Origin of the sequence: Streptomyces sp. NPDC006372 (assembly GCF_040612515.1) — a bacterium.
Lineage (GTDB): Bacteria > Actinomycetota > Actinomycetes > Streptomycetales > Streptomycetaceae > Streptomyces.
The window spans coordinates 1-55915 of record NZ_JBEXQJ010000042.1; the positions used below are offsets into that span (position 1 = coordinate 1).

General features: G+C 71.8%; 52 protein-coding genes (1 of these 52 cut by a window edge). 20 read left to right on the forward strand and 32 right to left on the reverse strand.

Translation table 11 applies throughout. The annotated features are described in order from the left end of the window. Positions 1–725: 725 nt before the first annotated feature. Complete coding sequence (gene trpS, locus ABZ016_RS37400; RefSeq protein ID WP_356921203.1) at positions 726–1751, forward strand: tryptophan--tRNA ligase; 1026 nt, start codon at positions 726–728, stop codon at positions 1749–1751. On the opposite strand, the gene ABZ016_RS37405 is transcribed toward trpS, so the two are convergent. Continuing rightward, on the reverse strand, positions 1691–2698 hold the full coding sequence (locus ABZ016_RS37405; protein ID WP_356921204.1) for a helix-turn-helix domain-containing protein: 1008 nt from the start codon (positions 2696–2698) through the stop codon (positions 1691–1693). The genes trpS and ABZ016_RS37405 overlap by 61 nt on opposite strands. An 87-nt stretch (positions 2699–2785) precedes the next feature. Between ABZ016_RS37405 and ABZ016_RS37410 the strand changes: the two genes are divergently transcribed. Continuing rightward, on the forward strand, positions 2786–3373 hold the full coding sequence (locus ABZ016_RS37410) for a cysteine hydrolase family protein (protein WP_356921205.1): 588 nt from the start codon (positions 2786–2788) through the stop codon (positions 3371–3373). Positions 3374–3389: 16 nt separating this feature from the next. Here the strand turns inward: ABZ016_RS37410 and proC are convergent, their stop codons facing one another. The 5 genes from proC to ABZ016_RS37435 all read right to left on the reverse strand — a co-directional run bounded on the left by proC (position 3390) and on the right by ABZ016_RS37435 (position 7542). Beyond that, the gene (proC, locus tag ABZ016_RS37415; protein ID WP_356921206.1) at positions 3390–4202 is read right to left on the reverse strand and encodes a pyrroline-5-carboxylate reductase; all 813 of its coding nucleotides are present in this window, start codon (positions 4200–4202) and stop codon (positions 3390–3392) included. A 123-nt stretch (positions 4203–4325) separates the two neighbouring features. Next, a complete protein-coding gene (locus ABZ016_RS37420) occupies positions 4326–5123 on the reverse strand; it encodes an ABC transporter permease (RefSeq protein WP_356921207.1) in 798 nt (265 codons plus the stop codon). Further along, positions 5120–5953 (reverse strand): ABC transporter ATP-binding protein, encoded by an 834-nt coding sequence (locus ABZ016_RS37425; protein WP_356921208.1) that lies wholly within the window; start codon positions 5951–5953, stop codon positions 5120–5122. The genes ABZ016_RS37420 and ABZ016_RS37425 overlap by 4 nt, the downstream gene beginning before the upstream one ends. A gap of 32 nt (positions 5954–5985) precedes the next feature. Beyond that, complete coding sequence (locus tag ABZ016_RS37430; protein ID WP_356921209.1) at positions 5986–6795, reverse strand: class I SAM-dependent methyltransferase; 810 nt, start codon at positions 6793–6795, stop codon at positions 5986–5988. Between the two features lie 432 nt (positions 6796–7227). Next, positions 7228–7542, reverse strand: coding sequence for an SH3 domain-containing protein (locus ABZ016_RS37435; RefSeq protein ID WP_356921210.1), 315 nt, complete (start codon positions 7540–7542; stop codon positions 7228–7230). A gap of 185 nt (positions 7543–7727) precedes the next feature. Here ABZ016_RS37435 and ABZ016_RS37440 point away from each other — a divergent pair, with 185 nt between their 5' ends. Further along, positions 7728–9863, forward strand: a complete 2136-nt coding sequence (locus tag ABZ016_RS37440) for a serine/threonine-protein kinase (RefSeq protein ID WP_356921211.1) — start codon at positions 7728–7730, stop codon at positions 9861–9863. Between the two features lie 50 nt (positions 9864–9913). Here the strand turns inward: ABZ016_RS37440 and ilvD are convergent, their stop codons facing one another. From ilvD to ABZ016_RS37460, 4 genes are all read right to left on the reverse strand, one after another. Beyond that, a complete protein-coding gene (ilvD, locus tag ABZ016_RS37445; protein WP_356921212.1) occupies positions 9914–11767 on the reverse strand; it encodes a dihydroxy-acid dehydratase in 1854 nt (617 codons plus the stop codon). Between the two features lie 130 nt (positions 11768–11897). Next, a complete protein-coding gene (locus ABZ016_RS37450) occupies positions 11898–12566 on the reverse strand; it encodes a TetR family transcriptional regulator (RefSeq protein WP_356921213.1) in 669 nt (222 codons plus the stop codon). Beyond that, the gene (locus tag ABZ016_RS37455; RefSeq protein WP_356921214.1) at positions 12563–13387 is read right to left on the reverse strand and encodes a sugar phosphate isomerase/epimerase; all 825 of its coding nucleotides are present in this window, start codon (positions 13385–13387) and stop codon (positions 12563–12565) included. Before ABZ016_RS37455 ends, ABZ016_RS37450 begins: the two co-directional genes overlap by 4 nt. Before the next feature lie 132 nt (positions 13388–13519). Further along, positions 13520–14452, reverse strand: a complete 933-nt coding sequence (locus ABZ016_RS37460) for a Ppx/GppA phosphatase family protein (protein WP_356921215.1) — start codon at positions 14450–14452, stop codon at positions 13520–13522. A 71-nt stretch (positions 14453–14523) separates the two neighbouring features. Between ABZ016_RS37460 and ABZ016_RS37465 the strand changes: the two genes are divergently transcribed. After that, positions 14524–15321 carry a hypothetical protein gene (locus tag ABZ016_RS37465; protein WP_356921216.1) on the forward strand — a complete coding sequence of 266 codons (798 nt, stop codon included), beginning with the start codon at positions 14524–14526 and terminating at the stop codon, positions 15319–15321. An 8-nt stretch (positions 15322–15329) separates the two neighbouring features. Here the strand turns inward: ABZ016_RS37465 and ABZ016_RS37470 are convergent, their stop codons facing one another. Next, on the reverse strand, positions 15330–17063 hold the full coding sequence (locus tag ABZ016_RS37470; protein ID WP_356921217.1) for a hypothetical protein: 1734 nt from the start codon (positions 17061–17063) through the stop codon (positions 15330–15332). Between the two features lie 195 nt (positions 17064–17258). On the opposite strand from ABZ016_RS37470, the gene radA reads away from it, so the two are divergent. Together radA and disA are read left to right on the forward strand one after the other, a co-directional pair. After that, entirely contained in the window at positions 17259–18668 is a 1410-nt protein-coding gene (radA, locus tag ABZ016_RS37475; RefSeq protein ID WP_356921218.1) for a DNA repair protein RadA, read from the forward strand. 81 nt (positions 18669–18749) lie between these two features. Then, entirely contained in the window at positions 18750–19874 is a 1125-nt protein-coding gene (gene disA, locus ABZ016_RS37480) for a DNA integrity scanning diadenylate cyclase DisA (RefSeq protein WP_030251426.1), read from the forward strand. A 74-nt stretch (positions 19875–19948) separates the two neighbouring features. On the opposite strand, the gene ABZ016_RS37485 is transcribed toward disA, so the two are convergent. Further along, the gene (locus ABZ016_RS37485; protein WP_356921219.1) at positions 19949–20836 is read right to left on the reverse strand and encodes a hypothetical protein; all 888 of its coding nucleotides are present in this window, start codon (positions 20834–20836) and stop codon (positions 19949–19951) included. Positions 20837–21010: 174 nt separating this feature from the next. On the opposite strand from ABZ016_RS37485, the gene ABZ016_RS37490 reads away from it, so the two are divergent. Continuing rightward, entirely contained in the window at positions 21011–21655 is a 645-nt protein-coding gene (locus tag ABZ016_RS37490; RefSeq protein ID WP_356921220.1) for a phosphatase PAP2 family protein, read from the forward strand. Positions 21656–21731: 76 nt separating this feature from the next. On the opposite strand, the gene ABZ016_RS37495 is transcribed toward ABZ016_RS37490, so the two are convergent. Then, entirely contained in the window at positions 21732–22388 is a 657-nt protein-coding gene (locus ABZ016_RS37495; RefSeq protein WP_356921221.1) for a response regulator transcription factor, read from the reverse strand. Then, positions 22385–24013, reverse strand: a complete 1629-nt coding sequence (locus ABZ016_RS37500; protein WP_356921222.1) for a histidine kinase — start codon at positions 24011–24013, stop codon at positions 22385–22387. Before ABZ016_RS37500 ends, ABZ016_RS37495 begins: the two co-directional genes overlap by 4 nt. Before the next feature lie 330 nt (positions 24014–24343). Here ABZ016_RS37500 and ABZ016_RS37505 point away from each other — a divergent pair, with 330 nt between their 5' ends. The 5 genes from ABZ016_RS37505 to cseC all read left to right on the forward strand — a co-directional run bounded on the left by ABZ016_RS37505 (position 24344) and on the right by cseC (position 28945). Next, positions 24344–25285 carry an A/G-specific adenine glycosylase gene (locus ABZ016_RS37505; RefSeq protein WP_356921223.1) on the forward strand — a complete coding sequence of 314 codons (942 nt, stop codon included), beginning with the start codon at positions 24344–24346 and terminating at the stop codon, positions 25283–25285. Between the two features lie 282 nt (positions 25286–25567). Further along, positions 25568–26107: a SigE family RNA polymerase sigma factor gene (locus tag ABZ016_RS37510; protein WP_003992025.1), complete on the forward strand. Its 540-nt coding sequence runs from the start codon at positions 25568–25570 to the stop codon at positions 26105–26107. Continuing rightward, a complete protein-coding gene (locus tag ABZ016_RS37515; protein ID WP_356921224.1) occupies positions 26095–26748 on the forward strand; it encodes a hypothetical protein in 654 nt (217 codons plus the stop codon). Before ABZ016_RS37510 ends, ABZ016_RS37515 begins: the two co-directional genes overlap by 13 nt. Before the next feature lie 137 nt (positions 26749–26885). Further along, complete coding sequence (gene cseB / locus ABZ016_RS37520; protein WP_356921225.1) at positions 26886–27587, forward strand: two-component system response regulator CseB; 702 nt, start codon at positions 26886–26888, stop codon at positions 27585–27587. 8 nt (positions 27588–27595) lie between these two features. After that, positions 27596–28945: a two-component system sensor histidine kinase CseC gene (gene cseC, locus ABZ016_RS37525; protein ID WP_356921226.1), complete on the forward strand. Its 1350-nt coding sequence runs from the start codon at positions 27596–27598 to the stop codon at positions 28943–28945. 156 nt (positions 28946–29101) lie between these two features. Here the strand turns inward: cseC and ABZ016_RS37530 are convergent, their stop codons facing one another. Next, complete coding sequence (locus ABZ016_RS37530; RefSeq protein ID WP_356921227.1) at positions 29102–30691, reverse strand: MDR family MFS transporter; 1590 nt, start codon at positions 30689–30691, stop codon at positions 29102–29104. 131 nt (positions 30692–30822) lie between these two features. Here ABZ016_RS37530 and ABZ016_RS37535 point away from each other — a divergent pair, with 131 nt between their 5' ends. Next, entirely contained in the window at positions 30823–31419 is a 597-nt protein-coding gene (locus ABZ016_RS37535; RefSeq protein WP_356921228.1) for a TetR/AcrR family transcriptional regulator, read from the forward strand. 20 nt (positions 31420–31439) lie between these two features. Here ABZ016_RS37535 and ABZ016_RS37540 read toward each other — a convergent pair whose 3' ends face one another. Further along, entirely contained in the window at positions 31440–32111 is a 672-nt protein-coding gene (locus ABZ016_RS37540) for a M23 family metallopeptidase (protein WP_356921229.1), read from the reverse strand. A gap of 440 nt (positions 32112–32551) precedes the next feature. Here ABZ016_RS37540 and ABZ016_RS37545 point away from each other — a divergent pair, with 440 nt between their 5' ends. Beyond that, complete coding sequence (locus ABZ016_RS37545; RefSeq protein WP_356921230.1) at positions 32552–33178, forward strand: HAD family acid phosphatase; 627 nt, start codon at positions 32552–32554, stop codon at positions 33176–33178. A 63-nt stretch (positions 33179–33241) separates the two neighbouring features. Here ABZ016_RS37545 and ABZ016_RS37550 read toward each other — a convergent pair whose 3' ends face one another. After that, positions 33242–35767, reverse strand: coding sequence for an ATP-dependent Clp protease ATP-binding subunit (locus ABZ016_RS37550; protein WP_356921231.1), 2526 nt, complete (start codon positions 35765–35767; stop codon positions 33242–33244). A 430-nt stretch (positions 35768–36197) separates the two neighbouring features. On the opposite strand from ABZ016_RS37550, the gene ABZ016_RS37555 reads away from it, so the two are divergent. Then, positions 36198–36983, forward strand: a complete 786-nt coding sequence (locus ABZ016_RS37555) for an SCO3374 family protein (protein WP_356921232.1) — start codon at positions 36198–36200, stop codon at positions 36981–36983. A gap of 9 nt (positions 36984–36992) precedes the next feature. Here ABZ016_RS37555 and ABZ016_RS37560 read toward each other — a convergent pair whose 3' ends face one another. The 10 genes from ABZ016_RS37560 to ABZ016_RS37605 form a co-directional block, all read right to left on the reverse strand. Beyond that, positions 36993–37328: an Lsr2 family protein gene (locus ABZ016_RS37560; protein WP_053673923.1), complete on the reverse strand. Its 336-nt coding sequence runs from the start codon at positions 37326–37328 to the stop codon at positions 36993–36995. Positions 37329–37646: 318 nt separating this feature from the next. After that, entirely contained in the window at positions 37647–38180 is a 534-nt protein-coding gene (locus tag ABZ016_RS37565) for an amino-acid N-acetyltransferase (protein WP_356921233.1), read from the reverse strand. Positions 38181–38189: 9 nt separating this feature from the next. Further along, positions 38190–38696, reverse strand: coding sequence for a BlaI/MecI/CopY family transcriptional regulator (locus ABZ016_RS37570; RefSeq protein WP_356921234.1), 507 nt, complete (start codon positions 38694–38696; stop codon positions 38190–38192). A gap of 142 nt (positions 38697–38838) precedes the next feature. After that, complete coding sequence (locus ABZ016_RS37575; protein WP_356921235.1) at positions 38839–39006, reverse strand: hypothetical protein; 168 nt, start codon at positions 39004–39006, stop codon at positions 38839–38841. A gap of 18 nt (positions 39007–39024) precedes the next feature. Next, a complete protein-coding gene (locus ABZ016_RS37580) occupies positions 39025–39762 on the reverse strand; it encodes a hypothetical protein (protein WP_356921236.1) in 738 nt (245 codons plus the stop codon). 394 nt (positions 39763–40156) lie between these two features. After that, the gene (locus ABZ016_RS37585; RefSeq protein ID WP_356921237.1) at positions 40157–40954 is read right to left on the reverse strand and encodes a type III pantothenate kinase; all 798 of its coding nucleotides are present in this window, start codon (positions 40952–40954) and stop codon (positions 40157–40159) included. A gap of 17 nt (positions 40955–40971) precedes the next feature. Next, on the reverse strand, positions 40972–41946 hold the full coding sequence (gene nadC, locus ABZ016_RS37590) for a carboxylating nicotinate-nucleotide diphosphorylase (protein WP_356921238.1): 975 nt from the start codon (positions 41944–41946) through the stop codon (positions 40972–40974). 5 nt (positions 41947–41951) lie between these two features. Continuing rightward, positions 41952–43661: an L-aspartate oxidase gene (locus ABZ016_RS37595; RefSeq protein ID WP_356921239.1), complete on the reverse strand. Its 1710-nt coding sequence runs from the start codon at positions 43659–43661 to the stop codon at positions 41952–41954. Further along, positions 43658–44650 (reverse strand): pantoate--beta-alanine ligase, encoded by a 993-nt coding sequence (panC, locus tag ABZ016_RS37600; protein WP_356921240.1) that lies wholly within the window; start codon positions 44648–44650, stop codon positions 43658–43660. Before panC ends, ABZ016_RS37595 begins: the two co-directional genes overlap by 4 nt. Beyond that, positions 44647–45576: a DUF2520 domain-containing protein gene (locus ABZ016_RS37605; RefSeq protein WP_356921241.1), complete on the reverse strand. Its 930-nt coding sequence runs from the start codon at positions 45574–45576 to the stop codon at positions 44647–44649. The genes panC and ABZ016_RS37605 overlap by 4 nt, the downstream gene beginning before the upstream one ends. Before the next feature lie 181 nt (positions 45577–45757). On the opposite strand from ABZ016_RS37605, the gene ABZ016_RS37610 reads away from it, so the two are divergent. Then, positions 45758–46942 carry a beta-eliminating lyase-related protein gene (locus ABZ016_RS37610; RefSeq protein WP_356921242.1) on the forward strand — a complete coding sequence of 395 codons (1185 nt, stop codon included), beginning with the start codon at positions 45758–45760 and terminating at the stop codon, positions 46940–46942. Here ABZ016_RS37610 and ABZ016_RS37615 read toward each other — a convergent pair. After that, positions 46939–47160 carry a hypothetical protein gene (locus ABZ016_RS37615; RefSeq protein WP_356921243.1) on the reverse strand — a complete coding sequence of 74 codons (222 nt, stop codon included), beginning with the start codon at positions 47158–47160 and terminating at the stop codon, positions 46939–46941. The genes ABZ016_RS37610 and ABZ016_RS37615 overlap by 4 nt on opposite strands. A gap of 159 nt (positions 47161–47319) precedes the next feature. Here ABZ016_RS37615 and ABZ016_RS37620 point away from each other — a divergent pair, with 159 nt between their 5' ends. Then, entirely contained in the window at positions 47320–48423 is a 1104-nt protein-coding gene (locus ABZ016_RS37620) for a DUF5937 family protein (RefSeq protein ID WP_356921244.1), read from the forward strand. An 18-nt stretch (positions 48424–48441) separates the two neighbouring features. On the opposite strand, the gene ABZ016_RS37625 is transcribed toward ABZ016_RS37620, so the two are convergent. Both ABZ016_RS37625 and ABZ016_RS37630 read right to left on the reverse strand, forming a co-directional pair. Then, positions 48442–49113 (reverse strand): response regulator transcription factor, encoded by a 672-nt coding sequence (locus tag ABZ016_RS37625; RefSeq protein WP_356921245.1) that lies wholly within the window; start codon positions 49111–49113, stop codon positions 48442–48444. Between the two features lie 68 nt (positions 49114–49181). After that, the gene (locus ABZ016_RS37630) at positions 49182–50372 is read right to left on the reverse strand and encodes a sensor histidine kinase (RefSeq protein WP_356921246.1); all 1191 of its coding nucleotides are present in this window, start codon (positions 50370–50372) and stop codon (positions 49182–49184) included. A gap of 118 nt (positions 50373–50490) precedes the next feature. On the opposite strand from ABZ016_RS37630, the gene ABZ016_RS37635 reads away from it, so the two are divergent. Next, entirely contained in the window at positions 50491–51501 is a 1011-nt protein-coding gene (locus ABZ016_RS37635; RefSeq protein WP_356921247.1) for an SAM-dependent methyltransferase, read from the forward strand. 19 nt (positions 51502–51520) lie between these two features. Here ABZ016_RS37635 and ABZ016_RS37640 read toward each other — a convergent pair whose 3' ends face one another. After that, positions 51521–52672 carry an NADH-quinone oxidoreductase subunit D gene (locus tag ABZ016_RS37640; protein WP_356921248.1) on the reverse strand — a complete coding sequence of 384 codons (1152 nt, stop codon included), beginning with the start codon at positions 52670–52672 and terminating at the stop codon, positions 51521–51523. On the opposite strand from ABZ016_RS37640, the gene ABZ016_RS37645 reads away from it, so the two are divergent. Together ABZ016_RS37645 and ABZ016_RS37650 are read left to right on the forward strand one after the other, a co-directional pair. Continuing rightward, positions 52614–53249, forward strand: a complete 636-nt coding sequence (locus ABZ016_RS37645; RefSeq protein WP_356921249.1) for a PH domain-containing protein — start codon at positions 52614–52616, stop codon at positions 53247–53249. The genes ABZ016_RS37640 and ABZ016_RS37645 overlap by 59 nt on opposite strands. Before the next feature lie 173 nt (positions 53250–53422). Continuing rightward, positions 53423–54712, forward strand: coding sequence for a PH domain-containing protein (locus ABZ016_RS37650; protein WP_356921257.1), 1290 nt, complete (start codon positions 53423–53425; stop codon positions 54710–54712). Between the two features lie 75 nt (positions 54713–54787). Here ABZ016_RS37650 and ABZ016_RS37655 read toward each other — a convergent pair whose 3' ends face one another. Continuing rightward, on the reverse strand, positions 54788–55915 hold the 3' portion of the coding sequence (locus ABZ016_RS37655; protein ID WP_356921250.1) for a hypothetical protein. 99 nt of this gene lie beyond the right edge of the window; 1128 of the gene's 1227 nt are visible here — the last part of the coding sequence; its start codon lies beyond the right edge, outside the window — the gene reads right to left on this strand; it ends in the stop codon at positions 54788–54790.

Here is a 55915-nt window from a genome sequence, read left to right on the forward strand (position 1 = left end):
CGTGATGGCCGGAGACGGGGTATCAACATATCTGGCGTTGACTTTTGGCACGCTGTTGAGTTCTCAAGGAACGGTCGCTTCCTTTGTACTCACCCTCTCGGGCTTTCCTCCGGGCGCTTCCCTTCGGTCTTGCGTTTCCGACTCTATCAGATCTTTCCGATCCGATTTCCTCGGTGCTTTCCAGGTTCCCGCTTCCGCGTTTCCCTTTCCGGCGGTTCCGACTCTATCAGATCCTTTCGGGCCTGATCCCCGGTCAGCGGGGTTTGTCTTCGCGGCTGTTGGGCCGTTCCGACGTGGTGAGACTTTAGCGGATTCCCCGGCTCCCGAGCGAATCGGGGGCCGCGTCCTTTCGAACGTGGATTCCTCATTCCGTAAATACGCACACCAATGAAACGACGACAGACGTGCTGCACGTCGAGTAGTGGTGAGTACCTGCGGATTGGCTGCCCGGGGACCGACCGGAGTCGGCGCTCACGTCGGGCAACTCGGAGAACACTACGGATGGGGGTTGGGCGTGTCAACTCGGGGGCGGGCGGCACTCCGGAGGCGTAGCCTGGGGTGCATGACGACGCGTACGTGTACCCAGCTGTGGTGGGCCGCCTGACGGCGGCCGTCCTCACGTATGCACTCAACGGCCGCCGCTTCGGCGGCCGTTCTTGTTTCTCCCTCCGACCACCGAGGGGCGGCCGCCGGGGCGGCGGTCCCGACCAGGAGGTGGAGGAGAGATGACACGGGTCTTCAGCGGGGTCAAGCCGACGGGGCATCTGACGCTGGGGAACTATCTGGGAGCCATGCGGCGGTGGGCCGACGTTGACCAGCATGAGGCCGACGCCTTGTTCTGTGTCGTCGACCTGCACGCGCTGACCGTGGATCACGACCCGGCGCGGGTGCGCAGGCTCAGTCGGCAGGCGGCGACCCTGCTGCTGGCGTCGGGGCTGGATCCGGAGTTGTGCACGGTGTTCGTGCAGAGCCATGTGGACGAACACGCCCGGCTGTCGTACCTGCTGGAGTGCGTGGCCACCGACGGTGAGATGCGGCGGATGATCCAGTACAAGGAGAAGGCGGCGCGGGAGCAGCGGCGGGGCGGGAGTGTGCGGCTGTCGCTGTTGACGTATCCCGTGCTGATGGCGGCGGACATCCTGGCGTACGGGGCCGGCGAGGTGCCGGTCGGGGACGATCAGCGGCAGCATGTGGAGCTCGCGCGGGATCTCGCGGTGCGGTTCAACCAGCGGTACGGGCATACGTTCGTGGTGCCGCGGGCCACGCGGCCGGGGGTGGCGGCCCGGGTGATGAATCTGCAGGATCCGGCGTCGAAGATGGGCAAGAGCGACGACGTCGGGCCGGGGATCGTCTATCTCCTGGACGAGCCGGACGTGGTGCGGAAGAAGGTCATGCGGGCCGTCACCGACAGCGGGCGCGAGGTCGTGTACGACCGGGAGACGCGGCCGGGGCTCGCGAACCTGCTGGAGATCCTGGCTGCCTGTACCGGTGGGGAGCCTGAGGAACTCAGTCGCGCCTACGCGTCGTACGGCGATCTGAAGAAGGACACCGCCGAGGCCGTGGTCGAGACGCTTCGGCCGCTGCGGGAGCGGCACCGGGAGTTTTGTGCGGATCCCTCTTATGTGGAGGGGGTGCTGGCGGCGGGTGCGGAGAAGGCGCGGGCGATGGCGCGGCCGGTCGTGGATGCCGCCTATCGCGCGATCGGGCTGCTGCCGCCGGTGGTGGACCCGGTGCTGAACGCGGCCCGGTAGGCGCGCGGGCTGGTGGCGAGGCGCGAGGCGAAGTGCTGGCGCATCGTGACCTCGCTGCCGAAGCCGGCGCGGCGGGCGACCTCGCGCATGGGCAGGTCGGTGCGTTCGAGGAGTTTCTGGGCCGCGGCGAGGCGCTGGTCCAGGAGCCAGCGCAGGGGGGTCGTGCCGGTGGCGGCGGTGAAGTGGCGGGCGAAGGAGCGCGGGGACATGCCCGCCTGGGCGGCCAGGTCGGCGACCGTCTGGGGTTCGTGGAGGTGGCGCAGGGCGTGTTCGCGTACGGCGGCGAGGGCGTCGGCGTCGCGGTCGAAGCGCGGGGTGGGGTGTTCGATGAACTGGGCCTGGGTGCCGGTGCGGAAGGGGGCCGTGACCATCGAGCGGGCGATGGTGGCGGCCGCTTCGGCGCCTTGGGCGCGACGGACGAGGTGGAGGCAGAGGTCGATGCCGGCCGCGGTGCCGGCGGCGGTCCAGATGTTGCCGTCCTCGATGAAGAGGGCGTCGGGGACGACGATGACCTCGGGGTGGTGGGTGCGCAGGAGGTCGACGAGGTTCCAGTGGGTGATGGCACGGCGGCCGTCGAGGAGGCCGGCTTGGGCGAGGGTGAAGGCGCCGCCGCAGAGGGCGGCGATGGTGGTGCCGCGGGTGTGGGCGCGGCGGAGAGCGTCGAGGACGGGGGCGGGCGCCGGGGTGAGGTGGTCGTCGAGGCCGGGGACGACGACGAGGTCGGCCTTCGGCAGCCAGGTGAGGGCGCGGTCGGGGAGGAGGGCGAGGCCGCCGCGCATGGGGATGGGGGTGGTGGTGTCGGCGGCGACTCTGCGCAGGTCGAAGGCGGGGGCGCCGCGGTCGGTGCGGTCGGTCCCCCAGACCTCGGTGATGACGGAGACGTCGAAGGCGCGGATGCCGGGGAAGGCGACGAGGGCGACGCGGTAGGCGTGGTCGGGCTCCACCATGGCGGCAGTAAACCATGGCAGCAACCCATCGATCGATGGCTTTCGAACCTCTGGAGCGGGGGTCGTTCCGGAAGCAGGATCGTGGGCATGGACATCGCGGAGAACGCAGCACTGGTGGTCGTGGACGTGCAGAAGGGCTTCGAGGAGCTGGACTTCTGGGGGGCGCGGAACAATCCCGGGGCCGATGAGAACATCGCCGCCCTCATCGACGTATGGCAGGCGACGGGGCGGCCGGTCGTCTTCGTGCGGCACGACTCGGTGAAGCCGGAGTCGCCGTTGCGGCGGGGGTATGAGGGGAACGGCTTCAAGGAGTACGTGGAGCGGCGGCGTGGGAAGGGGGCGGGGCCGGAGCTGTTCGTCACGAAGACGGTGAACTCGGCGTTTCTCGGGACGCCGGATCTGGGTGCCTGGCTGAAGGCGGAGGGGATCTCGCAGGTCGTGCTCGCCGGGATCCAGACGAACATGTGCGTGGAGACGACCGCGCGGATGGGCGGGAACCTGGGGTACGACGTGGTGGTGGCGTTCGACGCCACGTACACGTTCGGCCTTGAGGGGCCGTTCGGCTGGCGGCGGAGCGCGGAGGAGATCGCTCAGGCTTCCGCGGTGTCCCTGCACGGGGGCGGGTTCGCGCGGGTGGTGACGACGGAGGAGGTCGTGGGCGCGGCGGGGGTGTGACCCGCCCCCGGAGGGGTCAGTTGGTGGTGCCGGAGGCGAGGGCGCGGCTGCGGTCGCGGGCGGCTTCGAGGGCGGCGATGAGGGCGGCTCGTACGCCGTGGTTCTCGAGTTCGCGGATGGCGTTGATCGTCGTGCCGGCCGGCGAGGTGACGTTCTCGCGGAGTTTGACCGGGTGTTCGCCGCTGTCGCGGAGCATCGTCGCGGCGCCGATCGCGGACTGGACGATCAGGTCGTGGGCCTTGTCGCGGGGCAGGCCGAGGAGGATGCCCGCGTCGGTCATGGCTTCGACCAGGTAGAAGAAGTAGGCCGGGCCCGAGCCGGAGAGGGCGGTGCAGGCGTCCTGCTGGGACTCGGGGACGCGGAGCGTCTTGCCGACGGCGCCGAAGATCTCCTCGGCGTGGGCGAGGTGGTCGGCGGTGGCGTGGGTGCCGGCGGAGATGACGGACATGGCCTCGTCGACCAGGGCGGGGGTGTTCGTCATGACGCGGACGACCGGGGTGTCGGGGGCGAGGCGTTCCTCGAAGTAGGCCGTGGGGATGCCGGCGGCGCCGCTGATGACCAGGCGGTCGGCCGGGACGTGCGGGGCCAGCTCGGCGAGGAGGGTGCCCATGTCCTGCGGTTTGACCGTGAGGATCAGGGTGTCGGCGGTCTTGGCGGCTTCGGGGTTGGTGACGGGGGTGACGCCGTAGCGGGTGCGGAGTTCCTCGGCCCGTTCCCGGCGGCGGGCGGTGACCAGGAGGTCGGCCGGGTTCCAGCCGGCTCGGATCATTCCGCTGAGCAGGGCTTCGCCGATCTTGCCGGTGCCGAGGACTGCGACTTTCTGGGTCATGGCGCGGGGTGCCTCCGAGGGTGCGTCGTCCGGTGTCCATCCTCGCATCAGGGAGTGGGGGGCGGCTTCGGTGTCCGCTGGGCGGGATGGGTGTCCAGGGGGCCAGGGCCTGTCGGACAGGCCCTACGTCGTGCGGCGGCGCAGGGTGGCTGCTCCCAGGACGAGGACCAGGAGTGCGCAGCCCGCTACGACCAGGGCGTCGCGGACGAACGTGGCGGTCATGTCGGTGTGGCGGAGGACCTCGTTCATGCCGTCCACCGCGTAGGACATGGGGAGGACGTCGGAGAGGGCCTCCAGGGCCGGGTGCATGTTGTCGCGGGGCGTGAACAGGCCGCAGAGGAGGAGCTGGGGGAAGATCACCGCCGGCATGAACTGCACCGCCTGGAATTCCGAGGCCGCGAAGGCCGAGACGAAGAGGCCGAGGGCCGTGCCGAGGAGGGCGTCGAGGAGGGCCACCAGGAGGAGGAGCCAGGGGCTGCCGGTGACGTCCAGGCCGAGGAACCAGACGGCGAGGCCCGTGGCCAGGGCGGACTGGATGATCGCGAGGGTGCCGAAGGCGAGGGCGTAGCCGGCGATGAGGTCGCCTTTGCCGAGGGGCATGGCGAGGAGGCGTTCGAGGGTGCCCGAGGTGCGTTCGCGCAGGGTGGCGATCGAGGTCACCAGGAACATCGTGATCAGGGGGAAGATCCCGAGCAGGGACGCGCCGATGCTGTCGAAGGTGCGGGGGCTGCCGTCGAAGACGTAGCGCAGCAGGAACAGCATCACGCAGGGGATGAGGATCAGCAGCGCGATGGTGCGTGGGTCGTGGGTGAGCTGGCGCAGGACTCGGGCGGCTGTGGCGGTGGTGCGGGAGGTGTTGAGGGTTCGGGGGCTTGGTGGGGTGGGGGTGGGGATGGGGGTGGGGGTGGGCGTGGTGCTCATCGTGTCGTCTCCCTCGTCTTCGTCTCCCTGTTCGTCTCGGCTTTTTCTTTTGCCTTGTCCACCAGGTCCAGGAAGGCCTCCTCGACCGTTTCCGCGCCGGTGCGGGTGCGCAGGGCGTCGGGGGTGTCGTCGGCGAGGAGTTCGCCCTCGCGCATGAGGAGGAGGCGGTGGCAGCGCTCGGCCTCGTCCATGACGTGGGAGGAGACGAGGAGGGTCGCGCCGCGGCTCGCCGCGATGTCGTGGAAGAGGGTCCAGAGGTCGCGGCGCAGGACCGGGTCGAGGCCGACGGTCGGTTCGTCGAGGACCAGGAGTTCGGGGGTGCCGAGGAGGGCCACGGCCAGGGAGACGCGGTTGCGCTGGCCGCCGGAGAGGTTGCCGGCCAGGGCGTCCGCGTGGGTGGTGAGGTCGACGTCGGCTATCGCACGGGTGACGTGGTCGGCGCGGCGGTCGGCGTTTCGGCGGCCGGGGTCGAGGATCGCGGCGAAGTAGTGGAGGTTCTGGCGGACCGTCAGGTCGTCGTAGACGGAGGGGGCCTGGGTGACGTAGCCGATGCGGGTGCGCAGGGTGGGGTGGCCGGCGGGGTGGCCGAGGACGTCGAGGGTGCCGGTGACCTTGGCCTGGGTGCCGACGATGGCGCGCATGAGGGTCGATTTTCCGCAGCCTGAGGGGCCCAGGAGGCCGGTGATCTGGCCTCGGGGGACGGTGAAGCCGAGGGTGCGCAGGACGGTGCGGGGGCCACGGGTGACGGTGAGGTTCTGGGCGTGGACGGCGGGGGTGGGCGGGTCCGTGTCGGTGCCTGGGCGTGGCGGGCCAGGAGCGTTATTCATCATGCGATGAATAATGCTCCTGGGGGTGGTGTGCGTCAAGCAGGTGTCCTGGCGAGCAGGAGGATCACGTCGTAGACCTCGTCGACGTGGCCGTCGGGGAAGGCTCTGAGCAGGTGCTCGCGTTCCTCGGCGAGGAAGGACGCGGTGTGGTGCTCGCCGTGCACCAGGAAGACCGAGTGGCTGCCGAGGTTGGCGAGGTGGGTGTCGATCGGGATGCGGCGGCTCCAGCGGACCGTGCGGCGGGTGAAGTCGAGGTGGCCGGTGGGGTCGGCTGCGCGGGCGTTGACGTTGCGCTTCTCGGCGCTGATGTCGATGCCGAAGTGACGTGCCGTGCGGGTGGCGGACTCGGCGATCCACGGGACGTCGAGGGCGTCGGTGTTCCACCAGAGGGCGAGGGCGCCGCCCGGGCGCAGGACGCGGAGGGCCTCCGGGACGGCACGGGCCGGGTCGGTCCAGTGCCAGGCCTGGGCGTAGGTGAGGAAGTCGACGGAGGCGTGGGCGAGGGGGAGGTCGTCGCCCGTGCCGCGGACGATCGGGATGTCCGGGAGGGTGCTGCGGAACTGGGCCGCCATGCCGTCGCCGGGTTCCACGGCGAGGACGTTCGCGCCTCGGGCGTGGAGGAGGGCGGTGGCTATGCCGGTGCCGGCGCCGATGTCTGCGACGCGGGAGCCGGGGAGGGGGTGGTCGGCCAGGTCTTCTATCGCGTCGAAGAGGGCTGGGGGGTAGGAGGGGCGGTTGGCCGCGTACTGGGCTGCGGCGGTGTTGAAGGAGTGGGCTCGGGTGGTGCGGGTCGGGGTGGGGGTGTGGGCTCCGGTGGGGTGTGGGGCGGGGGGAGGTGTGGTCATACGGCCATGGTGGCCGGGGAGTGGGGGTGAGGGTGGTGAGATTTCGGTGAGAGGTGGCGGTGGGTGGGCGTTATGCCTGCGGCGGCCTGTGGCTGCTTCGGTGAGGGTGCGCGTAGCGCCTTCCGGGGTGCGGTGGGTCGGGGCCGCGCCGGGGGGTGTCCGTCCTCGGAACGGCGCGATGGGGTGTCATACCGACTCACTGGCGTTGACGCGCCAACCGCTGCGGGCGGACACCCCCCGACACGTCCCCTTCCGTGCGTACGCGAGTGCGGGCGGATCGTGGCTCCGCTTAGCTGCGGGCAGTCGTGCCGCTGGGGCGATGGGGTCCCCCTGCTCGAGCGAAGCCGAGAGCTTGGGGGAGGGTGGGCGCAGCGGCACCTCGTCGCGCCGAGCTGCGCACCCGCCCCGGCCCCAGCAGCAACGCGGGGTGCCTCAGGAGCAGCGCTGGCGTATGTACCCGTCGCTGCCGGTGTTCACGTAGCTGTCCGAGATGTACTGGCCGCTCGCGATGTTGTCCCAGATGTTCGTCGTGCCGTACGGGCCCGTGACCCAGGTGCCGGGTGTCTGGCAGTGGATCGCGACTCGGGAGCCCTCGGGCAGGACCTTGACGATCGGGTAGCCGGTGCCGGGGCCGCTGCGGACGTTGAGACGGACGCCGGGTGCGACCGAGAAGTACGTGGCGGCCGCGGCCAGTGTGCTGACCAGTGGTGTGCTGTGCTGGGCCTCTTCGACAGGCTCGACAGACATGACAAAACCTCCCCCGTTGAACCCCATGGCTGCCATGGGATCCCGTTGATTCCCCTACGTCACGCGATCAAACACCTGTGCGCGACTCGCCGGTGGAGGCTAGCAAGCCGCCTCTGTCCCGTACGAGTCATCGACTAGGCTCCGTGCGTCGCGCACGCGGACGAACAGGCACGGGGGTGGTCCCAATGGCGCCACAGCGAAACGCCGGAGCGGGCCCGGAAGCGGAACTTCCCGAGTACGCCGGTCACTACCGGCTGGAGTCGTGTCTGGGGTCGGGCGGCATGGGTGTCGTGCATCTGGCCCGCAGCACCTCCGGGATGAAGGTCGCCGTGAAGGTCGTGCACGCGCAGTTCGCCAAGGACCCCGAGTTCAGGGGGCGTTTCCGGCAGGAGGTGGCGGCGGCGCGGCGGGTCAGCGGGGCTTTTACGGCGCCTGTCGTCGATGCCGATCCCGAGGCCGGGCGGCCGTGGATGGCCACACTGTTCATTCCGGGTCCGACGCTCGCCCAGGAGGTGAAGCGGAACGGGCCGCTGAATCCGGCGCAGTTGCGTCGGCTGATGGCGGGGCTCGCTGAGGCGTTGCGGGACATCCATCGGGTCGGGGTCGTGCACCGGGATCTGAAGCCGAGCAACGTCCTGCTCGCCGAGGACGGGCCGAAGGTGATCGACTTCGGTATATCCCGGCCGGCGGACAGTGAGCTGCGGACCGAGACCGGGAAGCTGATCGGTACCCCGCCGTTCATGGCGCCCGAGCAGTTCCGGCGGCCGAGGGAAGTGGGGCCCGCGGCGGATGTCTTCGCGCTCGGGTCCGTGATGGTGCACGCGGCCACCGGGCGGGGGCCGTTCGACTCCGACAGTCCGTATGTGGTCGCCTACCAGGTCGTGCACGACGAGCCCGAACTGACCGGCGTACCAGAGGGACTGGCGCCGCTCGTGCTGCGGTGTCTCGCCAAGGAGCCCGAGGACCGGCCCTCGCCCGACGAGTTGATGCGGGAGCTGCGGTCGGTGGCGGCTTCCTACGACACGCAGGCGTTCATACCGGCGCAGCGGGTGGAGGAGGCGCGGGCCGAGGACGAGCCTTCGGTGGCGGTCGAGGCGCCGGTTGCCGAGCGGTCCGGTGGGCAGCGGCTGGCCCGGCTGCGGGTCGGCAAGCGGGGTGTGCTCGGGGCCGGGGGCCTCGCGCTGGCCGTCGCCGGTGCGCTCGTGTCGGTGTCGTTGCTGGGGGGCGATCCCGCTCCGTCGCCTGAGGTGACCGCCCCGCGGACCACTGCTGCCGCGTTCACGGCATGGGCGGCGACGCCGGTGTCGAAGGCGGGTACGCCGCAGTGCTCCTACGCGGCCGGGAAGTTGCTCTGTGCGCAGAGCGGGGTGGTCTTCGCACTGGATCCGGCGGACGGGCGGCTGGTGTGGAAGTACCGGTTGGACGGGGTCGCCGCCGAAGGGCCGCCGAGTGGGGCTCCGGTCGTGTCGGGTGGCCTGGTGCTGGCCGGGCTCGGCCATGGGCAGCGGCTGACCGCACTCGATCCGGGCTCGGGTGATGTGAGACGGCGGCAGGCCATGTCCATGTCGGGCGGGGTGCGGGCCGTGGGAGGGACGGTGCTGCTCACCGCGGCCGACGGCACGGTCACCGGTGTGGACAGTGCCTCCGGGGACGTGAAGTGGAGTCACCGGATCCCGGGGCAGGACGTGCCGTACTTCGTGTCCTTCCCGGGTGATCCGCTGGCGTACGCGGCGACCGCGTCCGGAGACGGGTCCGGGACGACGGTCACGGCGGTGGATCCCGGCACGGGCGAGGTGCGGTGGGACGCGCGGCTGGAGGGGGATCTGCAGCCTCTCGGGACCGTGGACGGGTCTGTCGTGTTCGCGGCCGTCGACGCCGTGCGCGGGGAGGCGCGGGCCGTGGTCCGGTACAGCCCGGGCAGTCGTACGACCGTGCGCGTGCCGTTGCGGATTCCCTTGCAGGGCGTCCAGGGCGGTGTGCGCGGGGACGTCGTGCATCTGATGGCGTCCGGTGGGGCGCTGGTCGCCGTCGATGTGAAGGCGCGGAAGCAGCTGTGGAGTCTGGAGACGGGTGTCGTCCGGGGGTCCACGCCGGTGTCGGACGGACGGTTCGTGTATGTGACGGCTCCGGACGGGCGGCTGCTGGCCGCCGATGCCCGGCGGGGCAAGCTCGTCGGGCAGACCCCGACGCGGTTGAGTGACCAGTCGGACCGGGTTCCGGCCTCGCTGCCCACGCCCGTGCTCGTGGACGACCATGTCTACGCCGGTGCCCCGGACGGCACCGTCTTCGCCGTGGACGGGCGTGATCCGTCCGCCTGGTAGCGGAGGGGGGTACAGGGGGCCGCCTGCTGAGGCAGCCCCCTGCGGGGTGCTCAGCCCAGCTTCGAGACGTCCCGCACCGCGCCCTTGTCCGCGCTGGTCGCCATCGCGGCGTAGGCGCGCAGGGCGGCGGAGACCTTGCGGTCGCGGTTCTTCGGGGCGTACACGCCGTTCAGCGCCTGGTCGCGGCGGGCCAGTTCGGCGTCGTCGACGAGCAGGTCGATGGAGCGGCCCGGGATGTCGATGCGGATGCGGTCGCCGTCCTCCACGAGGGCGATGGTGCCGCCGCCGGCCGCCTCGGGCGAGGCGTGCCCGATCGAGAGGCCGGAGGTGCCGCCGGAGAAGCGGCCGTCGGTGATCAGCGCGCAGGTCTTGCCGAGGCCGCGGCCCTTCAGGTACGAGGTCGGGTAGAGCATCTCCTGCATGCCGGGGCCGCCCTTGGGGCCCTCGTAGCGGATGACCACGACGTCGCCGTCGGTGATCTGCTTCAGCAGGATCTTCTCGACGGCCTCCTCCTGGGACTCGCAGACGACCGCCGGGCCCTCGAAGGTCCAGATCGACTCGTCGACGCCGGCCGTCTTCACCACGCAGCCGTCGACCGCGAGGTTGCCCTTGAGGACGGCGAGGCCGCCGTCCTTGGAGTACGCGTGCTCGACGGAGCGGATGCAGCCGCCCTCGGCGTCCTCGTCGAGGGCCTCCCAGCGCTCGGACTGGGAGAAGGCCTCGGCGGAGCGGACGCAGCCGGGGGCCGCGTGCCACAGTTCGACCGCCTTCGCGGACGGGGAGCCGCCGCGCACGTCCCAGGTCTTCAGCCAGTCGGCCAGGGACGGGCTGTGGACGGAGTGCACGTCCTCGTTGAGCAGGCCCGCGCGGTGCAGCTCGCCGAGGAGGGCGGGGATGCCGCCGGCGCGGTGCACGTCCTCCATGTAGTAGGTGCGGTTCTTGGCGACGTTCGGGGCGACCTTGGCGAGGCAGGGGACGCGGCGGGAGACCGCGTCGATCTCCGCGAGGCCGAAGGGGACGCCGGCCTCCTGGGCCGCGGCCAGCAGGTGCAGGATCGTGTTGGTGGAGCCGCCCATCGCGATGTCGAGGGCCATCGCGTTCTCGAAGGCCGCGAAGGTGGCGACGTTGCGCGGGAGGACCGTCGCGTCGTCCTCCTCGTAGTAGCGGCGGGTGATGTCCATGACCGTGTTGGCCGCGTCGACGTAGAGCTGCTTGCGCGCGGTGTGCGTGGCCAGGACCGAGCCGTTGCCGGGGAGGGAGAGGCCGATGGCCTCGGTCAGGCAGTTCATCGAGTTGGCGGTGAACATGCCGGAACAGCTGCCGCAGGTCGGGCAGGCGTTCTCCTCGATGCGGAGGATGTCCTCGTCGGAGATCTTGTCGTTGACGGCGTCGGAGATCGCGTCGACCAGGTCGAGGGTGCGGACCGTGCCGTCGACGAGGGTGGCGCGGCCGGACTCCATCGGGCCGCCGGAGACGAAGACCGTGGGGATGTTGAGGCGGAGAGCCGCGTTCAGCATGCCCGGGGTGATCTTGTCGCAGTTGGAGATGCAGATCAGGGCGTCGGCGCAGTGGGCCTCGACCATGTACTCGACCGAGTCGGCGATCAGGTCGCGGGAGGGGAGGCTGTACAGCATGCCGCCGTGGCCCATCGCGATGCCGTCGTCGACGGCGATGGTGTTGAACTCGCGCGGGATGCCGCCGGCCTCGACGATCGCCTCGCTGACGATCCGGCCGACCGGCTGGAGGTGGGTGTGGCCCGGGACGAACTCGGTGAAGCTGTTGGCGACCGCGATGATCGGCTTGCGGCCGATGTCCGCACCCGGTACACCGGAGGCGCGCATAAGGGCGCGGGCGCCCGCCATGTTGCGACCGTGGGTGACTGTGCGGGACCTCAGCTCGGGCATCGTCGCTCGCTCCTTCAGAGACGGCGTCAGATATTTCGGAGACTTCTGACTGCTGACGAGCGTACGCCGGTCATCCAGAGGGCGGGACGGAGTGTCCGGAATGCGGGACGCGTGTCTCGCGTGCGGTGGTTCAGGGGCCCGTGAGATGTCCCTGTACGACCGGTGCCAGCCGCGCGACGATCTGCTCCGGGTCCGCCGAGGCCAGGGGCTCCACCTTGATGACGTAGCGCAGCATGGCGGTGCCCACGAGCTGGGCGGCGGCCAGCTCGGCCCGCAGTTCGGCGTCCGGCAGGTCCAGTCGTACGGCGATGCGGCGCAGCACCTGGGTGGCGACGATCCTGCGGAAGACGGCGGCCGCCGTTTCGTTGGTGACGGCCGAGCGGACGATGGCGAGCAGGGGCGCGCGGGTCGCCGGGTTCTCCCAGATGCCGAAGAAGAAGCGGACCAGGCGCTCCCCCACGTCGTCGAGCGGGCCCTCCTCGATGGCCTTCGGTGCCTCGATGGCGGGTGCGAAGGTCTGGGTGATCGCCGCCTCGAAGACCTGTTCCTTCGTCCCGAAGTAGTGGTGCACGAGCGCCGAGTCGACCCCGGCCGCCTTGGCGATGCCGCGTACGGACGTCTTCTCGTAGCCGCGTTCGGAGAACTCCTCGCGGGCGGCGGTGAGGATGCGGTCCCGGGTGTCGGCGGACTCGGCGCGGCGGGGGCGGCCCCGGCGGCGGGCTGCGGTGCCGGCGCCCGCGGCGCCGCCCGATCCGGTGCCCGGCCCGGTCGAGGGATCGCCCGGGGGGTGGTCGGTCATCGCCTCGGCACCCTCGCCGCCGAGGCCAGGTGGAGGCGGGTGAAGGCCAGCGCCTCCGCCAGGTCGGCCTCGCGCTCCGCGCTCGACATGGCACGGCGGGTGTTGACCTCGATGACGACGTGCCCGTCGAAGCCGGTCAGGGCGAGCCGCTCCAGGACCTCGGCGCAGGGCTGGGTGCCGCGGCCGGGCACCAGGTGCTCGTCCTTGGCCGAGCCCCTGCCGTCGGCGAGGTGGACGTGGCCGAGGCGGTCTCCCATGCGGTCGACCATGTCCAGCGCGTCGGTGCGGGCCGTGGCGGTGTGGCTGAGATCGATCGTGAAGTGGCGGTAGTCGTCCTTCGTCACGTCCCAGTCGGGGGCGTACGCGAGCATCTCGCGGTCGCGGTAGCGCCAGGGGTACATGTTCTCGACGGCGAACCGCACGTCCGTCTCGTTCGCCATGCGCCAGACACCGGCGACGAAGTCCCGGGCGTACTGGCGCTGCCAGCGGAACGGGGGGTGGACCACGACCGTGCTCGCGTCGAGCTTCTCGGCCGCCGCACGGGCCCGCTGGAGCTTGGTCCACGGGTCGGTGGACCAGACGCGCTGCGTGATGAGCAGGCAGGGGGCGTGCACGGCCAGGATCGGGATCTGGTGGTAGTCGCTGAGTCTGCGCAGGGCCTCGATGTCCTGGCTCACGGGGTCGGTCCAGACCATGACCTCGACTCCGTCGTAGCCGAGGCGCGCGGCGATCTCGAAGGCCGTGGCCGTCGACTCCGGGTAGACCGAGGCCGTCGAGAGTGCGACCTTCGCGTCCGGGATCTTCACGGCTGGCTCTGCCATGCAGGACAGATTACGGGGTGTGGTGGGGAGGGAGTGGGGGGCCTCTTCGCCGTTGTGGTGATTGCCACGTGGTGGGTGCGGCATTCGTCGTGGCTTGTCGTGCCCACGCGGCGGAGATCCATCAGAAGCCCCCTAAGCGGACCCCATGTGATCCAGCCGCCGCAGGATCACGCCCTCCCTCAGCGCCCACGGGCATATCTCGACGCGCTCGACGCCGAAGAGGTCCATCGCGCCCTCGGCCACCAGGGCGCCCGCCAGGAGCTGGCCGGCCCTGCCCTCCGAGACGCCCGGCAGCTCGGCCCGTTCCGCCTCCGTCATGCCGGCCAGCCTCGGGACCCAGCCCTCCAGGGACTCCCGCTTGAGCTCGCGCTGGACGTAGAGGCCCTCCGCGGAGCGGGCCGCGCCGGCGATGCGGGCCAGTTGCTTGAACGTCTTGGACGTGGCGACGACGTGGTCGGGGGCGCCGAAGCGGCTGAACTCGCCGACCGTGCGGGCGATCTCGGTGCGGACGTGGCGGCGCAGGGCCCGGACGTCGTCCGCGGCGGGCGGGTCGCCGGGGAGCCAGCCGGCGGTGAGGCGGCCGGCGCCCAGGGGCAGGGAGGCGGCCGCGTCGGGCTCCTCGTCGATACCGTAGGCGATCTCCAGGGAGCCGCCGCCGATGTCCAGGACCAGCAGCTTTCCGGCCGACCAGCCGAACCAGCGGCGGGCGGCGAGGAAGGTGAGCCGGGCCTCCTCCGCGCCGGTGAGGACCTGGAGCTCGACGCCGGTCTCGTCCCGAACCCGGGCGAGGACGTCATCGGCGTTGCGGGCCTCGCGGACGGCGGAGGTCGCGAACGGGAGCACTTCCTCTACGCCCTTGTCCTCGGCGGCCTGGAGCGCCTCGTGGACGACCGAGATCAGCCGGTCGACGCCGTCGGTGCCGATCGCTCCGCTGTCGTCGAGGAGCTGGGCGAGGCGCAGATCCGCCTTGTGCGAGTGCGCGGGCAGCGGGCGGGCGCCCGGGTGCGCGTCCACCACCAGCAGGTGGACCGTGTTCGATCCCACGTCGAGGACACCGAGTCTCATGTACGGAACGCTACTGCCAGGAGGGCCGTCCGCCGTCCTCGGTGTGGGCACAAGGCCCGTACCCTGGACTTGTGCCAAAGACGAAAAAGGCGAAGCGCGACAAATCATCGGGCGTAGCGGAACCCGACGAGAAGGGACTCGACTTCGCCCGCGCGTGGGTGGAGTTTCCTGATCCGGCGGACGACGAGCAGGTCTTCCGCTGCGATCTGACATGGCTGACCTCTCGCTGGAACTGCATCTTCGGCAGCGGCTGCCAGGGCATCCAGGCCGGCCGCGCGGACGACGGGTGCTGCACGCTGGGTGCCCACTTCTCCGACGAGGACGACGAGAAGCGGGTCGCCGAGCATGTGGCGAGGCTCACGCCGGACATCTGGCAGCACCACGCCGAGGGCACCAGGAACGGCTGGGTCTCCGAGGACGAGGACGGTGACCGGCAGACCCGGCCCTTCCAGGGGTCGTGCATCTTCCAGAACCGGCCCGGCTTCGAGGGCGGCATGGGCTGCTCGCTGCACATCCTCGCCCTGAAGGAGGGCCGCGAGCCGCTGGAGACCAAGCCGGACGTGTGCTGGCAGCTGCCGGTGCGCAGGACGTACGAGTGGATCGACCGGCCGGACGACACGCGCGTGCTCCAGGTGTCGATCGGTGAGTACGACCGGCGCGGCTGGGGGCCGGGCGGCCACGACCTGCACTGGTGGTGCACCTCGGCGACCTCGGCGCACGGCGCGGGCGAGCCGGTGTACGTCTCCTACCGGCCGGAGCTGATCGAGCTGATGGGGAAGGCCGGCTACGACCGGCTGGTCGAGCTGTGCGAGGAGCGGCTGGCCTCGCAGCTGCCGTTGCTGGCACCGCATCCGGCGGACCCGGTCTAGAACGGCGCTTACGACGTCGACGGGCTCGGGTCGTCGCCCTCCTGGGGCGGGGGCGCCGAGTCCGCCGGGTCGGTCGGGGTGTCCGGGTCGTCCGGGCCCGGGTCCGTGGCGGTGGGGTCCGGGTCGGGGGACGCGGGCGGGGTGTCCGGGTCCGGGTCCGGGGCGGAAGTCGTGGGCGTCGGGTCGGGGCGGGACGGGGGCGGGTCGCTCGGGAAGGTGGGGCGGGGGTCCGGGCGGGGGCCGGGGCCGGAGGAGCTGGGTGCCGCGCCGTAGCCGTCGATGCGGACGACCGCGCCGACGGGTGACACCGCCACCTGCGCGTGCCAGGGGCCCGCGGGCTCGCGCAGCTGGTCGACGTACACCTTGATCGTCAACGACTCCCCGGGCCGGAGGGTTCCCGAGGACCGGCTCAGGTAGAGCCAGTCGGCTCCGGTGGCGGCGGACCAGTGGACCGGGGCGGAGCCCGTGGCGGTGAGGGTGACGAGGGTGGTGTCGCCGCTGTGGCCGGCCGCGACCTCCAGGCGGGCCGCGCCCTTGCCGGCCCCGGCCACTCCGATGACCTCCACGGAGACGTCGGCCTTGCCGTCCTTGTCGAAGCGCGGGCCGGGTCTGGTGCTCGCGTTGCCGGTGTTCTCGTATCCGCCGCCCGCGATCTCGCCGTCCAGGCCGAGCGGGTCGTCCACCTCGAGCGCGGAGGCGGAGCGGCCGTCCTGGCCCTCGCCGACGGGGGTGCCCCGGTAGGCGGCCCACAGGGCGAGCACGGGGGCGGCCACGACGGTGGCGACGACGGTCGTGGTGACGGCACGCGCGCGCAGCCGGTCCCGGCGGGCGGCACGGTCCTTGGGGTCCATCGGGAAGCCGCGCCGGTCGAAGCGGGGCGCGGCGCCACGCACGCGTGGCGGGTGGGCCATGGCGACGTGCAGGGCCGCGCGGGGCGCCGTCAGGACGGGCAGCGCGGCGGGCGTGACGCTGGTGCCGGGCCAGCGGCCGGGGATGGCGCGCTCGGCGGTGCGGCGGCAGCGCGGGCAGTCGTCGACGTGCCGGACGAGTTCGCGGCGCAGGGCCGTGCCGAGCACGAGCCGTTCGTCGCCGACGAGGTGGGCGACGCTCGGACACGCGCCGGTCTCGACCACGGCGAGGGCCGCGCGTGTGCGTTCCACCTCGCAGGCGGCGGAGGCGAGCAGGTCGCGGGCGGCGGCCAGATCCATGCCGAGGACGGCGGCCACCTCGTGGGCGGCGAGGTGGTGGCGCACGGCCAGTTCGAGCGCCTCGCGCTGCTCCGGTGTGGTGCCGGCGGCCTCCGGCCAGGCCAGCAGGGCCAGTTCGCTCCGCCGCTGCTCCTGGACCTCCTCGGAGACGGCCGGGGCGGCCGGCCGGTCGGCGCCGCGCTGCGAGCGGCCCGCGGCGTGGCTGCTCGTACGTTTCTGCTTGGCCTCGGCCAGCTTGCGCAGGCACGCCCAGCGGGCCAGGGCGTACAGCCAGGCCCTCCGGTCGGCGGGGGCGGCGGGGACGTGCCGGCCGCGGCGTTCGGCGAGTGCGAGGACGTCGCCCAGGGCGGTGGTCGCGGCGTCGTGGTCGCAGAGCACGGACAGGCAGTAGGTGAACAGGCCGTCCAGGTAGGGCTCGTAGCGCGTCGGCGGCCGCTGCACCAGTGTGCGTGCCGCCCCGCGGTCACGCGCTTCCCGGTGCGCCCGGTGCGCGCCGGCCGTGCGGGTCGAGATCTCCGGAGTACTGCTCATCATTCGGCGACCGTAGGGCGCCGGGAGTGGCACCTTCTGGTGGCTTGAGCACATTTAATCCGTACGGGTGAAACGATCCCTCAATAGGGGACAGGAATCATATGTTCCGCCGCTGGCGCAGGGTGGCGCGGCCTGGCGCACGAGCGCCCGCCCCGGTCGGTCCCCGCGTTGTCAGTGCCGGCGGCTACGGTTTCGTCCATGGCTGCCCGTACGAAGACCACCAAGGACCGTCCGTCCTACCGCTGCACGGAGTGCGGCTGGCAGACGGCGAAGTGGCTCGGCCGCTGTCCCGAGTGCCAGGCCTGGGGGACGGTCGAGGAGTACGGCGCGCCCGCGGTGCGGACGACGACGCCGGGCCGGGTCACCACCTCCGCCCTGCCCATCGGCCAGGTGGACGGCCGCCGGGCCACCGCCCGCACGACCGGCGTGCCCGAGCTGGACCGGGTGCTCGGCGGCGGGCTCGTCCCGGGCGCCGTGGTGCTGGTCGCGGGCGAGCCGGGCGTCGGCAAGTCGACGCTCCTGCTGGACGTGGCGGCCAAGTCGGCGAGCGACGAGCACCGCACGCTGTACGTGACGGGCGAGGAGTCGGCGAGCCAGGTCCGGCTGCGCGCCGACCGCATCGGCGCCATCGACGACCATCTGTATCTGGCGGCCGAGACGGATCTGGCGGCGGTGCTGGGCCACTTGGACGCGGTGAAGCCGTCCCTGCTGATCCTGGACTCGGTGCAGACGGTCGCCTCGCCGGAGATCGACGGCGCGCCGGGCGGCATGGCCCAGGTGCGCGAGGTCGCCGGGGCCCTGATCCGGGCCTCCAAGGAACGCGGCATGTCCACGCTGCTCGTGGGCCATGTCACCAAGGACGGCGCGATCGCGGGCCCGCGCCTGCTGGAACACCTCGTGGACGTCGTCCTGCACTTCGAGGGCGACCGGCACGCCCGCCTCCGGCTCGTCCGGGGCGTCAAGAACCGCTACGGCACCACCGACGAGGTCGGCTGCTTCGAACTGCACGACGAGGGCATCACGGGCCTCGCGGACCCGAGCGGACTTTTCCTGACACGTCGGGCCGAACCGGTCCCGGGCACCTGCCTGACCGTCACCCTGGAGGGCCGCCGCCCCCTGGTCGCCGAGGTCCAGGCGCTCACGGTCGACTCGCAGATCCCCTCCCCCCGGCGCACCACCTCGGGCCTGGAGACCTCCCGGGTCTCCATGATGCTCGCGGTGCTGGAACAGCGCGGCCGGATCAGCGCCTTGGGCAAACGGGACATCTACTCCGCGACGGTCGGCGGCGTCAGGCTCTCGGAGCCCGCCGCCGACCTGGCCGTCGCCCTCGCTCTGGCGAGCGCGGCGAGTGACACACCTCTCCCCAAGAACCTCGTCGCGATCGGCGAGGTGGGCCTCGCCGGAGAGGTCAGACGGGTCACGGGCGTGCAGCGCAGGCTGGCCGAAGCCCACCGTCTGGGCTTCACACACGCGCTCGTTCCGGGCGACCCCGGCAAGATCCCACCGGGCATGAAGGTCCTGGAAGTCGCGGACATGGGGGACGCCCTGCGGGTCCTTCCACGCTCCCGTCGCAGAGAGGCCCCACGGGACGAGGAGGGTCGCCGGTAGACTTTGCCCTGGTCTCGCCCGTCCGTGCGAACCGAGTGTGCGAGGCGGGGGCGCCCCAGAACCTGCGACCGGAGGAGTGCAGTGGCAGCCAACGACCGGGCAGCAGCTCCCGGAAAATCCGGTGGGAGTGCCGGTACCGATGGCCTGATGCGCGCTTCACTGAGCGCCGTGGCACCCGGAACCGCCCTGCGTGACGGCCTGGAGCGCGTGCTCCGGGGCAACACCGGCGGTCTCATCGTGCTGGGCTCCGACAAGACGGTCGAGGCGCTGTGCAGCGGCGGTTTCGTGCTGGACGTCGAGTTCACCGCGACCCGTCTGCGCGAGCTGTGCAAGCTGGACGGCGGCATCGTGCTGTCCTCGGACCTGTCGAAGATCCTGCGCGCGGGCGTGCAGCTGGTCCCCGACCCGACGATCCCCACCGAGGAGACGGGCACCCGCCACCGCACCGCGGACCGGGTCAGCAGACAGGTCGGCTTCCCGGTGGTCTCGGTCTCCCAGTCGATGCGGCTGATCGCGCTGTACGTGGACGGCCAGCGCCGCGTCCTGGAGGACTCGGCGGCGATCCTGTCCCGCGCCAACCAGGCCCTGGCGACCCTGGAGCGCTACAAGCTCCGTCTCGACGAGGTCGCGGGCACCCTGTCGGCGCTGGAGATCGAGGACCTGGTGACCGTCCGGGACGTCTCGGCGGTCGCCCAGCGCCTGGAGATGGTGCGCCGCATCGCCACGGAGATCGCCGAGTACGTGGTGGAGCTGGGCACGGACGGCCGGCTGCTGGCCCTCCAGCTCGACGAGCTGATCGCCGGTGTGGAGCCCGAGCGCGAGCTCGTCGTCCGGGACTACGTCCCCGAGCCCACCGCCAAGCGGTCCCGCACGGTCGACGAGGCGCTGGCCGAACTCGACGCGCTCACCCACGCCGAGCTCCTCGAACTGCCCACGGTGGCCCGCGCGTTGGGCTACACCGGCTCACCCGAGACGCTGGACTCCGCGGTGTCCCCGCGCGGCTTCCGCCTCCTCGCGAAGGTGCCCCGGCTCCCGGGCGCGATCATCGACCGCCTGGTCGAGCACTTCGGCGGACTGCAGAAGCTGCTCGCCGCGAGCGTCGACGACCTCCAGACGGTGGACGGCGTCGGCGAGGCCCGGGCCCGGAGTGTGCGCGAGGGGCTCTCGCGCCTGGCGGAGTCGTCGATCCTGGAGCGGTACGTCTAGCCGTCGGCACCTGCTGATGCGTGAGGGGTGCTCCCAAGCAGGGAGCACCCCTCACGCATGGCATGACGAGCCGGTCAGTCGTCCTTCAGCACGAACGACGTCTGCACCTTCGCGAAACCCGGAGCCTTGGCTTCCACCAGGTATGTGCCCGCCCCGGCCGAGCCCGGCGGGGGTGTGGCGCACTCGGGGGCGCTCGGCTTGCGGTCCCACTTCAGCATGTAGGTGATGCCGCTGCCCGCGGGCACCCGGTACAGCTGGTGGGCGGCGGCCTTCGGGCAGTCCTCGGACGTCCAGTAGTCGTCGTCGGTGCTCGCCTGGGTGATGGTGAACACCGCGTTCTTCGGCCCGAGATCGATCTTGCAGTCGCTGCCGGAGACGTTCCGCGCGGTCAGCAGGAACGTGGGCGTCTTCTCGGGGCCGTAGGTGTTGTCCCGGCTGCGCAGGCTGAACTTGACCACGCTCGCGGTGCAGTTGGGCAGGGTGGAACCGGCCGGCAGCGTGTCGGCCGCGCCGACGCCGCCCACCGTGGTACCGCCCCCGGAGTCACCGGCGTCGCCCGGCCCGCCGGAGCCGGAACCGGTCCCGGCTCCCTCGCCGGAGCCGTCCCCTGATCCACCGCCCGAGCCGTCGGCCGACCCGTCACCGGAACCGCCCCCGGAGCCGCTGCCCGACCCGCTGCCCGACCCGGACGACGAACCGCCGGAGTCCTCGCCGCCCGACTCGTCGCGTCCGCCCGGCGCTTGGCTGACGGCCGGGTCCGAACCGGAGGGGCCGGGAGTGATGGAGGGTGCGGGATTCTTGCCGTTGGCTCCGTTGTCGCCGTCCTTGCCGCCTCCGCCGCCCATGGTCACGATCCAGGTGGTCAGCAGCCCCAACAGGGCGACCACGGACACCAGTACGACCCTCCGACGCCAGTAGATGGAGGAGGGAAGCGGCCCGACCGGATTGCGCAGAGATCCCACGGCGCAAACCTTACGAGAGATCGGCGCGTTCGCCCGTCCCACCCGCCGCTCCGGCCACAACTTTTCCGGATCATCATGCCGGAAACCGCTGCCCCGCCCCTGACTTTCGTCAGGTACGGGACACGACGATCGCTGGGTGTGACGGGATCGGTCCGCCACTTACGGTCCGTGACCATGGACTTCGAGGACACCACGCTCTACCGCGACATCACCGACTTCGCCCGCGACACCCCGACGTGGGTACAGCGCGGGGCCGGGTTGTGGACCGAGGCCGGACTGCTGGTGTTTGTCGTACTGTTCGCCGCCGGCTGGTGGCGCGCCCGCCGCGGCAGCCCTCAAGCGTTCGCGATAGCAGTCCTTGCACCTGTGGCCACGGCTGTGGCGTACGGATGCAGCGAACTGCTCAAGTCGGCGATGACGGAGGAGCGTCCGTGCCGGGCGGTGGCCGGTGCCGCCGCGTCGCTGGCGCAGTGCCCGCCGCACGGCGACTGGTCCTTTCCGTCCAACCACGCCACGATCGCGGGCGCCTCGGCGGTCGCACTGGCCCTGGTCCGGCGCGCACTCCTCTGGCTGACGGCCCCGCTCGCCCTGCTGTTGGCCTTCTCCCGGGTCTTCGTCGGCGTGCACTACCCGCACGACGTGGTCGCGGGGCTCGGACTGGGCACGCTCGTCGTCCTCGCCGCCGTACGGCTGGGCGCGGGCCCGGCGACCCGGCTGGCCGGGACGCTGCGCACCTCGTCGACCCCTGCGGTGCGGTGGCTCACCGGGTCGGGTCCGATACCCGCCCCGTCGTCGTACGGGGCGCACGCGCGACGTTGAGCAGACGGGGCGTCACGGTGGTGACAGCTCGGTGTCACGGCTGGGTGGTCGCGGCTCGGTTTTCAGGGCTCGGATGTCACCGCTCCACCAGGCCCGCCTCGTACGCCACGATCGCCGCCTGTACTCGGTTGCGCACGTCCAGCCGGTCCAGGACCGCGCTGACGTATGCCTTCACGGTGCCCTCGACGAGGTGCAGCCGGGCGGCGATCTCCGGGTTGGACAGGCCGACGCCGACCAGGCCCAGCACCTCGCGTTCGCGGGGGCTCAGCGCGGCCACGCGTGCCCGTGCCCGTGCCTCACGAGTGAGCCGGCCGCCGCGCAGACCCTCATCGATGACGTAGCGGGCTACCTTCGGCGACAGGAACGCGGCACCGGCGCTCACCGCCCGTACCCCCGCGATCAGTTCGTACGGGTCGCCGGACTTCAGCAGGAAGCCGGCGGCGCCGCTGCCCAGTGCCCGGCTCACGTAGGCGCCCTCGGAGAAGGTGGTGAGCATCGCGACGGCCGTTCCCGGCACGGTCCGTACGATCTCCTCCGCCGCCGCGAGTCCGTCCAGGCACGGCATGCGGATGTCGAGCAGGGCCACGTCCGGGCGGTGGGCGCGAGCCAGCTCGACCGCCTCTCGCCCGTCGCTCCCCTCGGCGACGACCTCCGTCTCGCCGCTGCTGGCCAGGATGGCGCGCACCCCGGCCCGGACCATGGCCTCGTCGTCGGCCAGCAGTACGCGGATCATCGTGCGAACTCCTTGTGATTCACGCGGTCTTCGCCGGAGTGGCCGGCCCGCGGGACCACGTCCTTGGCGACCAGCCTTCCGGCGTCGAAGCAGAGTCTGAAGTGGTCGACGGAGACGAACAGTTCGCCGCTCGCACGGTAGTAGCGGCAGTCGGCTCCCTCCGGTGGTGCGGTGGCCCGGTCGGTGGGCGGGTCGCTCACTGCGCGCTCGGGCAGCACAAGTTCGGCCTCGGCCGCCGGGGTGCCGAGCCGCAGTTGCGCGTACCTGGCGGGCGGCAGCACCGCGTGCGTCTCGGTGTACACGTACCAGCCGAAGGCCGCGCCGACCAGGGCGAGGCCCACGCCGGCCGCCGCGCCGAGGCCGAGGGCTACGCGGCGGCGGGTGTGGGTGAACGGGGTGGCCACGGGGTGGCCGGACCCGGCCGTCGTGGGCGGGAGGGCGACAGTGAGCTGCCGCGGTGGGGGGGTGGGTCGCCGGCCGGGAATGTGTGAGGGAACGTACGCCCGGAGCCGGAAGCCCTCGCCTTGCGGGCCGGCCTCGAAGGTGCCGCCGGCGTCGGTCACGGCGGCCCGCAGCCCGAGCAGGCCGGTACCGCCTCCGGAAGGACGGGAACTCTCCTCGGTGGCGGGGCCGTTGGTGATGCTGACGACCGTCCCTTCGTCCTGCCCCGTCACCGTCACGACGACGGACGCGCCCGGTGCGTGCCGTGCCGCGTTGGTCAGTGCCTCCCGGACCACGCGGTGCAGCAGACGTCCGGAGACCTCGCCGGGCTCGGTGGCCGGGCCGTGCCGGGCGGGCTCCCAGCGCACCGGCAGACCCGATTCGGCGGCGCGGGCGACAAGTTGTTCCAGGGTCTCGTCCGCCGGGGCCAGGGGAACCGGCTCATCGTCGGCTTCGCGCAGGACGCCGATGATGCGGTGCAGCCGGTCCGTGGCGTCGGCGGCCGCCAGGCGCAGGTCGGCCGCCGCGGCCCGATGCTCCTCGGCGAGACCGGGCGTGACCTGGAGGGCGCTCGCGCGCAGGGCGATGAGGCTCAGTTCGTGGCCGAGGGAGTCGTGCATGCCCTGGGCGATCCGGGCGCGCTCGCGCAGCCGGGCGCGTTCCTCCGCGAGGCGCTGCTCGTCCTCCAGCCGGGCGGCCCGGAGCCAGCCCGCCTCGGCCAGCTCCCGGCTCTGCCGCCAGTAGCGCCCGACGAGCCAGGGGAAGGCGCCGCCGAAGAGGAGTGTGCCCGTCATGACGAACCACTCGGAGGCCGGATCGACCCCGAGGAGCACGATACGCGCGGTGCCGGCGCAGCCGACGGCCACGAGACACACCACCGCGGGACGCGCCCGGGCCGCCCGCAGCCCGAGCAGCAGCGCGAACACGCCGAGGGCCGGTCCGTAGGACACGGTGAACAGGGCCGGGGCGGCGGCGAGGCTCAGGGCCGCGGCGGCCCCGAAGGCTGCAAGCGGCAGCCGCCGGGACAGGGCGGCCGCGAGGGCGAGCACCGCCACACCGGCCGCCTGCTGCCAGACCGTACGCGGCTCGTTCAGCCCGATCCGGTCCGCCGTGAGAGCCGGAAGGGCCAGGGCGGCCCAGAGGAGGGTGCCCCGGGCGAGAGAGGCCGGGCGGGGACTTTCCATGCGCTCGACGCTACAAGCGCCGGGCAGGCCCGCACTGCTGTCGATCGTCAGGGGTGGGCTGATCGGCGAAGGACGAGGCCGTCCGGGCCGATGCGGGGTCCGAGGGCGCGCCTTTGGGGCGGTGTCCGGGGGTGCACCACCGAGGCGGGGGGAGGCCGGAATCCGATGGCGCACTCCCGAAACCGAGTCCGGGGGCGCACCTCCGAAACCGAGTCCGGCGGCCACGACACGTCCGAAGCGGAGCCCAGGGGCACATCTCCGGGGACGCGCAGCGCGACCCGCCCGCACGTACCCGGTGCCCCCGGTCGGACGTGGCACCATCGAGATGCCATGACTGCTCCCACGAAACCCCCGCACCCGGCCCCCTCCCCCACCGACACGGCCTCCGGCCCGCCCCTCGGCGAGAACCTGCACTCCCCCGTCATCGACTGGTTCGGCGAGAACGCCCGTGACCTGCCGTGGCGGCGTCCCGAGGCCGGGGCGTGGGGTGTGATGGTCAGCGAGTTCATGCTCCAGCAGACGCCGGTGAACCGCGTCCTGCCCGTCTACGAGCAGTGGCTGGCCCGCTGGCCGCGCCCCGCCGACCTGGCCAAGGAGGCGCCGGGCGAGGCCGTGCGCGCCTGGGGCCGGCTCGGCTACCCGCGCCGTGCCCTGCGGCTGCACGGTGCCGCCGTCGCGATAACGGAACGGCACGGCGGTGACGTACCGGCCGACCACGCCCAGCTGCTGGCGCTGCCGGGCATCGGCGAGTACACGGCCGCCGCCGTCGCCTCCTTCGCGTACGGCCAGCGGCACCCGGTGCTGGACACCAACGTGCGCCGGGTCTTCGCCCGCGCGGTCACCGGCGTGCAGTACCCGCCGAACGCCACCACCGCCGCGGAGCGCAAGCTGGCCCGTGCGCTGCTGCCGGAGGACGAGCCGACCGCCGCCCGGTGGGCCGCCGCCTCCATGGAGCTGGGCGCGCTGGTGTGCACGGCGAAGAGCGAGTCGTGCCACCGCTGCCCGATCGCCGCGCAGTGCGCGTGGCGGCTGGCGGGCAAGCCGGAGCACGACGGGCCGCCGCGCCGTGGCCAGACCTACGCGGGTACCGACCGGCAGGTGCGCGGGCGGCTGCTCGCCGTGCTGCGGGAGGCTCACGGTCCGGTTCCGCAGTCGGCTCTGGACCGTGTGTGGCACGAGCCGGTGCAGCGGGCCCGCGCCCTGGACGGCCTCGTCGCCGACGGACTGGTGGAGCCGCTCGCGGGCGGGCTGTACCGGCTGCCGCTGACCTGACGCACGGACAGATCACAGCAGCGGGCCGTCCGTCACAGAGATCTACAATGGACAGATCACCCTAAACCGTCCCCAACACCCCCACCCCACTGCCCCGTTCCGGTTTCCGTTACACAACCGACGGACAGCCGAGTGCTAGCCGCAGGCTGCTTCGGACAGCGCCGTGACAACGCCTCCGTACCTTCAGATGCGTTCCCGGAAGACACGGGACGACTGAAGACCACAGGCAGTACACGGGCGGCGGGGAGCCGGCCCGAACGGGGAAACGGGAGGCGGTTCACCATGGCGCAGGGCGAGGTGCTCGAGTTCGAGGAGTACGTCCGCACCCGGCAGGACGCGCTGCTGCGCAGTGCCCGCCGCCTGGTCCCGGACCCGACGGACGCGCAGGACCTGCTGCAGACCGCGCTGGTGCGGACATACGGCCGCTGGGAGACCATCGAGGACAAGCGGCTGGCGGACGCCTACCTGCGCCGGGTGATGATCAACACGCGGACGGAGTGGTGGCGGGCCCGCAAGCTGGAGGAGGTCCCGACCGAGCAGCTCCCGGACGCCTCGGTCGACGACTCCACCGAACAGCACGCCGACCGCGCCCTGCTGATGGACATCCTGAAGGTTCTCGCCCCGAAGCAGCGCAGTGTCGTGGTGCTGCGACACTGGGAGCAGATGTCCACGGAGGAGACGGCCGCCGCCCTCGGCATGTCGGCCGGAACGGTCAAGAGCACGCTGCACCGGGCGCTCGCCCGGCTCCGCGAGGAGCTGGAGTCCCGCGATCTGGACGCACGCGCGCTGGAGCGTGAGGAGCGGGAGCGGTGCGCGGCCTGACCGGTGAGGGGTCTGCTTGGCCCCCGGGCGGCATCCAGGCGGTGAGTACGGCCCTGGCCGTGCTCACCGCCCTCGCCCTTTTGGTGACCGCGTGCGGTACCGGCGGCACCGGCGCCCGTGACGAGGGCCCGGCACACGCCGACTCGGTCGCGGGCGCCGCCGCCACCCCGTCCGCGTCGCCGTCGAAGACGCCCGACACGGTGAACGCGGTCCGGCTCGTCAAGGACGACCCGGAGGTCGCGCCCGAGGTGAAGCGCGAGCTGAAGCCGTGCGTCGCCGACGAGTACCCCGTCGACGTGTCCTACGGCAAACTGACCGGCGGATCGTCCGACGACGTCGTCGTCAATGTGCTGACCTGCGGTGACGCGGTGGGTGTCGGCAGTTACGTGTACCGCGAGCAGGACGGCTCGTACAAGAATGTGTTCAAGGCCGAGGAGCCCCCGGTCTACGCGGAGATCGACCGCGGCGACCTGGTGGTGACCAAGCAGGTGTACGACAAGGGCGACCCGGTGTCGAGCCCCTCCGGGGAGAACGTGATCACGTACAGATGGACCTCCGGCCGCTTCGCTGAGAAGTACCGCACGCACAACGACTACGGGAAGGTCGTCGGCGACAGCGCGTCGCCGGTGCCCGCGAGCTGACGAGGACGCGGGGCCGGTGAACCGATCGGGGCCGTCGGTCCGATGTCCCGGTGAACGTGTCGCACGGATCGTGCGTCCCCGAGGAAGAACGCGAAGCACACACCCCTACGAACCACACGAGGACTGAGAGCACCGGGATGGCAGACCAGACCCACGTCCTGTTCGTCGAGGACGACGACGTCATCCGTGAGGCCACGCAGCTCGCCCTGGAACGGGACGGCTTCGTGGTCACCGCCATGCCCGACGGTCTGTCGGGCCTGGAGGCGTTCCGGGCCGACCGCCCCGACATCGCGCTGCTGGACGTCATGGTGCCCGGACTCGACGGGGTCAGCCTGTGCCGCCGGATCCGGGACGAGTCGACCGTGCCGGTCATCATGCTGTCGGCGCGGGCCGACTCCATCGACGTCGTCCTGGGCCTGGAGGCGGGTGCCGACGACTATGTGACGAAGCCGTTCGACGGCGCCGTCCTGGTCGCCCGGATCCGCGCGGTACTGCGGCGCTTCGGGCACGCGGGCGGCGGCCGGACCGAGGAGCCGGCCTCCCCGGCGGACGGCGGCGTGCTGACCTTCGGGGAACTCGAGGTCGACACCGAGGGCATGGAGGTCCGCAGGGCCGGGCGGCCGGTGGCGCTGACACCGACCGAGATGCGGCTGCTGCTGGAGTTCTCCTCCGCACCGGGCACGGTGCTCTCCCGCGACAAGCTGCTGGAGCGGGTGTGGGACTACGGCTGGGGCGGGGACACCCGCGTCGTCGACGTGCACGTGCAGCGGCTGCGGCAGAAGATCGGCCAGGACCGTATCGAGACGGTCCGTGGTTTCGGCTACAAGTTGAAGGCCTGAGCAGGGGTATGAGGGGGCACTTCCGGCGCCTGGTCGCCGCCGGCCTGGAACGCGCGGGCATCCGCACGGGCCTGAGATGGAAGCTGAGCGCGGCCATCGCGCTGGTCGGAGCGCTGGTGGCGGTCGCGCTGAGCCTGGTCGTGCACAACGCCGCCCGGGTGTCGATGCTGGACAACGCCCGCGACCTCGCCGACGAGCGGATCATGATCGCCCAGCGCAACTTCGAGCTGTCCGGGCGGATGAACTTCCCCAACACCAAGATCGACGACCCTGATCTGCCGGAGGCGCTGCGGGACCGGGTCGAGGTGGGCCAGCGGGCCACCTACGTGGCGGACCGGCCGGGTGGCGCGCCGGACATATGGGCTGCCGTGCCGCTGAAGAACGGGCATGTGATGTCCCTGCACTCCGGGTTCACCGACCGCAGCTCGGACATCCTCCAGGATCTCGACCAGGCCCTGCTCATCGGGTCCATCGCGGTCGTCCTGGGCGGCAGCGCGCTCGGGGTGCTCATCGGCGGGCATCTCTCGCGGCGGCTGCGCAAGGCCTCCGTGGCGGCCGGCCAGCTCGCGGGCGGCGAGACGGACGTCCGGGTCCGGGACGCCATGGGCGGGGTCGTACGCGACGAGACCGACGACCTGGCCAGCGCGGTGGACGCCATGGCGGACGCGCTGCGGCAGCGCATCGAGGCCGAGCGGCGGGTCACCGCCGACATCGCGCACGAGCTGCGCACACCGGTGACCGGGTTGCTGACCGCCGCCGAACTGCTGCCGCCCGGGCGCCCGACCGAGCTGGTCCTCGACCGGGCGAAGGCCATGCGCACGCTCGTCGAGGACGTGCTGGAGGTGGCCCGGCTCGACGGGGCCTCGGAGCGGGCGGAGCTGCAGGACATCATGCTGGGCGAGTTCGTCGCCCGGCGGGTGGCGGCCAAGGACCCGGCCATCGTGATGCGGATCGTGCACGAGTCGGAGGTCACCACCGACCCGCGGCGCCTGGAGCGGGTGCTGTTCAACCTGCTGGCCAACGCGGCCCGGCACGCCAAGCCGCCCATCGAGGTCACCGTCGAGGGCCGGGTCATCCGGGTCCGCGACCACGGCCCGGGCTTCCCCGAGGACCTGCTCGCCGAGGGGCCGAGCCGTTTCCGCACCGGCAGCAAGGACCGCGCCGGGCACGGGCACGGGCTGGGCCTGACCATCGCGGCCGGGCAGGCCCGGGTGCTGGGCGCCCGGCTGACGTTCCGCAACGTCCGCACGCCCGGGACACCGGAGGAACTGCCCGCCGAGGGCGCGGTCGCCGTGCTGTGGCTGCCGGAGCACGCGCCGACGAACACGGGGAGCTATCCGATGCTGCCGGGGTCGTAGGGCTCCGCTGTTTCGGCGGGGGTGCCTTCGCGGGGCTGCTTCTGGGGCTCCTGGGGCTCCTGATCCTGAAGGAGTTGCAGCAGCCCCCTGTCCTCTGAGCGGCCGGGCATGACGAAGCCCCCGGGCGGACACTCCCGGGGGCCTCGTGCGGTGAGGTCAGACGGCCTCGACCACGGGCGGCTGCGCCGCCTGGGCGTCCTGCTCGCCGTCCTTCTTCGGCCCCGCTCCCTTGAGCGGCACCTCCTTCACGAACACGGCGGCCACCAGCGCCACCACCGCCACCACGGCCCCGAGCAGGAACGCCGAGTGGGTGCCGGCGGAGACCGCGTGCTGGTAGGCCTCCCGGATCGGTACTGGAAGCTTCTGGAGGCTCTTCCAGTCGAGCTGCGCCGACTGCCCCGTCACCTTGGAACCCAGGGCACCCGCCCGCTCGGCCATGACGTCCTGGACGCGGTTGTTGAACAGCGCGCCCATGATCGCGACGCCGAAGGAGGAGCCGAGGGTGCGGAAGAGCGTGGTGGAGGAGGACGCGACGCCCATGTCCTTCATCTCGACGCTGTTCTGCGCGACCAGCATGGTGATCTGCATCAGGCAGCCCATGCCGAACCCGACGACGGCCATGTAGACACCGGACGTGAACCGCGAGGTCTCCGTGTCCATCGTGGACAGCAGGTACAGGCCGACGATCATCAGGACGCTGCCGAGGACCGGGAACACCTTGTACTTGCCGGTGTTCGTGGTGACCCGGCCGGCGACCATCGAGGTCACCAGCATCGCGCCGAGCATCGGCAGGAGCAGCAGCCCGGAGTTGGTCGCGGAGGCACCCTGCACGGACTGCTGGTACAGCGGCAGGAACAGCGTGGCGCCGAACATCACGAAGCCGGTGATGAAGCCGATGACCGACATCAGCGTGAAGTTGCGACTGCGGAAGATGTGCAGCGGCACCACCGGCTCGGCCGCCTTGGTCTGCCAGAAGACAAAGCCGACGAGCGCGGCGACGCCGATGCCGATCAGCTCCATGATCCGCGCGGAGCCCCAGGCGTACTCGGTGCCGCCCCAGGTGGTGACGAGCACGATCGCGGTGATGCCGACGGTCAGCAGCGCGGCGCCCAGATAGTCGATGCGCGCCTTGGACCGCTTCTTCGGCAGGTGCAGCACCACGCTGATGGCGGCCAGCGCGACCACGCCGAGCGGCAGGTTGATGTAGAACGCCCAGCGCCAGCCCCAGTGGTCGGTGATGGTGCCGCCGACCAGCGGACCGCCGATCATCGCCAGCGCCATGACGGCGGCCATCATGCCCTGGTACTTGCCGCGCTCCCGGGGCGGGATCAGGTCACCGATGATCGCCATGACGCCGACCATGAGACCGCCGGCACCGAGGCCCTGGACGGCACGGAAGCCGATCAGCTCGTTCATGTTCTGGGCCATGCCGCTGAGGGCCGAGCCGATCAGGAAGATGACGATGGAGGACATGAACGTGGCCTTGCGGCCGTACATGTCGCCGAGCTTGCCCCACAGCGGGGTGGAGGCGGCGGTCGCGAGCGTGTAGGCGGTGACCACCCACGAGAGGCGTTCGAGCCCGCCCAGCTCACCGACGATCGTCGGCATCGCGGTACCGATGATCATGTTGTCGAGCATCGCGAGCATCATCGCGATCATCAGCGCGAGCAGTACGACCCGTACGCTCCTCGGCTGTTTGCCCCCGGTGCCGGCGTCGTCCGCCGGTGTCTTCGTCGTATCCGCCATCTCGTCCCACTCCCCCAGCTACCGCTACTTCGCTACTTACTTGCCGACCGGCTAGTGACTACACTCGGAAGCTAGTCGCCTAACTAGCCGGGCGTCAAGTAAGTTTTATGGAAAGCGGGGGGCGTAGGAGGATGGGCGGCACCATGGACGGCACCAGGCAGCGGCGGCGCGGGAACACTCGTCAGCGCATCCAGGACGTGGCCCTCGAACTCTTCGCGGAGCAGGGCTACGAGAAGACCTCACTGCGCGAGATCGCCGAGCGCCTGGAGGTCACCAAGGCGGCGCTCTACTACCACTTCAAGACGAAGGAAGAGATCCTCGTCAGCATCTTCGAGGACCTCACGAAGCCGATCGAGGAACTGATCGAGTGGGGCCGGCGGCAGCCGCACACGCTCGGCACCAAGCAGGAGATCGTCCGGCGTTACGCGGGGACGCTGGCCGAGGCCGCGCCGCTGTTCCGTTTCATGCACGAGAACCAGGCGACGGTCCGGGAACTGCGGATCGGCGACGACTTCAAGGCCCGTATCCACAGCCTGCGCGACATCATCGTCGACCCGCACGCCGATCTGGTCGACCAGGTCCGCTGCGCCAGCGCCCTGTTCACGCTGCACGCCGGGATGTTCCTGCTCCAGGACCTGGGAGGCGACCCCGAGGAACGGAACAAGGCCGTCCTCGAGGTCGCCACGGACCTGGTGACCCAGGCCCACCGGGGAGCCGGGGGCTCCTAGGGCCTGGGCTTCCCCGACCGTCAGACCTTCACGCCCTTGGCGCGCAGGAACTTCACCGGGTCGACCGCCGAGCCGTAGTTCGGGGTCGTACGGATCTCGAAGTGCAGGTGGGGACCGCTCGAGTTACCGGTGTTGCCGGAGCGGGCTATCTCCTGGCCGGTCTTGACGACCTGGCCGATCCGCACCTCGATCTTCGACAGGTGGGCGTACTGCGAGTACGTGCCGTTGCCGTGCTTGATCACGATGGCATTGCCGTACGCGGGACCGTCACCGGCGCCGTTGCCACCGGCCTTGACGACGGTGCCGCCGTGGGCGGCGAGGACCTTGGTGCCGCTCGGCACGGCGAAGTCCTGACCGCTGTGCTTGTGGCTCCACATGCCGCCGGCCTGGGCGAAGCTCGCGGAGAGCTTGTACTTCTTCACCGGGTCGATCCAGGACGGCGCGGCCTTCTTGGCGGCCTTCTTCGCCGCGGCCTTCTTGGCGGCGGCGGCCTTCTCAGCCTTCGCGGCCTTGGCCTGGACGGCCGCCTGCGCCTGGACGGCGCTCGCGGTGCCGGACGCGGCCGTGGTGTCGGCGGCGGACGCGACCCCGGCTCCCAATGCGACCGAGACCCCCAGGCCGGCGGCCAGCACGGTCGCACGGGTGCGGAACTGGGACGTACGGGAAGAACGGGACGTGACGCGCTGGGACATCGGAACCTCGCGTGGAAGGGGACGGAGAAAACCACCCGACGCGCAGTCGCTCGCCGAATGGCCATCCCTTGGTAACCCGAAGTCCGACAAACACCCAAAAGCGTGATCTACGACGGAAGTTAGTAATTTGGTTCAGTGTTCTACGTCTCTTGACACAGCAGTCATTCGGGACAGATCAGGTCGCGAGCGCACACTTCACCCACCCAGACGGGGTAAAAATCCCTTTTCTGCCGGTCCGTTTACCACTATTCCGCGTAGTAACGGACATATCGCCTGTGCGGCATGTCACCGGGGGCTCTCTTCGGCCATTCCGTAAATGTGGCGCACGCCTCTAGGCGCCTACCGTCCGGTAACCCTACGGTTCCCCTCGCGCCACCCTCGCGCACGAACATGCACACGACATGTTGGCAGCGTCAAGGACGTGAGAGGACCCCCACGCCATGCAGACCCTCCCCTGGTTGCGCCGCGTCTCCGTGACCGCCGTCTCGGCGGCCGCCCTCGTGGCACTGGCCGCGCCGGCCGACGCCACGACCAGTACCTCCCCCGCCCCGGCCGCCACCGCCGCCGCCGCGGATGTCGACTACGACACCTGGCAGAAGGACTGCCGGGCGGTGATGGACCAGGCACTGCCCTATCTGAAGCAGCGAATCGCGGCCACGAAGCCGGGCGAGAAACAGGCGATCGTCTTCGACATCGACAACACCACGCTGGAGAGCGACTTCGGCTTCAGCTACCCGCAGCCCGCCAACAAGCCGGTCCTGGAGGCCGCCAGATACGCCCAGGACCGCGGCGTGGCCCTGTTCTTCGTGACGGCCCGCCCGGACATCATCTACTCGTTCACCGAGTACAACCTCAAGCAGACGGGCTACCGGGTGTCCGGCCTCTACGTCCGGAACTTCATCGACCTCTTCAAGAACGTCGCCGAGTACAAGACGGCCCAGCGCGTCGACGTCGAGAAGAAGGGCTACACGATCATCGCGAACATCGGCAACAGCGCCACCGACCTCTCGGGCGGCCACGCCGAGAGGACGTTCAAGCTGCCGGACTACGACGGGCAGCTTTCCTGACGCAGGGCATGGATAAGGGGCCGGTGCTTTCCAGCACCGGCCCCTTTCACTCGACCGTGACGCTTACGCGTCCTTGCTCAGGTTCGGACCCGTGCCTCCGGCCGCCTGCTCGATCGGCGGGACGTCCGGCAGGGCCGCCTTCTCCTCGCCGCGGAAGGTGAAGGTCTTGGACTCGCCCTCACCCTCGGTGTCCACGACCACGATGTGACCGGGACGCAGCTCGCCGAAGAGGATCTTCTCCGACAGCGAGTCCTCGATCTCCCGCTGGATGGTCCGGCGCAGCGGCCGGGCGCCCAGCACGGGGTCGTAGCCCTTCTTGGACAGCAGCTCCTTGGCGGACTGGGAGAGCTCGATGCCCATGTCCCGGTCCTTCAGGCGCTCGTCCACCTTGCTGATCATCAGGTCGACGATCCGCAGGATGTCGTCCTGGGTCAGCTGCGGGAAGACGACCACGTCGTCGACGCGGTTGAGGAACTCGGGCCGGAAGTGCTGCTTGAGCTCGTCCGAGACCTTGTTCTTCATGCGCTCGTAGTTGGACTTGGTGTCGCCCTGCGCCGCGAAGCCCAGGTTGAAGCCCTTGGAGATGTCCCGCGTGCCGAGGTTGGTCGTCATGATGATGACCGTGTTCTTGAAGTCCACGACCCGGCCCTGGGAGTCGGTCAGGCGACCGTCCTCCAGGATCTGCAGCAGCGAGTTGAAGATGTCCGGGTGGGCCTTCTCGACCTCGTCGAAGAGGACGACCGAGAACGGCTTGCGGCGCACCTTCTCCGTCAGCTGACCGCCCTCCTCGTAGCCCACGTAGCCGGGGGGCGAACCGAAGAGACGCGAGACCGTGTGCTTCTCGCTGAACTCCGACATGTCGAGGGAGATCAGCGCGTCCTCGTCACCGAAGAGGAACTCGGCGAGCGCCTTGGACAGCTCGGTCTTACCGACACCGGACGGACCGGCGAAGATGAACGAGCCACCCGGACGCTTCGGGTCCTTCAGACCGGCACGCGTACGGCGGATCGCCTTCGACAGCGCCTTGACGGCGTCGACCTGGCCGATGACCCGCTTGTGGAGCTCGTCCTCCATGCGCAGCAGACGGGAGGACTCCTCCTCCGTCAGCTTGAAGACCGGGATGCCGGTGGCCGTGGCGAGGACCTCGGCGATCAGCTCGCCGTCGACCTCGGCGACGACGTCCATGTCGCCGGCCTTCCACTCCTTCTCCCGCTTGGCCTTGGCGGCCAGGAGCTGCTTCTCCTTGTCGCGGAGGGAGGCGGCCTTCTCGAAGTCCTGCGAGTCGATCGCGGACTCCTTGTCGCGGCGGACGCCGGCGATCTTCTCGTCGAACTCGCGGAGGTCCGGCGGCGCGGTCATCCGGCGGATGCGCATCCGGGAACCGGCCTCGTCGATCAGGTCGATCGCCTTGTCCGGCAGGAAGCGGTCCGAGATGTACCGGTCGGCCAGGGTGGCGGCCTGGACCAGCGCCTCGTCCGTGATGGAGACCCGGTGGTGGGCCTCGTACCGGTCACGCAGACCCTTGAGGATCTCGATCGTGTGCGGCAGGGACGGCTCGGCGACCTGGATGGGCTGGAAGCGGCGCTCGAGGGCCGCGTCCTTCTCCAGGTGCTTGCGGTACTCGTCCAGCGTGGTGGCGCCGATGGTCTGCAGCTCACCGCGGGCCAGCATCGGCTTCAGGATGGAAGCCGCGTCGATGGCGCCCTCGGCGGCACCCGCACCGACCAGCGTGTGCAGCTCGTCGATGAACAGGATGATGTCGCCGCGGGTGCGGATCTCCTTGAGGACCTTCTTCAGGCGCTCCTCGAAGTCACCGCGGTAGCGGGAGCCGGCGACCAGCGCGCCGAGGTCCAGGGTGTAGAGGTGCTTGTCCTTGAGGGTCTCGGGCACCTCGCCCTTGACGATGGCCTGGGCGAGACCCTCGACGACGGCGGTCTTGCCGACACCGGGCTCACCGATCAGGACCGGGTTGTTCTTCGTACGGCGGGACAGCACCTGCATGACCCGCTCGATCTCCTTCTCGCGCCCGATGACCGGGTCGAGCTTGGACTCACGAGCGGCCTGGGTGAGGTTCCGGCCGAACTGGTCGAGGACCAGGGACGTGGAGGGCGTGCCCTCGGCAGGACCGCCGGCGGCGGCGGTCTCCTTGCCCTGGTAACCGGAGAGCAGCTGGATGACCTGCTGCCGCACCCGGTTGAGATCTGCGCCCAGCTTGACGAGGACCTGGGCGGCGACGCCCTCGCCCTCACGGATCAGGCCGAGCAGGATGTGCTCCGTGCCGATGTAGTTGTGGCCCAGCTGAAGGGCCTCGCGGAGCGACAGCTCCAGGACCTTCTTGGCACGGGGGGTGAAGGGAATGTGGCCGGACGGGGCCTGCTGGCCCTGGCCGATGATCTCCTCCACCTGCTGGCGGACCGCCTCGAGCGAAATCCCGAGGCTCTCAAGGGCCTTGGCGGCGACACCTTCACCCTCGTGGATCAGGCCCAGGAGGATGTGCTCAGTGCCGATGTAGTTGTGGTTGAGCATCCGGGCTTCTTCCTGAGCCAGGACGACAACCCGCCGCGCGCGGTCGGTGAACCTCTCGAACATCGTTAATCGCTCCTCAGAGCGGTCAGGCAGTGGGGGGAACTTCCCCTCCCTGTCCTTCCGCAGCTTAGTCCCGCAAGCGGGGACCGCTCATTCCAACTGCCGACACCGTCCTTGGCCTCCTGACCCCGAACGCCGACATCTGCTCCAACCCGATGGTGCGAGACGATGTTCCCGCAGGCCAGACAGATACCCCCTTCGCCAGTACGCCGATGGCGAACGTGAGACGGCCTTTCCTGCGTGGCGCCCCCTCCCACTAGGGATGTCTTACCCGTGGGGACCGGAAGTCCATGCCGAACGGCCCTCTTCCCTCCGCTACGGGCGAACAACCTTGCGCCTCCCCGCACCCCCCACACGCCCCCTTTTCGCGACTCTGTGCGTTTACGGCGGCACCCAGCGTAACCCGCATGCCCTTCAGGCGGTTGCACTTGGCATGTTCGGCGCCCCTCGCTCCGTGATCGCGTCCGGGTCCCAGGTGGTCCCGCCTCCCCGCCGGCCGCTCGACCCGGCCGGCCCGGTCTGCCTGGCCGGCCCCGGCTCCGGTCGTCCGGTCGCGAGCGGTGAGGTCCGGTGGTGGTACGAGAACGCACTGGGCTGGCCGACGGTGCCCGGGGATCCGGTGCGGCTGATGGTGGGGGCGCGCTTCGACGTCCTGGACGTTCCGGCCGATGCGGGGCGCGCGGCGCTGCGGCACCTGGGGCCGGGCTCTCCGGTGGCGCTACGGGGCGACCGGATGCGGCTGCTGGTGGCCCCGGGCAGCGCGGAGGAACTGCCTGGGCTGCTGGAGTGGCTGGAGTGGGGTTCGCTGCCGCTCGGCCTGACGGCGATCGGCGAGGGCGGGCTGATGGAGGCGCCGCTGCTCCGGGGGGTGGAGGGGGGAGCGCCCTTCAGGGCCGAAAGTGTGCCTCAGGGGGACGGGCTGGTGCCCTGTGAGACGTCCCGGGCGGGCGGGGCGTCGCCCCCCGGTCCCGGCTCGTCGGGTGGTCGGCCGCTTCCCCGGGGCCGAGACGGTTCCCAGGGGGCCGCTGTGTGGCTGCGGCCCCCCGAGCCGGGATGCGAGGTCGAGGCCTCGCTGCCGACGCTGTCGGCCATGGGGGGCGGTGGAGACGCCCCTGATCTCGTACGGCTGGTGGACACGGTGGCCACCCGATGCCACCGGATCCGGCTGCGGCGCGCGTGCCTCCAGCCGCCGGCCATGCGTGCGCAGGGTCGGTGGTGATGCCGCTGTTCAGCCGTTGGCCTTCTCGTAGGCCTCGCGAATGGTCGCGGGAACACGGCCGCGGTCGTTGACCTCGTAGCCGTTCTCCTTCGCCCATGCGCGGATGGCCGCGGTGTCCTGGCTGCCGCTCGAAGCCGCACGCGCCTTTCCGCGCCCGCCCGAAGCCCGGCCTCCGGTACGACGACCGCCCTTCACGTAAGGCTCGAGAAGCCCACGCAGCTTGTCCGCATTGGACGTGGTGAGATCGATCTCGTACGTCTTGCCGTCCAACGCGAACGTCACGGTCTCGTCCGCCTCGCCGCCGTCGAGGTCGTCGACAAGAAGGACCTGAACCTTCTGTGCCACCGGATTTCCTTTCATCGATATCTTCAGGGCCGGGGTGTGTCGGCGTCTGCCGTATCGCCGTCCCCTGTTATATGCAGTACTGCAGTACGTCGGAAAGCAAACCGCTTTTGCCGGAAAAACACAAACCCTCGGCAGAGACCGGCAGCCCGGCCCCCGTCCGGAAACGTGCGCGTTTCGGACATAGGGCACCCGGGCAGGGCGGCGGCACAGAATATGTCTTGACGAACCGGGCGGACGGTGTTGTGACCGGTCTTGTGTCCCGCCTTCTGTGCTGTCTTGTGCCCCGCCTTGTGCTCCCTCTTGTGGCCGGCTCGACGATCACAGATGCAGAAGCATCCGGCTGTTGCCCAAGGTGTTCGGTTTCACCCGTTCGAGACCGAGGAACTCCGCGACGCCCTCGTCATAGGAACGCAGCAGCTCCGCGTAGACATCCGTGTCGACGGGCGTCTCGCCGATCTCCACGAAGCCGTGCTTGGTGAAGAAGTCCACTTCGAAGGTCAGACAGAAAACCCGTCGAACGCCGAGCCAGCGGGCGGTGTGCAGCAACTTCTCCAGCAACTGGTGTCCGACACCCACACCCTTCAGACCGGGCTTCACCGCGAGAGTGCGGACTTCCGCGAGGTCTTCCCACATCACGTGCAGCGCGCCGCAGCCCACGACCTCGGCGTTGTCGTCCCGTTCCGCGACCCAGAACTCCTGGATGTCCTCGTAAAGCGTCACCGTCGCTTTGTCGAGCAGGATGCGACCGCGGACGTAGGCGTCAAGGAGACCGCGCACGGCCGGGACATCGCTGGTACGGGCCCGCCGGACCGTGATGGCTTTTGTGGGGGCTTCGGGGCTCTTCGCGGACATGAGCGGACGCTATCGCCCGTCGTGATCCTGTGCGGAGGCGGGGTTCTCCGGGGAGCCTTCCCGGGGTTCTGCGGGTGCGGGTTCAGCCGGTTCCGTGCGTTCCGCTCGCTGCGGAGGTTCGGCTGATTCCGACGGTTCGGTCGGTTTCTGGGTTTCCGGGACCTGGACGATGCGCACGGCATCGCGGAGAGCCTGCCGCTGTTCCTCGCTCATCATGCCGAAGAAGGCGACGAGAGCGGCGGCGGGGTTGTCGCTCTGCGACCAGGCGTCGTTCATCAGGGCCGCGGCGTAGGCGGCGCGAGTGGAGACCGCCTCATATCGATAGGCACGGCCTTCCGCCTCGCGGCGCACCCAGCCCTTCTGATGGAGATTGTCCAAAACGGTCATCACGGTGGTGTACGCGATGGACCGCTCCTTCTGAAGATCTTCCAGGACTTCTCGAACGGTCACCGGGCGGTTCCACTTCCACACCCGCGACATGACCGCGTCTTCGAGTTCTCCCAATGGGCGAGGCACAGCTCAGAACAATAGTGGGAGATCTCGGTAATGGCGTGGCGGACGTGCGCTTCACCGGCGAACGGGAACAAAAAGGGCGTACGACTCGAAAGCGCTTCACGCTTCGCGGGGTCGTACGCCGCCGGTGAGGAGTGGGGGTGGGTCAGGCGTCGGCCTTCGGGGGGGTCTCCGCGCGCGCGAGGGCGGCGTCCACGGCCGCGTCCTCCTTGGCCTTGTTGGCGCCGCCCTGTGTCTTCACGATCACCCGGATCACGCCGATGAAGAAGACGGCCATGACGGCCGGGGGCAGGAGCGCGGAGACGTAGTCCATGGATCCAGGGTAGCCACGTCAGCCCGCGGCGAGGTGCTGGGGGTTCGCCGGGGGTGGTGGGGTGGGCTTGCGGCGTGGGAAGACCTCGCCCGGGGTGGGGATGGGGCGGGAGGGCTTCGGGGTGCCGGGGGCCGGTGCGGGGGTGGGGGCGGGGGCCGGGGACGGCTTGGGGGTGGGTTTCGGGGCGGGGGGCTTTCGGGCGGGCTTCTTCTCGGGGGTTTCGTCGGCGGCCCGGGGGCGGGGGGTGTCGGCGAGGCCTCCGGGGAGGGAGCGGAGGGGGGTGCGGGTGCGGGTGCCTGTGCCTGTGCCTGTGCCTGTGCCGGTGCGGGTGCGGGTGCGGGAGGCCGGGACGGTGGGGGGCGTGCGAGGGGTGGGGGTGGGCTGCTCCGCGGGCAGCCCGCAGCGGTCCAGGAGGGCGGCGGCGGTGGGGTTGCCGCGCAGGGCGCTGAGGGCGGCGAGGTCGTCGGGGCGGGGGCGGTAGCCGGCGCCCAGTGCCTCGTCCAGGAGTGTGAGGTAGCCGGCCGCTGTGCCGGGGAGGGCGGCACGGTACCGGCCGAGGTCGGCCACGAGGAAGGCACGCAGCCGGGCTCCCTCCCGCATCGCCTCGTCGAGGGACTCTGCGAGGCGGAGGCAGTCCTGGACGTCGTCGGACGAGGCGGAGGTGGGGTGAAGGGCGAGGGCGAGAGCGCGGCGGAGCACACGCAGCTCCTCCACGCCGAACGCCATGCCGCCGCGGGATCCGTATGGCGTGGGCATGCGGCGACGATACGCGCTAATCAGACAAATTCGTCATAGCGGGCGGGTGTGGCGCGGGGGACCACCCGGGTGGGCGGGATGCCTGCGGCGGCCTGTGGCTGCTTCGGTGGGGGTGCGCGTAGCGCGTGATGCCGGGTGGTGGGTCGGGGCCGCGCCGGGGGGTGTCCGTCCTCGGAACGGCGCGATGGGCTCGGACACCGACTAACCGTCCGTTGACGCGCCAACCGCTGCGGGCGGACACCCCCCGACACGTCCCCTTCCGTGGCACGGCGGCTGCGAGCCGCCTTAGCTGCGGGCAATCGTGCCGCTAAGGGCGGCACGGGTGGGCGCAGCGGCACCCCGCTACGCCGGGCTGCGCACCCACCCCGACCCCGGCGACAACGCGGGGTTCCGCTCACATACGTGACACGTTCCGCTCGTACACCAGCCGCAGTCCGATCAACGTCAACCACGGCTCGTGCTCGTCGATGACCGACGACTCGCCCAGGACCATCGGTGCCAGACCCCCCGTCGCGATGACCGTCACGTCGTCCGGATCGTCCGCCAGCTCGCGGGCCATGCGGTTGACGACCCCGTCGACCTGGCCGGCGAAACCGTAGATGATGCCCGACTGCATCGCCTCGACCGTGTTCTTGCCGATGACGCTCCGGGGCCGGGCCACCTCGATCTTGCGGAGCTGGGCCCCTCGGACGCCGAGGGCCTCGACGGAGATCTCGATGCCGGGGGCGATGACCCCGCCGACGTACTCGCCGCGAGCGCTGACCGCGTCGAACGTCGTCGCCGTGCCGAAGTCGACCACGACGGCCGGGCCGCCGTAGAGCTCGACGGCCGCGACCGCGTTGATGATGCGGTCCGCGCCGACCTCCTTGGGGTTGTCGGTGAGGATCGGGACGCCCGTCTTGACGCCCGGTTCGACCAGCACGGCGGGGACGTCGCCGTAGTAGCGGCGCGTCACCTCGCGGAGTTCGTGCAGGACCGAGGGGACGGTCGCGCAGATGGCGATGCCGTCGATGCCGTCGCCCAGTTCGTCGCCCAGGAGCGGGTGCATGCCCATCAGGCCCTGGAGGAGGACCGCCAGTTCGTCGGCGGTGCGGCGGGCGTCCGTGGAGATGCGCCAGTGTTCGACGATCTCTTCGCCGTCGAACAGGCCCAGGACGGTGTGGGTGTTGCCTACGTCGATCGTCAGCAGCATGGCCCGTACCCGCTCCCCTACTCCGCAGACCGGAGGTCGAGGCCGATGTCCAGGATCGGCGAGGAGTGGGTGAGGGCTCCGACGGCCAGGTAGTCGACGCCCGTGTCCGCGTAGGCCTTGGCGTTGTCCAGGGTGAGGCGGCCCGAGGCCTCCAGGGCGGCGCGGCCTCCGACGATCGCGACGGCCTCCTCGCACTCCGCCGGCGTGAAGTTGTCCAGGAGGATCAGGTCGGCGCCGGCGTCCAGGACCTCGCGGAGCTGGTGCAGGGTGTCGACCTCGACCTCGATGGGGACGTCGGGGAATCGTTCGCGCACCGCCTTGAAGGCCTGGGCGACACCGCCCGCGGCGACCACGTGGTTGTCCTTGACGAGGGCCGCGTCCGAGAGGGACATGCGGTGGTTGACGCCGCCGCCGCAGCGGACCGCGTACTTTTCGAGGCTGCGCAGGCCGGGGGTCGTCTTGCGGGTGTCGCGGACCTTGGCTTTCGTGCCGTCCAGGACGTCCGCCCACGCGCGCGTGGCCGTCGCGATGCCCGACAGGCGGCACAGGATGTTGAGCGCGCTGCGTTCGGCCGTGAGGAGGTCACGGGTGCGGGTGGTGACCGAGAGGAGCTTTTGGCCCGCCTCGACGCGGTCGCCGTCCTCCGCGTGGCGCTCGATCTCGAGTTCCTCCTCGCAGACGACCGAGATGACGGCCTCGGCGATGCGGAGGCCGGCGACGACGCCGGTCTCGCGGGCGGTGAAGTCGGCGGTGGCGACCGCGTCCTCGGGGATCGTCGCGACGGTGGTCACGTCCACGCCGCCGGCCAGGTCCTCCTGGAGGGCCACGTTGGCGATGTCCTCGACCTCGACGGGGTCGAGGCCGGCGTCGGCCAGGAGCTGGGCGAGCGCGGGGTCCAGGCCGCACTCGAGGTACGCCTCTTCGTCCGCTCCGCAGGCGCAGCCGTCGCCGCAGCCTCCGGACGGGGCGAGGGGAAGGTCGGGGGTGCTCACGTCGGTCACTGCTCCTGGGGGGCCTGGGGCGGGAAGGTCGTAGGGAAGTGTGTGGTGTCCGTGGTGTGCACGGCCAGCGAGCGGTCGGGGTTGAGGCGTACGACGATGTGGCGGCGCCAGGCGGTGTCGTCGCGTTCGGGGCGGTCCTCGCGCCAGTGGCAGCCCCGGGTCTCCTCGCGCAGCCGGGCCGCTGCGACCAGGACGCGGGCGACGCACAGGAGGTTGGTGGCCTCCCAGGTGTCGACGCCGGGCTCGGCGGTCTTGCCGTTCTCGGCGAGGGCGTCGCGGGCGTCGGTGTGCAGCTGCTGGAGCTGGTCGGCGGCCTTGGCAAGGGAGTCCGCGGAGCGCAGGACGCCGGCCCCGTTGGTCATGATCCGCTGGATCGTGAAGCGGGCCTCCGCGGTCTGCAGGGGGTGCTCGGGGGTCTCCCGGTGCGGGAGTGGCTGCGGCACGCGCGCTTGGAGGCCGCCCGCCGCGATGTCGTCCGCGATGCGCTCGGCGTAGACCAGGCCTTCGAGGAGGGAGTTGGAGGCCAGGCGGTTGGCGCCGTGCACGCCGGTGCAGGCGACCTCGCCGCACGCGTACAGGCCCGGGACGGTGGTCCGGCCGTGGGAGTCGGTGCGGACGCCGCCCGAGGCGTAGTGGGCGGCCGGGGCGACCGGGATGGGCTCGATGACCGGGTCGATGCCGTGGGTGCGGCAGGCGGCGAGGATCGTCGGGAAGCGGTGTTCCCACATGTCGGCGCCGAAGTGCCGGGCGTCGAGGTACATGTGTTCGGCGTCCCGCTCCTGCATGCGGCGCAGGATGCCCTTGGCGACGATGTCCCGGGGCGCGAGTTCGGCCAGCTCGTGCCGGCCGAGCATGAAGCGCACGCCGTCGGCGTCGACCAGGTGGGCGCCCTCGCCGCGGACCGCCTCGGAGACGAGGGGCTGCTGGCCCTCCGCGTCCGGGCCGAGGAAGAGCACGGTGGGGTGGAACTGGACGAACTCCAGGTCGCTCACCTCGGCGCCCGCCCGGAGCGCCAGGGCCACTCCGTCGCCCGTGGAGACGGACGGGTTGGTGGTCGCCGAGAAGACCTGGCCCATGCCGCCGGTCGCCAGGACCACAGCGGGGGCGTGGACGGCCCCGACGCCGTCGTGCTGGCCCTCGCCCATGACGTGCAGGGTGACGCCGGCCGTGCGGCCTTCGGCGTCCGTGAGGAGGTCCAGGACGAGCGCGTTCTCGACGGTGTGCAGACCACGCGCGCGTACCGCCTCGACCAGGGCGCGGGATACCTCGGCGCCGGTGGCGTCGCCGCCTGCGTGGGTGATGCGGCGGCGGTGGTGGCCGCCCTCGCGGGTGAGTTCCAGGCTGCCGTCGGCGGACTCGTCGAAGCGGGCGCCGGTCTCGATGAGGCGGCGTACGGCGCCGGGGCCCTCGGTGACCAGGAGGCGGACCGCGTCCTCGTCGCACAGGCCCACGCCGGCGACGAGGGTGTCGTCGAGGTGCTGTTCGGGGGTGTCGCCCTCGCCGAGGGCCGCGGCGATGCCGCCCTGGGCCCAGCGGGTGGAGCCGTCGTCGAGGCGGGCCTTGGTGACGACGACGGTGCGCAGGCCGGCCGCCTCGCAGCGCAGGGCTGCGGTCAGGCCCGCGACGCCGGACCCGACGACGACGACGTCCGCAGCGATGGACCACCCGGGGGCAGGCGCGTGCAGTCGTATGCCTGTGCTGGTCACGAGGCGGCTCCGAAGGTGAGGGGGATGTTGTCGATCAGCCGGGTCGTCCCGACCCGGGCGGCGACGGCGAGGACCGCCTCGCCGGTGAAGTCGTCGGGGATCTCGGTGAAGTCGGACGGGTCGACCAGGGCGAGGTAGTCCAGGGCGAGCGGCGGTTCGAGTCGGGCGGCCTCGTCGAGGACCTGGCGGGTGGCCGCGCGGACGGCGGCCGGGCCGCCCGGGACGGCCGTGGCGACGGCATGGGCGTCCGCTGCCGCGCGGGACTCCCCTATGGCGCTGAGGGCCGCCGCACGCGCGCGCGTGGCGGGCACCTCGCGGGCCCGGGCGCGCAGCGCCTCCTGCGCGGCGTGCCGGTCCTGGCCCGCGAACAGGGCGCTGGACAGCGCGAGGGCGGTGCGCCGCTCGGCGGGTGAGAGGTAGCGGTTGCGGCTGGACAGGGCCAGGCCGTCCTCCTCGCGGACGGTGGGCACGCCGACGATCTCCACGCCGAAGTTCAAATCCCGCACCATGCGGCGGATCAGGGCGAGCTGCTGGGCGTCCTTCTGGCCGTAGAGGGCGGCGTCGGGGCCGGTGAGGTGCAGCAGCTTGGCCACGACCGTGAGCATGCCGTCGAAATGGCCGGGGCGGGAAGAGCCCTCCAGGCGCTCGCCCATGGGGCCCGCGGTGATGCGGACCTGGGGCTCGCCGCCGGGGTACACCTCGTCGACGGCGGGGGCGAACACGACGTCCGCGCCGGACTCCTCGGCGAGCTTGAGGTCCGCGTCCAGGGTGCGCGGGTAGCGGTCGAGGTCCTCGCCCTCGCCGAACTGGAGCGGGTTGACGAAGACGGTGACGACGACCTCGCCGTCGGGTCCCGCGAGGGCGCGCGCGGTGCGGATCAGCGTGGCGTGGCCCTCGTGGAGGGCGCCCATGGTCATCACCACGACGCGGCGGCCCGTACGCGTGCGTGCGCGCAGTTCACCGGCGGTGTGCAGCAGGGCGGTGGTCATCGGGCATCCCCTTCGGTGCCGTCGGTCCCGTGGGCGAGTACCCCGAGGAGGTCCTCGGCGAGCTCCGGCTTCAGCAGGCCGTGGGCCAGGGCCCGGTCGGCGGTCGCGCGGGCCATCGCCAGATAGCCGTCGACGGCCTGCGGGGCGTGCCGGCGCAGTTCGGTGACGTGGGCGGCGACGGTGCCCGCGTCCCCGCGCGCGACGGGGCCGGTGAGGGCGGCGTCGCCGGAGCGCAGGGCGTTGTCCAGGGCGGCGCCGAGCAGCGGGCCGAGCATCCGGTCGGGGGCCGCGACCCCGGCCGCGCGCAGCAGCTCCAGGGACTGGGCGACCAGGGTGACCAGGTGGTTGGCGCCGAGCGCGAGGGCCGCGTGGTAGAGCGGCCGGTTCTCCTCGGCGATCCACTCGGGCTCGCCGCCCATCTCGATGACGAGGGCCTCGGCGGCGAGGCGCAGCTCCTCGGGCGCGGTGACACCGAAGGAGCAGCCGGCCAGCCGCTGCACGTCCACGGGTGTGCCCGTGAAGGTCATCGCGGGGTGCAGGGCCAGCGGCAGGGCGCCCGCGCGCAGGGCCGGTTCGAGCACCTGCGCGCCGTACCGCCCGGAGGTGTGGACGAGGAGCTGACCCGGCCGTACGGACCCGGTGTCGACGAGGCCCGCGACCAGGTCGGGCAGGGCGTCGTCGGGGACGGTGAGCAGGACCAGGTCGGCCCGCTGGAGGACCTCGGCGGGCGGCATCACCGGCACGTCGGGCAGCAGCTGCGCGGCGCGGCGCCGGGAGGCGTCCGAGACCGCCGAGACGGCGACCGGGCGGTGCCCGGCGAGCTGGAGGGACGCGGCCAGTGCGGGTCCCACGCGTCCGGCGCCGACGACGCCGACGGTGAGCCGCGCGGGGCGGTCCTTGGGGTCTGGCTGTGGGGTTGTGTTCACTCGACGGCGGCCTTCCCGTTCCAGTCCGCTCCGGGTACCGGACGATTTCTCGTCATGTTAACGCGATCGGTTCGAGGGGCGTTCGGTCGTCCACAGGCTGTGCATTCCCGGGCGGGGTTCCCGGACGGCGAACCGGAAATGCGGGTGCCCGGCCGCACCTGCGCGAGGGAGGATCCGGGGCATGACTGACACGGCGGAACACGACGGGCGGGCGGCGGCCGACGACCGGAGCCCCGGGATACGTGAGCGGCGGCTGGCCGCCCACCGCGGCGCGCGACGGGTGTTCGCGCGCTTCGGCTTCCACCGGACGCTCCGGGAGCGGCTCGCGCTGCTGGACGGGGCGGCGGACGTGTACGACCTGGACGAGCTGTCCGACGTGTACGGCGACGGCGTCGTCGAGGCGCTGGAGGCGAAGGTCGCCGGGCTGCTCGGCACCGAGTCCGCGGCGTTCTTCCCGACGGGCACGATGGCCCAGCAGGTGGCCCTGCGCTGCTGGGCGGGCCGGACCGGTGACCGGACGGTCGCGCTGCACGGGCTCAGCCATCCCGAGGTGCACGAGCGGAACGCGCTGAGCGAGGTCGGAGGGTTGCGCACGGTGCGGGTGACGAGCGCGCCACGGCCGCCGACCGCCGCCGAGGTGCGCGACTTCGAGGAGCCCTTCGGGACGCTGATGCTGGAACTGCCGCTGCGGGACGCCGGTTGCGTGCTGCCCTCCTGGGAGGAGCTCACCGAGGTCGTGGCGGCCGCGCGGGAACGGGACGCGGTGGTGCACTTCGACGGGGCGAGGCTGTGGGAGTCCACCGTCCACCTCGGCCGTCCCCTGACGGAGATCGCCGGTCTGGCCGACAGCGTCTACGTGTCGTTCTACAAGTCCCTGGAGGCGTTCGGCGGGGCGGCGGTGGCGGGCCCGGCCGAGCTGGTGGAGGAGGCGAAGGCCTGGCGGCACCGGTACGGCGGGCAGGTCTTCCAGCAGTTCCCCACGGCCCTGTCGGCGCTGGTCGGACTGGAGCGGGAACTGCCCCGGCTCCCGGAGTACGTTGCCCACGCGCGCGTGGTGGCCGCCGCTCTGCGCGAGGGGTTCGCGGCGGCCGGGGTGCCGTGGGCGCGCGTGCACCCGGAGGTGCCGCACACCCACGACTTCCAGGTGTGGCTGCCGTACGAGGCCGACGTCCTCGCGGAGGCGGCGGTACGGGCGGCCGAGGAGACGGGCGACGTCCTGTTCGGCCATGCCTGGGAACCGAGCGGGCCGGGCCTGGCCTTCACCGAGGTGCATGTACGGGCCGACGGGCTGGAGTGGACCGCCGAGGACGTGAAGACGGCGGTGGCCGACTTCGTCGACCGGCTGCCCGGTCGGGGCACGGCCTAGGAGCTGGTGCGGCGCCGTGGGGGCAGCCAGCGGGACAGGGCATGCCGGATGCGTGTGCGTGACCGGGCCGGGCGCTCGGCGACGACGGCCCGGAACTGCCGTTCGTCGCGCCACTCCCGTACGACCTGCCAGTCGTGGGTGCCGGGCGCGGGCGGGGCGGGCTCGCCGAGCCGCTGGGCGCGGTAGGCGTCGAGGAGGTGCTGCTGCGTGATGCTCATGGTGAATCGCCTTGTCGGGACGGGGTGATGGAGGTCCGAAGGCTCCGCGGCTGCCCCGGTGCTCCCACCCTGCGCCCGTGCCCGGGGCCTCGTCGCGTCGATTGACGACGACCGTCAATCGGCGGCCGTGTTGTCAGTGGCGGGGTGCACCATGAGGGCATGAGCGTGCACATCGACATCACGGGGCTGCGGCCGGAGAGGGTCGCCGTCGTGCCCTCGCCCCTGGCCGAGCTGGGCATGGCGCTGCACGCGCTGTCCGAGCCGGCCCACCACCCGGGTCTCCAGGGCTGGGTGACGGGCGTGACCGCCCGGCTCGAACCGCATCTGGCCGACCGCATGTGCGAGGCCGACTTCCTGTGGCGGTCGACGTTCTCGGACCTGTTCCTGCCCTTCGCCGGCATCCCGGGCAGCCTCCCGGGCGGCACGCTCGCCGAGGAGCTGGACCTGCTCGACAAGCTGTCGGACGAGCAGTTCGTGGACGCGGCCCTGGAGTTCACCTGCGACGTCAGGTACGGCTCGGGCGGGCCCACCGCCCTGTCCGACCCCGAGGTGCGTCGCCGCACCCTGGACCTGGCCGCGGCGCGCGGTCCGCAGCAGTTGCGGTTCAGCGAGCGGCTGCTGGCCGACCCGCCGGCGATCCGGGCCTGGCTGCGGCAGTTCCTCCGGGACTGCGACGAGGCGTTCTTCGCCGAGGTCTGGTCCCGGCTGCAGCACCAACTCGCGGCGGACGCCCGGCACAAGACCGACTTCCTGCGGCACAAGGGCATGGCCGAGGCGCTGGCCGCGGTGTCCCCGGCGATCACGCTCGACGAGGAGGCTGCCCGGATCACGGTCGACAAACTGGGCCGCGACGACGGTACGGCCACCGGCGACGGCGGCTTGCTGCTCGTCCCGACGAGCCTCGGCTGGCCCCATCTGATGGTCCTGTACCGCCACGGCTGGCAGCCGGTGCTGCACTACCCGGTCGGCTCCCCCGAGCTGGCCGCCCCGCCCAACCTGGAGCAGCTGGCCCTGCGCATGACGGCGCTGTCCCACCCCGTGCGGATGCGGCTGTGCCGTTACCTGGCCCGCAGCGCCTACACCACCAGCGAGCTGGCGCAGGTGCACGGGATGACGGCCCCGGAGATATCCCGGCACCTGGCCGTGCTGAAGAAGGCGGGCCTGATCACCACCCGCCGCCGCGGGCGCTACGTGCTGCACCAGCTGGAGGTGACGGTGGTGGCGCGGCTGGGCAGCGAGTTCCTGGAGGGGATCCTCAGATAGCCGGTTCCGGCGTACGGGTCAGCCGTGCCCGCCGGCCCGCACCAGCCCCGTCTCGTAGGCCAGCACCACGACCTGCACCCGGTCCCTGAGTCCCAGCTTGGTCAGGATCCGGCCCACGTGCGTCTTCACCGTGGCCTCGGACAGCACGAGCCGGGCGGCGATCTCGCCGTTGGACAGGCCCTGCGCCACCAGCACCATGACCTCGCGCTCACGGCCGGTGAGCCGCTCCAGTTCCTGGTGCTGGGGCTGCTTCACGGTGCCCGGCAGCATCGGCGCGAAGCGGTCCAGGAGCCGTCGGGTGGTGGAGGGCGCGACGACCGCGTCACCGCTGTGCACGGAGCGGATCGCGGTGAGGAGCTCCCCGGGCGGCACGTCCTTGAGCATGAAGCCGGAGGCGCCCGCCTTCAGCCCGGAGAAGGCGTACTCGTCGAGGTCGAAGGTGGTCAGGATGAGGACCTTCGGCGGGTCGGTGTCCGCGCAGATGCGGCGGGTCGTCTCCACACCGTCGAGCTTCGGCATACGGACGTCCATCAGCACCACGTCGACCTCGGTCGAGCGGAGCGCCTGGAGGGCCTCGACGCCGTCGCCCGCCTCCGCCACGACCTCCATGTCCGGCTGGGCGGCGAGCACCATCCGGAACCCGGTGCGCAGCAGCACCTGGTCGTCGACGAGCATCACGCGGATCGTCATGGGGCCTCTTCCGAGTCTCTGTTGCGGGTGAGAGCGTGGCAGGTGTCAGCGCTGGGCGTGCGCCGGTGTCATCCGGCGGTCTTGAGGGGCAGCAGGGCGCTGATGCGGAATCCTCCGCCGGGGCGCGGGCCCGCGTCCAGGGTGCCGCCGACCATGCCGACCCGTTCGCGCATGCCGATCAGGCCGTGGCCCTGGCCGTCGAACCCGCCCTCCTCGTACAGCTCGTGCGGGGCGCCCTTGCCGTCGTCCTCGACGAGCAGCCCGAGACCGTCGTCGAAGTACACCAGGCGTACGCTCGCGCCCGCGTTGGGACCGCCGTGCTTGCGGGTGTTGGTGAGCGCCTCCTGCACGATGCGGTACGCGGTGAGCTCGACGCCGCTGGGCAGCGGGCGGGGCGTGCCCTCGACCTTGAAGTCGACGGGCAGTCCGTGCCCGCGGCACTGCTCCACGAGGTCTTCGATCTGCTGGACGTCGGGCTGCGGCACGTACTCGCCGGCCTCCTGGTGCTCCCCGGTGCGCAGCACGCCGAGCAGGCGGCGCATCTCGGCGAGGGCCTGGCGGCCGGTGGAGGAGATGGTCTCCAGGGCCTTCTTCGCCTGGTCGGGCGCGGCGTCGAGGACGTAGGCGGCACCGTCGGCCTGGACCACCATCACCGAGACGTTGTGCGCGACGACGTCGTGCAGCTCGCGGGCGATACGGGCGCGTTCGGCGGCGACGGCGACCTTGGACTGTGCCTCGCGCTCCTTCTCCAGGCGGGTGGCCCGTTCCTCCAGCTGCGCGAAGTAGGCGCGGCGGGTGCGGATGGAGTCGCCGAGCACCCAGGCGAGGGCGAAGGGCACGGTCATGAAGATCGTCAGGGCGATGTTGCCGGCGACGTTCGTCTGGTCGCTCGGCCAGCGCAGATGGGCCACGGGGGCGGCGCACAGGCCGGCGCCGAGGGCGAGGCGGGAGGCCCAGCGGGCGCCCTCCGCCGCGACCGTGTAGACGATCACCAGCATGGCGAAGTCGGCGGGGCCCAGCTCGACGTCGGTGATCAGCTGTGCCAGGCCGACCGCGGTCGCGAGCAGCAGCATCTTCTCCGGCAGCCGGCGGCGCAGCGCGACCACCAGGCACAACAGCAGGGTGAGCGGGACGGCGGCGGCCGGGGAGCCGTATCCGCCCGCCACTCCGCCGACCACGGAAATCCCGAGGAGGACCACGGCCCAGGAGCCGTCGACCCACATCGGGTGCCTGCGGAGGAAGTCATAGAGGCGCTGCACGTAACCCAGCGTAGGGAAGCGTGATAGGTGCATGGGTCAACCGGAGGGCCGATCCGGACCGGGCGCGCGTACTCCGCAAGGTGGAGTTGCGTACGTTGTGTGCGCATAGCCTGGCCCGGTGACAGCAGCGGCGAGAGGCGAGAGGCCCGTGTGGCCGGAGTGGCGTGGGTGGCGTACGGCGGCTCGGGAGGCCCTGTACGGACCGGGCGGCTTCTACCGCCGGGCCGAGGGGCCGGCCGGGCACTTCCGTACCTCCGTGCACGCTTCGCCGCTGTTCGCCGGGGCCGTGGCCCGGCTGCTGTGCCGGGTCGACGAGGCGCTGGACCGCCCCGGGGAACTGGACTTCGTCGACATGGCGGCCGGGCGGGGCGAACTGGCCGCCGGGGTGCTCGCCGCGCTTCCGGCCGACGTGGCGGCCCGCACGCGCGCGTACGCCGTCGAGGTCGCCGAACGACCCGAAGGGCTCGATCACCGGATCGAGTGGCTGGACACGCCCCCTCCGGGGACGACCGGGCTGCTCTTCGCCAACGAGTGGCTGGACAACGTGCCGCTGGAGGTCGCGGAGGTGGACGCCGCGGGCGTGGCGCGGCTGGTGCTGGTCCGGGCGGACGGGACCGAGCGGCTCGGGGAGCCGGTCGACGAGGCGCAGGCGCGGTGGCTGGGGCGGTGGTGGCCGCTGCCGGGCGAGGAGGGGTTGCGGGCCGAGATCGGTCTGCCCCGGGACGAGGCATGGGCCTCGGCGGCCGGGACGCTGGACCGGGGGCTCGCCGTCGCCGTCGACTACGCGCACACGGCGGACACGCGACCGCCGTTCGGAACCCTCACCGGCTTCCGGGACGGCCGCGAGACCACACCCGTACCGGACGGCTCCTGCGACATCACGGCCCATGTCGCGCTGGACGCGTGCGCGCTGCCCGGCGGGCGCGTGCTCCCACAGCGCGAGGCGCTGCACGCGCTGGGCGTGACCGGCGCGCGCCCCCCGCTCACGCTGGCGTCCACGGATCCCGCCGCCTACGTCCGCGCCCTCGCGACCTCCGGTGAGGCCGCCGAGCTCACCGCGACGGGCGGGCTGGGGGACTTCGGGTGGCTCGTCCAGCCGGTCGGCATCCCGAACCCGTTCCCGGAATGAGCCCCTGCCTGACGGGCTCCTACTTGTCGATGTCTCCGACCACGAAGAACATCGACCCCAGGATCGCCACCATGTCCGCGACCAGCGTGCCCGGCAGCAGCTCCGTCAGCGCCTGGATGTTGTTGTACGAGGCCGAGCGCAGCTTCAGCCGGTACGGGGTCTTCTCGCCCTTGCTGACCAGGTAGTAGCCGTTGATGCCGAGCGGGTTCTCGGTCCAGGCGTACGTGTGTCCCTCGGGCGCCTTCAGCACCTTGGGGAGCCGCTGGTTGACCGGCCCGGGCGGCAGCTCGGCGAGGCGGTCGAGGCAGGCGTCGGCGAGGTCCAGCGCGTTGTGGGTCTGCGCCAGGAGGCACTCGAAGCGGGCGAGGCAGTCGCCCTCCTGCCGGGTGACCACCTTCAGGACGTCGCCCAGCTCTCCGTACGCGAGGTACGGCTCGTCGCGGCGCAGGTCGAAGTCGACGCCCGAGGCCCGCCCGATCGGCCCGCTCACTCCGTACGCGTGCACGGTCTCCGGCGCGAGCGTGCCCACACCGCGTGTGCGCCCGCGGAAGATCTCGTTGCCGAGCACCAGGTCGTCGAACCGGTCCATGCGGGAGCGCACGTCGGCGACGGCGGTACGCGCGCGTGTGGTCCAGCCGGCCGGCAGGTCCTCCTTGAGGCCGCCGACGCGGTTGAACATGTAGTGCATACGCCCGCCGGAGATCTCCTCCATGACGTGCTGGAGCTCCTCGCGCTCCCGGAAGGCGTAGAAGATCGGGGTGATCCCGCCGAGCTCCAGCGGGTACGAGCCGAGGAACATCAGGTGGTTCAGCACCCGGTTCAGCTCGGCGAGCAGCGTGCGCAGCCACACCGCGCGCTCCGGGACCTCCATGCCGAGCATCCGCTCCACGGCGAGGACGACGCCCAGCTCGTTGGAGAACGCCGACAGCCAGTCGTGGCGGTTGGCGAGCATGATGATCTGCCGGTAGTCGCGCGCCTCGAACAGTTTCTCCGCGCCGCGGTGCATGTAGCCGATCACCGGCTCCGCGTGGGTGATGCGCTCGCCGTCCAGGACGAGCTTCAGCCGCAGCACGCCGTGCGTGGACGGGTGCTGGGGACCGATGTTGAGCACCATGTCGGTGCTCTCCGCGGCGCCGCCGATTCCGACCATGGTCTCCGTCGTAGGAGTCATGGACACAGTCTCTCCTACGTACGCTGGCCTCATGGAGACGGGGAGTGCGCGGGACGCGGGGCCGGGGCCGGTGGGGGCAGCGGGGGCTCAGGGCACGGCGGAGGGCACCGAGGGTGAGCCGGTGTGGATCGCGCTGCCGCCGGGGCTGCTGAAGATGCGGCGGTTGCTGCTGGTGGTGTGGCTGGGGCTGATCGCCCTGGCCGCCGGGCTGCTGCCGGGGCTGCTGGCCGGGCCCGCCTGGGCCGCGTTCGCGCTGGCGCCGCTGGCGCTGATGGCCTGGGGCTGGGTGATGATCGACCGCAACTGGCGCTCCTGGCGGTACGCCGAACGCGCCGACGACCTGCTGATCAGCCGGGGCGTGCTGTGGCGCGAGGAGACGGTCGTGCCGTACGGGCGGATGCAGCTGGTCGAGGTCACCTCCGGGCCCGTCGAGCGGCACTTCGGGCTGGCCAGCGTGCAGCTGCACACGGCGGCCGCGGCGACCGACGCGACGATCCCGGGCCTGGACCCGGCCGAGGCGGAGCGGCTGCGCGACCGGCTCACCGAGCTGGGCGAGGCCCGATCGGCGGGACTGTGACGACGCCCGAGGGCGCCGGAGCCGCCGAGCCCGGGAGCGCCGAGCCCGGGAGCGCCGAGACCACAGGAACCGCTGTAGAGACCGGAAGCGCGGGGACCGCCGCCGGGGCCGGGACCGGTGAGAGGGAGACCACTGGGACCGGGGCCGCCGGGGCCTCGGAGGCCGTCGTCGAGGTGACCGAGCGGCGGCTGCACTCCGTCACACCGCTCAGGCGGGCGTGGGCGCCCGTCGCCGTGCTCTTCGGCTGGGCCGTGCACGACCCCGACGGGGCGCAGCGCCATCTGTCCCGGCTGACGACCACCACGCTGCTGATCGGCCTCGCCGTGATCGTCCCGGCCGCCGCCCTGTACGGCTTCTGCTCCTGGTGGTTCACGCACTTCGCGGTGACCGAGTCCGAACTGCGCATCCGTACCGGGCTGGTGTTCCGGCGCACCGCGCACATCCGGCTGGAGCGGATCCAGGCGATCGACGTCACCCAGCCGCTGCTCGCCCGGGTCGCGGGCGTCGCCAAGCTGAAACTCGACGTCATAGGCACCGACAAGAAGGACGAACTGGCCTTCCTCGGCGCGGACGAGGCACGGTCGCTGCGGGCCGAACTGCTCGCGCGGGCGGCCGGTTTCGCGCCCGATACCGCGCACGAGGTCGGCGAGGCGCCGGCCCGGCAGTCGCTGCGGGTGCCGCCCGGCGTGCTCGCCGTGTCGCTGGTGCTGAGCGGGGCGACCTGGGGCTCGCTGGCCGCCGCGCTCGTCGTCCCGCCGCTGCTGTGGCTGGCCACGGAGAGCGTGTGGACGCTCCTGGCCGTCGCCCTGCCGCTGCTGGGCGCGGCGGGCGCGAGCAGCGTGGGACGGTTCATCGCCGAGTACGACTGGACGGTGGCCGAGTCGCCCGACGGGCTGCGCATCGACCACGGTCTGCTGGACCGGGCCCACGAGACGGTGCCGCCGGGCCGGGTGCAGAGCGTGCGGATCGTGGAGCCGCTGCTGTGGCGGCGGCGGGGCTGGGTGCGGGTGGAGCTGGACGTGGCGGGCTCCGCCAACTCCTTGCTGGTGCCGGTCGCTCCGCGCGAGATCGCCGAGGCCGTCGTCGCGCGGGTGCTGCCCGGGGTGACCGTGCCGGAGCACGCGGACCTGTCGCCGTCGCCGCGCCGCGCCCGGTGGTGCTTGCCGCTGTGGTGGCGCGGGTACGGGCTCGCCGTCACCGACGCGGTGTTCGCCGCCCGGTCCGGGCTGCTGTGCCGGACTCTGGTGCTGGTACCGCACGCCAAGGTGCAGAGCGTACGGATGACGCAGGGGCCCTGGGAGCGGGCCCGGGGCGTGGCCGACGTGTGTGTGGACACGGGCGCGAACCAGACGGTGCGGGCGCGGCTGCGGGACGCGGCCGAAGCGCGCGAACTGCTGGCGGCACAGGCGGAGCGGTCGCGGACCGGACGCCGGGACGCGCGGCCGGACCGCTGGATGGCGTGACCCTCAGCAGCAGCGAGAAGGCCCCCCGGTCACGGCCGGGGGGCCTTCTCGGGGGGCCTTCTCATGGGGCCTGTCTCAGGAGACCGCGCTGCGCAGCCCCTGTACGTCGATCTGTTCCGTCTCGTCGTGCGCCGTCAGGTCGATGACCTGCCCGACCGCCCGCGACTCCGCGTCGGCCGGCTTGTACCGGGCCTCGGTCTCGGCCTTGTGCAGGGCGAGGGCCTCCGGGCCGACGACATCGGCCAGGTCCTCGTTCTGCACCGCCTCCAGGGCGGCCCGTGACGTCCCCTGCTTCGTACCGAAGAAGTCGAACCCGCCCTCGGTCAGCGGGCGTCGCACGGAGGCCTGCGGTGCGACGGCCACGGCGGGTGGCACGGTGTAGCGCCCCTGCGGGGCAGGCTGCGGAAGCGCCTCGGTCTCGGTGGCCCCAGGCGTGCCGACGGCCGCGTCGGGCGAACCGGCGGCCGTGCCCGGCGTTCCGGCCGTCGTCCCCGACGCACCGGCCGTCGCGCGCTCGCTCCCGGCGGACGCCTCCGGCTGTCGCTGCGGCTCGTCCTCCCGGGTCTGCTCCCGCTGTTCGCCCGTCCCCTCGCCCTGCGCCGGCTCCGCCTCTTCGCCCTTCGGCACGCCGTCGCCGTCCCCGTCACCACCACCGTCCGGGTCCGGGACGGAGTCGGCGTCGAACCGGGCGAGCGCCGCCTTGGCGCGCAGGAACAGCCGGGTGCCCTCCGGCGAGAACACCGCCGGGATCGCGGGCTGCTCCTCGACGCCGAGCGCCTCGGCCTCGGCGGCGGGGGCGTCTTCGGCCTTCGTCGTGCCCGCCGGCAGCGCGGCCCGGACCGGAGCCGTCGCCTCTATCTCGAGGACCCGGCGTTCCTCCAGGACGCTCGCGCGATCCGCCTCCGCAGTGGCGTACCGGCGCAGCAGCGCGGCGTGCTCGTTGCGCAGCTTGGCGAGTTCCGTGCGCTTGGCGCGCAGTCGCTGCTCCAGCTTGGCGCGCAGCTCGCGGGACTCCTCGAGGTCGGTCTCCAGTTCGGCGACGCGCTCCTCGAAGCGCCACTCGTCGCTCGCCCGACCGCGCGCCAGGTCGGCGACGCGCTTGCCCGCCTGGATGTCCCAGCGGCGCAGCACGACGGCACCGATGACCGCCGTCGCCGCGGCGGCCGCGGCCAGACCGCGGAGCACCGTCGGCTCCGTGAACAC

Coding starts and splice junctions, on each gene's coding strand:
- ABZ016_RS37440 (WP_356921211.1), top strand. CDS start 7,728: ATGGCGCCACAGCGAAACGCCGGAGCGGGCCCGGAAGCGGAACTTCCC.
- ABZ016_RS37420 (WP_356921207.1), bottom strand. CDS start 5,123: ATGAGCACCACGCCCACCCCCACCCCCATCCCCACCCCCACCCCACCA.
- trpS (WP_356921203.1), top strand. CDS start 726: ATGACACGGGTCTTCAGCGGGGTCAAGCCGACGGGGCATCTGACGCTG.
- ABZ016_RS37640 (WP_356921248.1), bottom strand. CDS start 52,672: ATGACTCCTACGACGGAGACCATGGTCGGAATCGGCGGCGCCGCGGAG.
- radA (WP_356921218.1), top strand. CDS start 17,259: ATGGCTGCCCGTACGAAGACCACCAAGGACCGTCCGTCCTACCGCTGC.
- ABZ016_RS37610 (WP_356921242.1), top strand. CDS start 45,758: ATGACTGACACGGCGGAACACGACGGGCGGGCGGCGGCCGACGACCGG.
- ABZ016_RS37530 (WP_356921227.1), bottom strand. CDS start 30,691: ATGGCGGATACGACGAAGACACCGGCGGACGACGCCGGCACCGGGGGC.
- ABZ016_RS37470 (WP_356921217.1), bottom strand. CDS start 17,063: ATGATGAGCAGTACTCCGGAGATCTCGACCCGCACGGCCGGCGCGCAC.
- ABZ016_RS37540 (WP_356921229.1), bottom strand. CDS start 32,111: ATGTCCCAGCGCGTCACGTCCCGTTCTTCCCGTACGTCCCAGTTCCGC.
- ABZ016_RS37435 (WP_356921210.1), bottom strand. CDS start 7,542: ATGTCTGTCGAGCCTGTCGAAGAGGCCCAGCACAGCACACCACTGGTC.
- ABZ016_RS37450 (WP_356921213.1), bottom strand. CDS start 12,566: ATGACCGACCACCCCCCGGGCGATCCCTCGACCGGGCCGGGCACCGGA.
- ABZ016_RS37460 (WP_356921215.1), bottom strand. CDS start 14,452: ATGAGACTCGGTGTCCTCGACGTGGGATCGAACACGGTCCACCTGCTG.
- ABZ016_RS37410 (WP_356921205.1), top strand. CDS start 2,786: ATGGACATCGCGGAGAACGCAGCACTGGTGGTCGTGGACGTGCAGAAG.
- panC (WP_356921240.1), bottom strand. CDS start 44,650: ATGACCACCGCCCTGCTGCACACCGCCGGTGAACTGCGCGCACGCACG.
- ABZ016_RS37580 (WP_356921236.1), bottom strand. CDS start 39,762: ATGCCCACGCCATACGGATCCCGCGGCGGCATGGCGTTCGGCGTGGAG.
- ABZ016_RS37430 (WP_356921209.1), bottom strand. CDS start 6,795: ATGACCACACCTCCCCCCGCCCCACACCCCACCGGAGCCCACACCCCC.
- ABZ016_RS37615 (WP_356921243.1), bottom strand. CDS start 47,160: ATGAGCATCACGCAGCAGCACCTCCTCGACGCCTACCGCGCCCAGCGG.
- ABZ016_RS37405 (WP_356921204.1), bottom strand. CDS start 2,698: ATGGTGGAGCCCGACCACGCCTACCGCGTCGCCCTCGTCGCCTTCCCC.
- ABZ016_RS37585 (WP_356921237.1), bottom strand. CDS start 40,954: ATGCTGCTGACGATCGACGTAGGCAACACCCACACCGTCCTGGGCCTG.
- ABZ016_RS37505 (WP_356921223.1), top strand. CDS start 24,344: ATGACTGCTCCCACGAAACCCCCGCACCCGGCCCCCTCCCCCACCGAC.
- ABZ016_RS37620 (WP_356921244.1), top strand. CDS start 47,320: ATGAGCGTGCACATCGACATCACGGGGCTGCGGCCGGAGAGGGTCGCC.
- ABZ016_RS37645 (WP_356921249.1), top strand. CDS start 52,614: ATGTCGGTGCTCTCCGCGGCGCCGCCGATTCCGACCATGGTCTCCGTC.
- ABZ016_RS37575 (WP_356921235.1), bottom strand. CDS start 39,006: ATGGACTACGTCTCCGCGCTCCTGCCCCCGGCCGTCATGGCCGTCTTC.
- ABZ016_RS37550 (WP_356921231.1), bottom strand. CDS start 35,767: ATGTTCGAGAGGTTCACCGACCGCGCGCGGCGGGTTGTCGTCCTGGCT.
- ABZ016_RS37565 (WP_356921233.1), bottom strand. CDS start 38,180: ATGTCCGCGAAGAGCCCCGAAGCCCCCACAAAAGCCATCACGGTCCGG.
- cseC (WP_356921226.1), top strand. CDS start 27,596: ATGAGGGGGCACTTCCGGCGCCTGGTCGCCGCCGGCCTGGAACGCGCG.
- ABZ016_RS37535 (WP_356921228.1), top strand. CDS start 30,823: ATGGGCGGCACCATGGACGGCACCAGGCAGCGGCGGCGCGGGAACACT.
- cseB (WP_356921225.1), top strand. CDS start 26,886: ATGGCAGACCAGACCCACGTCCTGTTCGTCGAGGACGACGACGTCATC.
- ABZ016_RS37510 (WP_003992025.1), top strand. CDS start 25,568: ATGGCGCAGGGCGAGGTGCTCGAGTTCGAGGAGTACGTCCGCACCCGG.
- ABZ016_RS37495 (WP_356921221.1), bottom strand. CDS start 22,388: ATGATCCGCGTACTGCTGGCCGACGACGAGGCCATGGTCCGGGCCGGG.
- proC (WP_356921206.1), bottom strand. CDS start 4,202: ATGACCCAGAAAGTCGCAGTCCTCGGCACCGGCAAGATCGGCGAAGCC.
- ABZ016_RS37425 (WP_356921208.1), bottom strand. CDS start 5,953: ATGATGAATAACGCTCCTGGCCCGCCACGCCCAGGCACCGACACGGAC.
- ABZ016_RS37490 (WP_356921220.1), top strand. CDS start 21,011: ATGGACTTCGAGGACACCACGCTCTACCGCGACATCACCGACTTCGCC.
- ABZ016_RS37455 (WP_356921214.1), bottom strand. CDS start 13,387: ATGGCAGAGCCAGCCGTGAAGATCCCGGACGCGAAGGTCGCACTCTCG.
- ABZ016_RS37555 (WP_356921232.1), top strand. CDS start 36,198: ATGTTCGGCGCCCCTCGCTCCGTGATCGCGTCCGGGTCCCAGGTGGTC.
- ilvD (WP_356921212.1), bottom strand. CDS start 11,767: ATGCCCGAGCTGAGGTCCCGCACAGTCACCCACGGTCGCAACATGGCG.
- ABZ016_RS37500 (WP_356921222.1), bottom strand. CDS start 24,013: ATGGAAAGTCCCCGCCCGGCCTCTCTCGCCCGGGGCACCCTCCTCTGG.
- ABZ016_RS37545 (WP_356921230.1), top strand. CDS start 32,552: ATGCAGACCCTCCCCTGGTTGCGCCGCGTCTCCGTGACCGCCGTCTCG.
- ABZ016_RS37625 (WP_356921245.1), bottom strand. CDS start 49,113: ATGACGATCCGCGTGATGCTCGTCGACGACCAGGTGCTGCTGCGCACC.